The organism is Micromonospora aridisoli, assembly GCF_056150025.1.
This window is the reverse complement of sequence record NZ_JAXCFK010000001.1, coordinates 346,030-403,700: the sequence shown is the minus strand read 5'-3', so window position 1 is coordinate 403,700 and position 57,671 is coordinate 346,030. Positions and strand designations below refer to the sequence as shown.

The following is a 57,671-nucleotide window of genomic DNA, read 5'->3' as shown; positions in this document are numbered from 1 at the left end:
CTCCTGTGGGTTCGGCGGGAGATCCAGCGGCGAGTCGCGCAGCACGTACGCCGACTCGTCCAGCGGGGTGCCGTTGACCAGCACGCGTCCCTGATCGTCACAGCAGCTCACCCGGTCCCCGGGCAACGCGATGACGCGCTTGATGAAGTCCTTTTCGCCGGGACGGCCGACGCCGACCAGGTCGCCGACGGTGCGACCGAGCTTGTCGGCGAAACTCGTGGGAGGTTGGGTGTCCACCTGCGGTACCCACCGGTCGGTGCCCCGGAAGACCACCACCTCGCCCCGCTCCGGGTTCCGGACGTTGTAGACGACCTTGTTGACCACCACCCGGTCCCCGACGAGCAGGGTGTCCTCCATCGACCCGGAAGGAATGAAGAACGCCTGGAGCAGGAAGGTACGGATCAGCACCGCCAGGCAGAAGGCGACGATGAGCAGCAGTGGCAGTTCCTGCCAGAGCGGCATCTGCCGTTTTCCGCGCCGGGTGCGTCGGCGCCACGGATCGGCCGCTCCGCTGTCGTCAAGCGCCTGTACCACGCCCACTCCCCGGTCCGCAGAAACGACTACCGCCCGGGAGCCTCGACGAGGCTCCCCGGGCGGTAGTGGAGGTCGTCCGCCACACCGGGCGGGTCGCCGCACCGCTGCGCCCGTACGACCAGGGTAGTGCGGACTGGCCCGTACGACATACGCGCAGCTCGGGCGGCGTGGCGCAGCGCGAGGTCAGCTCGGCTGCTTCTCGCGCAGCTCCTTGATCTTGGCCTTCTTGCCCCGCAGCTCACGCAGGTAGTAGAGCTTGGCACGGCGGACGTCACCGCGGGTCACGACCTCGATCCGGTCGATCGCCGGGCTGTTGATCGGGTAGGTCCGCTCGACGCCGACGCCGAAGCTGAGCTTGCGAACGGTGAAGGTCTCGCGCAGGCCGTCACCCTGGCGGCGGATGACGACGCCCTGGAAGATCTGCACACGGGACCGGTTGCCCTCGACGACCCGGGCGTGCACCTTCACGGTGTCACCGGCGCGGAAGTCGGGCAGGTCGGTGCGCTTCGACTGGGCGTCAAGGGCGTCCAGGATGTTCATCGCTGCGTCCTCGTGAGGCTCACGGCGCACCGTCACTCGGTGCGCGGATGGGTGATACTGATCCCCGGGTGGCGACCGGTGCGGACCGACGCCGGTCGGAGATCCTCGCAGCCGCCCACGGGCGCAGACGACTGCGGCAACCCCCCTACTTTGCCACATCCGGCCCGGGCACCTGAAATCCGGCCCGATCCAAGGCCGCCACGTCCCGTTTGTCCAGGCTCCGCGGGTCCAGCCCGGCGAGCATGTCCGGCCGGCGGTGACCGGTCCGCGTCAGCGCCTCGTCGCGACGCCAGCGGGCGATCCGGCCGTGGTCACCGGAGCGGAGCACCTCCGGCACCTCAAGGCCGCGCCACGTCGCCGGCTTGGTGTACATCGGCGCCTCGAGCAGCCCGTGCGCGTGGGACTCCTCGGCCAGCGAACCGGCGTTGCCGAGCACCCCGGGCAGCAGTCGGGTCACCGCCTCCAGGATCACCAGCACCGCGACCTCACCGCCGAAGAGCACGTAGTCACCGAGGCTGACCTCGGTGACCGGCATCCGGGTCGCCGCGTGGTCGAGCACCCGCTGGTCGATGCCCTCGTACCGGCCGCAGGCGAAGAGCAGGTGCGGCTCGGCGGCCAGCTCGTACGCCAGCGCCTGGGTGAAGGGCACGCCGGCCGGTGACGGCACCAGCAGCCGCGGCGGGGCCAGTTCCGTCGGCGCCAGGGCGTCCAGCGCCTCGCCCCACGGCTCGGGCCGCATCACCATGCCGGGCCCACCGCCGTACGGGGTGTCGTCGACGGTGCGGTGCACGTCGTGGGTCCAGCCACGCAGATCGTGTACGGCCAACCGCAGCGTGCCGTTGGCCCGGGCCTTGCCGATCAACGACAGGTCCAGCGGGGCGAAGTACTCCGGGAAGATCGACACGATGTCGACGCGCATCAGGGGTGCTCCGCCAGCTAGAGATCGAGCAGGCCGCCGGGCGGGTCCACCACGACGCGCCCCCCGGCGAGATCGACCTCGGGGACGATCGCCTTGACGAACGGAATCAGCGCCGTGCGTCCCTCGGGACGGCGCAGTACCAGCAGGTCGGAGGCGGGGGCGTGGTCGATCCGGGCCACCTCACCCAGCCGCTCGCCGGCCGTGGTGACCACGGTGAGCCCGACGAGTTGGTGGTCGTGGAACTCCTCCGGATCCTCCGGCGGGGCGACGTCGGCGCTGTCCACCCCGAGCAGGGTGCCGCGCAGCGCCTCGGCGACGTCGCGGTCCAACACCCCCTCGAAGGCGACCAGCAGCCGCCCCTGGTGCCAGCGGGCGGACTCGACGGTCAACCCGTCGGGCACCCGGAACGGCACGCCCGGACCATCCGGTGCCGGCTGGGCGGGGGCGAACCGCGTTTCGGGCTCGTCGGTACGCACCTCCACGGTGACCTCACCGCGGATGCCGTGCGGCTTGCCGATCCTGCCGACGATGAGCAGCATCAGTACGAGTCGACGATGTCGACGCGTACGCCGCGCCCACCGATGGAGCCGATCACCTGGCGCAGCGCCTTGGCGGTCCGGCCGGACCGCCCGATCACGGTGCCCAGGTCCTCGGGATGCACACGGACCTCCAGCCGCTTGCCCCGACGGGAGTCGACCATCCGGACGCGCACGTCGTCGGGGTGGTCCACGATGCCCTTGACCAGGTGCTCCAACGCCGGCCGCAGAGCCATGTCAGGCCTGCTCACCGGAGTCCGCGGCGGGCTGCTCCTCGGCCTTCGGGGTCTCCTCGGCCTTCGGCGCCTCGGCGGCCTTGGTGGCCTTCTTCGCCGGCTTGGCCGGGGTGTCGGCCACGCCCGCGGCGGCCTTCGCCTCGGCCTCGTAGGCCGCCTTGCGGTCGGCCCGCTCGGGAGCGACCTTCAGCGGCGGCGGGGCCGGCAGGCCCTTGAACTTCTGCCAGTCACCGGTCAGCTCCAGCAGCCGCTGCACCGCCTCGCTGGGCTGGGCGCCGACGGAGAGCCAGTACTGGACCCGCTCCGACTTGACCTCGATCACCGAAGGGTCTTCCTTCGGCTGGTAGATGCCGACGAACTCGATCGCCCGGCCGTCGCGCTTGGTGCGCGAGTCGGCGACGACGATGCGGTACTGCGGGTTGCGGATCTTGCCCATCCGCAGGAGCCGGATCTTTACGGCCACGGTTGTTTCGCTCCTGTTGCGATCTCACCGACCCGGTACGGGCGGTGTGCACGGGTGAGCGCCAACCGGCACAGTGGGGTTTGGGCCGGAGACTGCTCGGGTGGACTGGCGACGCGCCCGGGTTAGAGGGCGCCGGGCACGCGCCGGATACCAGCCAGCCATTCTGCCAGATCCCTCCGGGAACGCTCACACCGCACCGGCCAGGGTCACCCGAGGCGGGGCTTAGGTGACGAAAAACACAGCCGGCGCGTCAGCGGACCGGTGGTCGGTCCCAGCCCTCCGGCAGCCGGCCGGGGACCGTCCAGTGCGGCGGTGGGGTGTAGTCGCACCAGGTGCCGTCGAAGGGGAAGACGCCGGCCTCGGCCAGCGCGATCACCCGTTTACCCTCGGCGCGCACCGCCGCCTCGTCGGTCACCCAGTAGTGCTCCGGGAAGGCCAGACGCTCGACGAACTCGTCCTCGTCCTTCCACTCCCAGCTGCGGTCCGGGCGTACCCACACGTCAAGATCCTGGTCCACGATGTCGACGCCGGCCGGCCCGCCGTCGTCCCACCGGACGCCGGGTTCCTCCAGGTTGACGTACCAGCCGGCGAAGCACCCCCGCGCGTCCCGGAACCACCAGACGGAGTGGGCCGCGCCGGTGGGCAGGAACTTCAACAGCGGCGGACCGTTCCAGCGGCCCTGCGCCAGTCGGTAGGTCGGGGTCAGCCACTCGCGGAAGGGCACCGCCCGCATGCCCAGCCCGGCCTCGTTGACCTCACCGGCCACCGGCGAACCCTCGGCCACCCAGAGCAGCAGTCCGCGATCATCGTCGCTGACCACGCGGGCGGGCCGGACCCAGCCGATCCGCCCCCGCCGCACATTGCGGTGCACGACCAACCGACCCGGCTCGAACCTCACCTGCCGAACCTTACCGGCCATCGGCGGGCACGCCGCGCCACGACATCCGGCCGGCACCCGGCGGGATGCCACCCACCACGAGCGGCGGCACGCGCGCCGATGGCGAGGCGTTAAGAAGGGGCCCTTCCTCTACCGCAGGCGTTAAGAAGGGGCCCTTCCTTACATCTCAGTAGGCGCGGGCGAGGATGGCGATGAGGTCGGGCTCGTCCTCGGTGTCGGGGACGGAGCCGTCGGCGCGGAGCAGGCAGCGGACGGTGACGCCCTGGCCGTTGGCCCTGGCCTCGCCGTCGACGCCGACGGCCGACCACGGGACGCGGGCCCAGCCGGTGGTTGCCGCCTCCAGCGCCTCGTCCAGGGTTGCCACGTCGACCGTGCGCGACTCGCGGAAGGCCAACGCCTGGTCGTGCAGCGCCTGCTGGTCGGCGTCCAGCGCGGCGAGCACCGCGCCGACCACGTCCGCCACCGGCGTGGGAGCCTTCGAGCCGTCCGTACGGCGGACCACCACCGCGTTGCCGGCGGCCAGGTCGCGCGGGCCCACCTCGACGCGTACCGGATAGCCGCGCAGCTCGGCGTCGACGGCCCGGCGGCCGAAGGGCGTGTCGGTGCGGTCGTCGAGCGTGACCCGGACCCCGGCGTCGCGCAGCGCGTCGCGGAGCTTGGCCGCCGCCGCACCGACACCGTCGCCGTCCTTGACCACCATGACGTACGCCTGCACCGGCGCCAGCTTCGGCGGTACCCGCAGCCCGTTGTCGTCGCCGTGGCACATGATCAGACCGCCGAGCATCCGGGTCGAGGTGCCCCAGGAGGTCGTCCAGGCGTGCTCCCGGCCGCCCTCGGCCGAGGAGTAGCTGATGTCGAACGCCTTGGCGAAGTTCTGCCCGAGCTCGTGACTGGTGCCGAGCTGGAGCGCCTTGCCGTCGCCCATCATGCCTTCGCAGGTGTAGGTGGCGGTCGCCCCGGCGAAGCGCTCGCGGGCGGTCTTGAGCCCGACCACCACCGGGATGCCGAGCACGCTCACCATCAGGTCCTCGTACGCCTCGTGCAGGATCTTGCGGGCGTAGGCCCGGGCGTCTTCCCGGGTGGCGTGCGCGGTGTGCCCCTCCTGCCAGAGGAACTCACTGGTCCGCAGGAACACCCGGGGGCGCAGCTCCCACCGGACCACGTTGGCCCACTGGTTGAGCAGCAGCGGCAGGTCCCGGTAGGAGTCGATCCACTTGGCCATGAACTCGCCGATGACCGTCTCGCTGGTGGGGCGCACCACGACCGGTTCGGCGAGCTGCTTGCCACCGCCGTGGGTGACCACCGCGAGTTCCGGCGAGAAACCCTCGACGTGCTCGGCCTCACGCTTGAGGTAGCTCTCCGGGATGAACAGCGGAAAGTACGCGTTCTCCGCCCCGGCCGCCTTGATCCGGTCGTCCATCTCGGCCTGCATCCGTTCCCAGATGGCATAGCCGGCCGGCCGGATCACCATGGTCCCCCGCACCGGCCCGTTGTCGGCCAGCTTCGCCTTGGCGATGAGGTCCTGGTACCAGCGAGGAAAATCCTCCGCCCGGGGAGTAAGCACGCGCGCCATGACCGCACATCCTATGCGCCCGCTCCAGCACCACTCCCACCCAACCCGCACCCACCCCGTTGATCAAGAAGTTTGCGTCGTCCGGACGGCCGGACCCCGACGAAACTTCTTGATCAACCGCAGCCGGGCGGGGGGTGGGAGTGGTCAGGGGAGAGGGAGGGGGTGGGCGCGGAGGATCAGGTGGGTGGGGGCGCGCAGGGCGTTGAGGTCCTTGCGGGGGTCTTCGGAGTAGATGGAGAGGTCGGCCAGGCCGCCTTCGACCAGTCCCGGCAGGCCCAGCCAGGCACGGGCGGCCCAGGAGGCGGCGGCGAGGACGTCCAGCCTGGACATGCCGGCCTGTTCGTGCAGCAGGAGCATCTCGTCGACGGCCTGGCCGTGGTCGATGCCACCGCCGGCGTCGGTACCGACGTAGATCGGCACACCGGCCTCGTACGCGGCCCGCACCACCTGCGGGAAGCGGTCCCGCAGGGCGAGCATGTGCTCGGCGTACCCGGGGAACTTCGCCCGCGCCTGGTCGGCGATGCCGCCGAAGGTACGGATATTGATCATCGTCGGGATCAGCGCGGTACCCTGCCGGGCCATCAGGTCGATCAGGTCGAGGCTGAGCCCGGTGCCGTGCTCCACCGAGTCCACCCCGGCCCGGACCATGATCTCCACCGCCGACTCGCTGAAGGTGTGCACGGCGGCGCGTACCCCGGCGGCGTGCGCGGCGGCCACGGCGGCGGTCATCGTGTCGGCGTCCCAGGCCGGTGCCAGGTCACCGACGTCCCGGTCGATCCAGTCGCCGACCAGCTTCACCCAGCCGTTGCCGGCGGCGGCCTGTTCCGCCACCGTCGCGGCCACCTCGGCGGCACCCACCTCCACACCGATGTCGCGCAGGTACCGCTTGGGCGGCGCCACGTGCCGGCCGGCGCGGATCAGCCGGGGCAGGTCGGGCTCGTCGTCCAGTTCCGGGTACGGGAAGGGTGAGCCCGCGTCCCGGATGGCCAGCACGCCCGCGTCCCGGTCCACCCGGGCCAGCGCGCGGGCCTGGTCCAGCGAGGTGATCGGCGCACCGCCCCGGGCGATGCCGATGTGGCAGTGTGCGTCCACCAGGCCGGGCAGGATGAAGCCGCCGTCGGCGACCGTCTCCGCGCCGGGCACCCGTTCAAAGGTGACCCGGTCGCCGACCAGCCACAGGTCGCGTACCTCGTCGTCGGGTAGGAGCACACCGCGCACATGCAGAGCCATGCGCACAGTCCTACCCGATCACTCCTCGTCGCGCGCGAGAAGCCCCGCTCGCCGCACGGTCAGCGCGGGCAGGTCCACCGACACCTTCCACGGGCGCTCACTGACGAAGAGGTCCTCGGTGTGGGTGACGACCTCGTATTCACCGCCCGGGCCGAGCGCGTACTCGGTCAACGTCATCTTCTCGTGCAGCGGGTCGACGACCCAGTACGACCGGACCCCGGCGTGGGCGTAGACCTTGGCCTTGTCGTACAGGTCGCGGAAGGTCGAGCCAGGCGAGATGACCTCGATGGCGAGCAGCGCGTCCTCGACCGGGACGGGCGAGCGGTTCGCGTGCTCGCGGCGGATGGCGACCACGTCGGGTCGGGGTTCGTTGCGCCGGTCGATCCATCACCCTAAGCGCCGACAACACCACCCGCCGTCACCGACACGCTCAGCGGGGCGGCTTGCCGTCCTTGCCGAACTTGTTGAAGTCGATCTTCGGCAGCTTGAAGCCCGGCGGCAGGCCCTGGCCGGCGGCCAGGTCGTCCGGGTTCATCCCCGGCGGCAGCTGCGGCATCCCGCCCGGGAAGCCACCCGGCAGCCCGCCCTGCACGCCACGGGTGCCGGCGCCGCTGCGCGGCCGGTTGCCGCCCTTGGTGCCCTTGCGCTTGTTCTTCGGGCTCTTGGTCGCCTTCCGCCGGCCGGCCCCGGGCAGGCCCATCATGCCGCCCATCTGCTTCATCATCTTCTGCGCGTCGGTGAAGCGGTTGAGCAGCTGGTTGACGTCCATCACGGTCACGCCGGAGCCGTTGGCGATCCGCGCCCGCCGGGAACCGTTGATGATCTTCGGGTTGGTGCGCTCGGCCGGGGTCATCGACCGGATGATCGCGGTGATCCGGTCGAAGTGCTTGTCGTCCAGCTCGGCGAGCTGGTCCTTCACCTGCCCCATGCCCGGCATCATGGCCAGCACGTTGGCGATCGGCCCCATCCGGCGCACCGCGATGAGCTGGTCGAGGAAGTCCTCCAGGGTGAACTGCTCGCCGCCCATCAGCTTGGCGGTCATCTTCTCCTTCTGATCGGTGTCGAAGGCCGCCTCGGCCTGCTCGATCAGAGTGAGGACGTCGCCCATGCCGAGGATCCGGCTGGCCATCCGGTCGGGGTGGAAGACGTCGAAGTCCTCCAGCTTCTCGCCGGTGGAGGCGAAGAGGATCGGCTGCCCGGTCACCTCGCGCACCGACAACGCGGCACCACCACGGGCGTCGCCGTCGAGCTTGGAGAGGACCACGCCGGTGATGCCGACGCCGTCGCGGAACGCCTCGGCGGTCCGCACCGCGTCCTGGCCGACCATCGCGTCGATGACGAAGATGACCTCGTCCGGGTCGACCGCGTCGCGGATGTCGGCGGCCTGCTGCATCATCTCCGTGTCGATACCGAGCCGACCGGCGGTGTCGACGATGACGACGTCCCGGGCGGCCCGCCGGGCGTGCTCGATGGAGGACTTCGCCACCTGCACCGGGTCACCGACCCCGTTGCCGGGCTCCGGAGCGTACACCTCGACACCGGCGCGGCCACCGAGCACCTGGAGCTGCCCGACGGCGTTGGGGCGCTGGAGGTCGGCGGCGACCAGCAGCGGCTGGTGGCCCTGGGCCTTGAGCCAGCGGGCCAGCTTGCCGGCGAGGGTGGTCTTGCCGGAGCCCTGGAGGCCGGCGAGCATGATCACCGTCGGCGGCTGCTTGGCGAACTGGAGCCGCCGCCCCTCGCCGCCCAGCACGGCGATGAGTTCCTCGTTGACGATCTTGATGATCTGCTGAGCCGGGTTGAGCGCCTGGGAGACCTCGGCGCCGCGCGCCCGTTCCTTGACGTTGCCGATGAAACCCTTGACGACCGGGAGGGCGACGTCGGCCTCCAGCAACGCGAGACGGATCTCCCGCGCGGTGGCGTCGATGTCGGCGTCGGTGAGGCGTCCCTTGCCGCGGAGCTTGGTGAAGATCCCGGAGAGGCGGTCACTCAAGGTGTCAAACACGCGAACATCCCGTTTGTCAGTGTTCCGGCGAGCAAGAACGAGGCCGGGTGAGCTGTCCGACCACCGCTAGGGTAGCCCGCCGCCCACACCCGCGCTCCCGGGCAGCCCCAGCCGCCCGGTGCCCGGATCTGTGGCAGTTGCGGTAGCCGACACGCCGATCGGTCGACACCTTTACTGCCACGGATCAGATGTGACGTGGGGACTCACACGGCGGCGAGGACGGCCGCCGCCAGCCGGTCGCGTTCGGCCTCCGGTGGCCAGCCACCGACCAGGTAGAAGGCGTCGACGACGTCGCCACCGAGCGTCGCGATCCGGGCCGCCCGCACCTGGGCCCCGGCCGCGTCCAGCGCACTGGTCACCCGGTAGAGCAGGCCGGCGGCGTCGGCGGCGCGCAACTCCAGCAGCACCGCGTCGGTTGCCGCGTCCCGATGCCAGACCACCCGTGGTCGGGCCCCGGCCCCCCGTGCGGCCAGGGCCCGACCGCGCAACCGCTGGGTCACCGACACGTCGCCGCGTACCGCACGGCGCAGGTCCGCGCTGAGCGCCACCGGATCCGGGGCCAGCCCGTAACGCGGCTGCACCCGGCACTGCACCAGAGCCCGCCCGTCCACGGTCGAGGCGTCGGCGGCGAGGACCTCCAGGCGGTGCAGGGCCAGGCAGCCGGCCACCGTCGCGAGCAGCCCCCGCCGGTCCGCCGCGGCCACCGCGACCCGGTCGCCGGTCAGGTGTACGACCGGCAGTGGCCCGGCCACCAACGCCGGGTCCGGTGCCGGCGGCGCGGGCACGTCGCCCGTGTCGAGGGTGGTGCGGACCCGGGCGACCAGCTCGGCGACCAGCCGCCCCTTCCAGTCCGACCAGGCGGCCGGGCCGGTGGCGGCGGCGTCGGCGCGCACCAGCGCGTACAGCAGGTCGAGGGTGGTCACGTCGCCGACCGCCTCGGCCACCCGGGCGATGGTGACCGGGTCGGAGAGGTCCCGGCGGGTGGCGACCTCGGGCAGCAGCAGGTGCAGCCGGACCAGCGTGCCGATCAACGCCGCCTCGGGCGCCGGCAGGCCGATCCGGGTGGCGATCGCCTCGGCGATCGGCGCGCCCACCAGGCTGTGGTCACCGGGGAGGCCCTTGCCGACGTCGTGCAGCAGGGCCCCCAGCAGCAGCAGGTCGGGGCGGTCCACGTCGCGGGTGTGCCGGCTGGCCTCGAAGGTCGTCTGCACGAGATGCCGGTCGAGGGTGAACCGGTGCACCGGGTTGTGCTGGGGCAGGCTACGCAGCCGGGTCCACTCCGGCAGCCACCCGTCGATCAGCCCGTACCGGTCACAGGTCTCCCAGGCCGGGATCAGACCCGCGCCGGCACCGAGCAGCGTGGTCAGGGCGGCTCGGGCCTCGGCCGGCCAGGGGGTCGGCAGAGGCGGACAGTACGCCGCGAGCCATTCGCAGGTGGCCCTGGCGATGGGCAGCCCGGTGGCCGCCGCGGCGGCCGCCACCCGTAACGAGAGGCTGGCGTCAGGGCGGGCGCCGATGGCGGTACGGGCCAGCACCAGTTCCCCGTCGTGCTCGACCACGTCCCGGGCGACCGGCCGGCGCAGCGGCCTCCCGTCGGTGCCCCGGCGGCGGCCGGAGCGCAGCCGGTCGGCGGCGCGGAAGGCGTCGTCCAGGGCGTGGCTGACGGTCCGGGCGTCACCGGCGACCCGGCGCAGCAGGGCGTCACCGTCGCCGTCCTCGGCGCGCGGCACATCCGGTCGCCGTGGCCGAGGCTGCTCGACCTCCACGCCGCCAGCAGCGGCCTGCCACGTCGCGGCGTCCGCACCGCCGGCAGCCGCCTCCCAGGTCGCAGCATCCGCGCCGCCCGGCGGGACCTCCTCGCGGGCGGTGGAGCCGCCGGGAGCGACCCGGCGCAGGCCGAGCAGGGCGGCCACCCCGTCGCGTTCCTGGGCGAGCAGCCGGTCGGTCCGCCGGCCGACCTGCTGGTGCAACGCGTCGCGGGTGTCCAGTAGGCGCAGGTGCGCGGCGTGCACGGCCGGTCGCAACGCGTCGGTGACACCGGCGGTGGCGATGGCCCGCAGGATGCCCACGTCGCGCAGGCCCCCGGCGGCCTCCTTGAGGTCGCCCTCCAGCAGGTGGGCCAGCTCGCCGTGGGCCTGCCAGCGGGCGGCGGTGCTCTCCCGCAGCGGGGCGAGCTGACGGACGGCGGTGCGCCGCCAGTGGTCGGTAGCGCTGCGCACCAGCGTGTCGGCGAGCTCCGGGTCACCGGCGACGAGCCGGGCGTCGAGCAGACCGAGGGCCACCTTGACGTCGTCCTGGGCGACCGACAACGCCTCGGCGACGGTGCGGACCGAGTGGTCCAGCCGCAGCCCGGCGTCCCAGATCGGGTACCAGAGGGCGGCGGCCAGCTCGTCGACGCCGGGTACCCCGGCGTGCACCAGCACCAGGTCGAGGTCGCCGTGGGGGGCGCACTGCCGCCGGCCCAGCCCACCGACCGCGAGCAGAGCGACGCCCGGCCGGACCGGCAGCAGCCGGGCCAGCCAGGCGTCGTACGCGTCGGCTCGCGCCCGACGTGCCGACGCGCCGATCCCGGCCGGTACGCCGACGACCTCGTTGACCAGGAGGTCAGCACCGCCCGCAGGCTCCGGGGCAGTCCTACTGGTCAACGAGGTCATCTGCTGCTCGCCCTACAGGGCGTCCAGGCCGCGCTCGCCGGTGCGGACCCGGACGACCTCCTCGACGGCGGTCACCCAGACCTTGCCGTCGCCGATCTTGCCCGTCCGGGCGGCCGACACGACCGCGTCCACGATCTTGTCGACGTCGATCTCGTCGGTGAGCACCTCGACCCGGATCTTGGGCAGGAACTCGACGGTGTACTCGGCGCCCCGGTAGACCTCGGTGTGGCCCTTCTGCCGCCCGTAGCCCTGGACCTCGCTCACGGTCAGCCCGGCCACGCCCAGCGTGTGCAGGGCCTCCTTGACGGCGTCCAACTGGTGCGGCTTGATGACCGCGGTCACCAGCTTCATGTCCAACCCCTCCATTCGCAGGTACGTTAGCCGGCGACCTTCTCGCTTACCGGTTCGGTTGGCTCGGTCTTCGGCGTGGCCGACGTACCGATGCCCGCGGCGGCGAACGCGCCACCGCCACCACCACCCGTGGCGCTGAACTCGTACGCGCTCTCCGCGTGCTCGGCGTTGTCGATGCCCTCGACCTCGGCCTCGGCGCTGGTACGGAAGCCGATGGTCTTCTCGATCCCGAAGCCGATCAGGTACGCGACCACGAACGAGTACGCCAGCACGGCGACCGAGCCGAGAGCCTGCTTGCCGAGCAGTGCGATGCCGCCGCCGTAGAGCAGACCGTCGTTGCCCTCGCCGGCCAGCACCTCGATGGCCAGGAAGCCGATGAGCAGCGAGCCGATGATGCCACCGATCATGTGCACGGCGACCACGTCGAGCGAGTCGTCGTACTTCAGGCGGTACTTGAGGCCCACCGCCAGGGCGCAGACGACACCGGCGATGACGCCGAGCGCGATGGCACCGAGCGGCTCCAGGAAGGCACAGGCCGGGGTGATGGCCACCAGGCCGGCGACCGCGCCGGAGGCGGCACCGAGGGTGGTCGGCTTGCCGTCCCGGATCTTCTCCACCAGCAGCCAGCCGAGCACCGCGGCAGCGGTGGCGACCTGGGTGTTGATGAAGGCGATCGCGGCGGTGCCGTTGGCGGCGAGGGCCGATCCGGCGTTGAAGCCGAACCAGCCGAACCACAGCAGGCCGGCACCGAGCAGCACCATCGGCAGGTTGTGCGGCTTGAAGCTGTCCCTCGGCCAACCGACCCGCCGGCCGAGCACCAGCGCCAGGGCCAGCGCCGCGGCACCGGCGTTGATGTGCACCGCGGTGCCACCGGCGAAGTCGAGCACGCCCAGCTCGAAGATCCAGCCGCCGCCCCACACCCAGTGCGCGACCGGGAAGTAGACCAGGGTGGCCCACAGGCCGGCGAAGAGCAGCCACGGGCCGAACCTGGCCCGATCGGCGATCGCGCCACTGATCAGCGCGACGGTGATCACGGCGAACATCAGCTGGAAGCCAGCGAACAGCAGGTCGGGGATCCCGCCCTCGGTGCCGCTCTCCAACATGCCGCGCAGGCCGGCGGCGGAGAGGTCGCCGGTGATCCCGCCGACATCCTCACCGAACGCGATGCTGTAGCCGTAGAACACCCACAACAGGCTGACCAGGCCGATCGCGCCGAAGCTCATCATCATCATGTTGAGCACGGACTTGGACCGGGTCATGCCCCCGTAGAACAGCGCCAGGCCGGGCGTCATGAGCAACACCAGTGCGGCCGACGTCAAAATCCAGGCGGTGGCACCAGAATCTAGCTCCGGCACGCTGCCTCCTCTCGGGTTGTTTTCTCCCTCCCTCCCGGCACCGCGCAGCATCGCCCGTACGCCGGTTGCGCGGAAGCCTGGTGGTCCGCTGTTTCACCCAAGGTCCCCGGCCGGTTTCCGAACCGTGACGGGTTGTTTCGGACGTGTGAAGAAGGTCGCACACCTCGGCGCTTCGACGGGCGTGGATCGGCCGTTTGGTGTCGCTCCATCCCCCGACGGCCCGAGAGAACGTCGGAACGCCCCGACGGCCTCTCAGCGCAGGGCGTACTCGAGAGCGTGTCGCTCGTAGTCGAGCAACCGCAGATCCCGCATCGGCCGGCGCAGGTGGCCCTTGTGCACGATCCGCACGAAGGCCGGCTCCCCCGCCGCGGCCATCCGGCGGATGCCCTCGACATGATCGACGATCCGCTTGCGGATGGTCCGGATCAGCCGGTGCCGGTCACGCGGAATGAGCCCGTACGCGTCGGCGAAGAGCCGCAGCCGGCGCGGCCGGTCGGGGTGCTTCCAGCCAAGGGTGATCGAGTCCCGGTCGGAGAAGATCGGCACCCAGGTCCACGCGGCGTACGCCACGTCGTAGATCCGGGCACCGGGCGAGGCCAGATCGAAGTCGATCAGCCCGAGCGTCCCGTCCGGTCGCCAGATCACGTTGTGCGGCGCCGCGTCGTGGTGGCAGATGACCTCGGTGTCCGGTGGCGGTGGGCCGAACGAACGCCACACCGCCTGCGGCGGCGGCACGAAACCGTACTGCGCGTCGTGGAACATCCGCAGCATGGTGGCCACGGTGACCAGTGCCTCGTCGGTGACCCAGTGCGGGGCCAGCGGATACTCCCCGCACTCCCCCTCCAGGTACGACAGCACCTCCCGGTTGCGCTCGTCCATGCCGAGGGCACGGGGCGCGCCGGTGAACCCGACGTACTCCAGGTGACGCAGCAGGGCGTGCACCGACGGGGTCCACGGGCCGGCGTTGCGCCGCACCGTGTCACCGACCCGCACCACGGTGCTCACGTTCCCGCCGTGCAGCGGGATCTCCTGCGAAGTCACGTACGGTCTCCCGAGGCGCTGCGACGGGTGGCTCGGGTCGCGCCAGCCCGCGTACGCGCGATCGTCTCTGGTCACCCGAGGTTACGCGGTCTGTCCGGAGGTCTCGGTACCCAGCAACGCGTCGACGAACTGCGCGGGGTCGAACGGCGCCAGGTCGTCGGGGCCCTCACCGAGGCCGACCAGCTTGACCGGGATGCCGAGCTTGCGCTGCACGGCGATGACGATGCCACCCTTGGCCGTGCCGTCGAGCTTGGAGAGCACCACGCCGGTGACGTTGACCACCTCGGTGAAGACACGTGCCTGTTCCAGGCCGTTCTGCCCGGTGGTGGCGTCGAGCACCAGCAGTGTCTCGTCGATCGGGCCGTGCTTCTCCACCACCCGCTTGACCTTGCCCAGCTCGTCCATCAGACCGATCTTGTTCTGCAGTCGGCCCGCGGTGTCGATCAGGACGGTGTCGACGCCGGTCTCGATGCCCCGCTTGACCGCGTCGAAGGCGACACTGGCCGGGTCGGCGCCCTCGGGGCCACGGACCGTCTCGGCACCGACCCGCCCGGCCCAGGTCTGCAACTGGTCGGCGGCGGCGGCCCGGAAGGTGTCGGCCGCGCCGAGCAGCACGCTGCGACCGTCGGCGATGAGCACTCTGGCGACCTTGCCGCAGGTGGTGGTCTTGCCCGCGCCGTTCACGCCGACCACGAGCAGCACCGCCGGCACGCCCTCCTTCGGAGCGGTGTGCAGGGACCGGTCCAACCCCGGGTCGAGCGCGTTGACCAGCTCGGCGGCGAGCAGGGCGCGCAGTTCGGCGACCGACCGGGTGCCCAGCACCCGGGTGCGCTCCCGGAGCCGGTCCACGATCTCCCGGGTGGCGTCGACGCCGACGTCGGCGGTGATCAGGCTGTCCTCGATCTCCTCCCAGACGTCCTCGTCGAGCCGGTCGCGGCTGAGCAGGCCGAGCAGACCCTTGCCGAAGACGTTCTGCGACCGGGACAGCCGGGACCGCAGCCGTACCAACCGGCCGGCGGTCGGCTCGGGCACCTCGACGGTCGGCGCGGGCGCCTCGATCACGGGGGGCGGCTCGACCAGGACACCGGTGGACAGATCGGCCTCCGGCGCCTGCACCGGCGGGCCGGCGAGGTCCTCCTCCGCCCGGGTGTCGACCTCCGTACGCGGCAGCGGCGGCTGCGGCCGTCGGCGCAGCCGCGGCACGACCAGCCCGATGCCGCCGAGGATCAGCAGACCGAGCAGGGCGAGAGCGATGAGGAGGTATTCCGTCATGCCGGAATCCTGTCAGATGCCGACGACCACGTCTCAGCCACCGCTCCCGCCGGGCTCGACAGTTCCCCTCGGCCCGGCCGCACCCGGTGGCCACCCGGGAGGCGGCGGTAGTCTCAGCCACAGTTGGCAGTGGTGCGCACGCCGGCCGGGTAGTAAAGGATGAAGCTTTCTCGTCTGGAGGTCGCGCATGCCCGCCGAGCTGCTCATCGGCCCCCTGCTGCGCCGGGTCGTCGGCACTCGGGCCACCGTGTGGGTCGAGACCACGGCACCGGCGGTGGTCACCGTCCGCACGGACGCCGGTGCCCTCGGCACCGCGCCCACCTTCAGCGCGTACGAGCACCACTACGCCCTCGTGGTGGTCGAGGGGCTCACCCCGGACAGCACCGCCCCGTACGAGGTGCTGATCGACGACGAGGTGGTCTGGCCGCTGCCGGCCAGTCGCTTCCCGCCCAGCGTCATCCGCACCCGTGCCGAGGACGACCGGGACCAGCCGGTGCGCCTGCTCTTCGGTTCCTGCCGGGAGACCACCCAGCACGCCACCACGCGCAAGCTGCCGCCGGACGCGCTCGACGCGTACGCCCGGCGGGTGATGGCTGACCCCGACCCGGCGGCCCTGCCCGACCTGCTGCTGCTTCTCGGCGACCAGGTTTACGCCGACGAGACCTCGCCCACCGTGAAGCGCCTGCTGCGTCGCCGTCGGCGGCGTCCCGCGGGCGCACCGAGCGACCAGGTGGTCAGCTTCGACGAGTACACCAAGCTCTACCTGGAGTCGTGGAGCGACCCGGAGATCCGTTGGCTCTTCTCCACCGTGCCGAGTGTGATGATCTTCGACGACCATGAGGTCATCGACGACTGGAACACCTCCGCCTCGTGGCGCGCCGACATGCGCGAGCAACCCTGGTGGGCCGAGCGGATCGCCAGCGGGCTGGCCTCCTACTGGGTGTACCAGCACCTGGGCAACCTCTCCCCGGACGAGATCGCGAGCGACCCGGTGTTCGCCAAGGTCAGGGCCGCGGAGGACGCCACCGGCGTGCTACGCGAGTTCGGTGCCCGGGTCGACACCGAGGCCGACCTGGCCCACGACACCGAACGCTGGCGCGCGGTGCAGTACCAGTGGAGCTACGCGCTCGACCTGGGCCGCACCCGACTGGTGATGCTGGACAACCGGTGCAGTCGGGTGCTGCTGCCCGGCCGACGGGCGATGCTGCCCCCCGGGGAGTGGTCCTGGTTCGTCGACCGGGCCCACGGCAGCTACGACCACCTGGTGGTCGGCTCCTCGTTGCCCTGGCTGCTGCCGCCCGGCATCCACCACGTCGAGGCGTGGAACGAGAAGCTGGCCGACTCCGCCCGGCCCTGGGTCGCCGGGCTGGGCGAACGGCTGCGCCGCGGGCTGGACCTGGAGCACTGGGCCGCGTTCCGCCGCTCGTTCGACGCCCTGGCCGAACTGTTCGCCCGCATCGGCTCCGGTGCGCCCGGTGTGCCCGACGACCGTAAAGGCGCCGGCCCGGCGTACCCGCCGCCGGCGTCGATCAGCGTCCTCTCCGGCGACGTGCACCACTCGTACGTGGCCCGGGTCCGGTTCGCCGACCCCGCCGTACACACCCCGGTGCACCAGCTCACCTGCTCGCCCATCCACAACCAGGTGCCGGCCGGGCTGCGCCCGTTGATGCGGCTCGGGTGGGCGCGCGGCCCCGCCGGAGCGGCCCGTGCCCTGGCCCGCACGGCCGGGGTCCGCCGGCCCCTGGTCAAGTGGCGCAAGCTGGCCGGGCCCTACTTCGGCAACGCGGTGGCGACGCTCACCCACGCCGGCCGCGGGGCCGAGGTGGTCATCGAGGGCACCACCGGTGAGGGCCAGCTGCACGAGGTGGCACGGCACCGGCTCACCGACGGCCGTCAAGCGACCTCGGCCGGGTGACCTCGCCGGGTCGGCGGCGCGGTCTCGATGGACGCGGCGGCACAAACCTGTCGCCCGATGTCAGGCGTCCGGGCCAGAATCTCCGGATGACCTGGACGGCACCGGAGATCGACCGGACTCCCGAACCCTACGTCGGCGACGAGCGCACCATGCTGGAGGGCTGGCTCGACTATCACCGGCAGACCCTGCTGCTCAAGTGCGCGGGCCTCACCGCCGAGCAGTTGCGCACCGCCAGCGTCGAGCCGTCCAACCTCACCCTGCTCGGGCTGGTCCGGCACCTGGCAGAGGTGGAGGCCTGGTGGTTCCGGGAGAACTTCGCCGGCGAGCAGGTCGCCTACCCGTACTACACGCCGGACGATCCGGACGCCGACCACGACGTCAGCGAAGCCGACGCCGAAGCGGACTTCGCCACCTACCACCGGCAGGTCGAGCTGGCCCGCGCCGCCGTGGTCGGCCGGTCGCTCGACGAGACGTTCACCGAGGTGGGCCCGAAACAACGGACGTTCAACCTGCGCTGGATCTACGTCCACATGATCGAGGAGTACGCCCGGCACAACGGGCACGCCGACCTGATCCGCGAACGCATCGACGGCGTGGTCGGCGAGTGACGGAGCGCGGGCGGGCGGGCCGCGCTCAGCGGGCCAGCGCGGCCCGCAGGTAGCGCAGGTCCTCCGGACCGTTCCAGCGGTACGCCGACAGTCCGGCCGCCCGAGCGCCGCTGATCGCCCGGTCCTCGTCGTCGACGAAGAGCACCCGGGACGGCGAGGTCTCCAACGCCGCGCAGGCGGCCTGGAAGTACTCGGGCGCGGGTTTGTGCACCCCGATGGCCGAGGAGTTGACCACCACGTCCAACTCGTCGGTCAGGTCGAGCGCGGCCAGGTCGGCGTCGAGCAGGTCGGTGGCGTTGGTGCCGAGCCCGACCCGGATGCCGTCGGCCCGCACCTCCCGGACGAACGCCAGCACGTCCGGGTCCACCTCGCCGCGGTAGCGCTGCCACTGCGCCACCGCCGCACGGGCCCGCTCGGGATCGCCCACCGACGGGGTGAGCGCGTCCGCCACGCTGGTCATCCAGTCGGCGTGGCTGACCTGACCGGTGAGCACCGGTTGCAACCGCCCCCACTGCATGGCTATCTCGCCGAGCACGCCGGCGGAGAGGCCGTACTCCCGCTCGACGCCCGCGGCGACCGCCGGGTCCCAGCGCCGCAGCACGCCGTCGAAATCCACCAGGAGCGCCGTCGCGCGTTCCCGAGCCACTACCCGTTCTCCTCGCCGCGGCCCTGCCGCTCGTCATCCCCGTCGGCCCGGTTGAGCCGTTGACTGATCACCTGGGTCACCCCGCCGCGCATGGTCACACCGTAGAGCGCGTCGGCGATCTCCATCGTCCGCTTCTGGTGCGTGATGACGATCAGCTGGCTCTTCTCCCGCAGCTGGGCCAGCAGGGTGATCAGCCGACCCAGGTTCACGTCGTCGAGGGCCGCCTCCACCTCGTCCATGATGTAGAACGGGCTGGGCCGGGCGCGGAAGATCGCCACCAGCATCGCCACGGCGGTCAGCGACCGCTCGCCGCCGGAGAGCAGCGACAGCCGTTTGATCTTCTTGCCCGGCGGCCGGGCCTCGACCTCGACGCCGGTGGTCAGCAGATCGTCCGGGTCGGTGAGGATCAGCCGGCCCTCGCCGCCGGGGAACAGCACGGTGAAGACCTGCTCGAACTCCCGCGCGGTGTCGGCGAAGGCGCTGGCGAAGACCTCCAGGATCCGGTCGTCGACATCCTTGACCACGGTGAGCAGGTCACGTCGGGTGGCCTTGAGGTCCTCCAACTGCTCGGAGAGGAACTTGTAGCGCTCCTCCAGCGCCGCGAACTCCTCCAACGCGAGCGGGTTGACCTTGCCGAGGAGGGCCAGTTCCCGTTCGGCCTTGGCGGCTCGCTTCTCCTGCACCGGGCGTTCGTAGCGGACCGGCTCGGGCACCGGCAGGCCGTCCCGCTCGGCGACTGCCACCTCGGCCTCGGTCGGCGGCACCAGCTGGCTCGGGCCGTACTCGGCGATCAGGGTCTCCACCGTCAGGCCGAAGTCCTCGGCCGCCTTGGCCTCCAACTGCTCGATGCGCAGTCGCTGCTCGGCGCGGGCGACCTCGTCGCGGTGCACCTGGCTGGTCAGCCGTTCCAGTTCCGCGCCGAGCCGCTTCGCGGCGGCCCGCACCTCCTGAAGCTCCGCCTCCCGGGTGGCCCGTTCCCGCGCCACCGTGTCGCGGTGCTCCTCGGCGCGGGCGATGCTCTCGGTCAGCTGGGCCAGCGCCGCCCGCGCGCCGCCGGCGACCGCTCTGGCGATGGCGGCACCCCGGGTCCGCGCGGCCCGCCGGGCGGCCGCCCGCTCCCGGGCCGCCCGCTCGGCACCGGCCTGCCGGCGCAGCGAGTCGGCCCGCCCGGCGATCGAGGCGACCCGCTCCTCGGCGGTACGCACCGCGAGCCGGACCTCCATCTCGTTCTGCCGGGCCTGCGGCACCATCGCGGCAAGCTGGTCGCGTTCCTCCGTGGAGGGTTCGGCGTCGATCGGGGTCGCCTCCGCCAACCGCAGCCGCTCTTCCAGCTCGGCGAGGGCGGTCAGATCCCGTTCCCGGGCCGCCTCGGCGCGCGCTCGGGACTCGCCGAGCCGGTCGGTCTCCGCCTTCGCCGACCGGGCGGCGGCCCCCAGCTCGGCCAGCCGCCGTGCCGCGGCGTTGCGGTGGCTCTCCGCCTCCCGCTTGGCGGCTGCGGCGTGCTGCACCGCCTCCTTGGCGACGGCCACCTCGGCGCGCGCCTCGACCAGCTGTTCCCGTAGCTCGGCGCTGGTCCGCTCGGCCGCCAGCCGGTTGGCCCGGGCCTCCTCGACGGCCGCCTGCACCTCGATGTAGCTGGGCGCCTTGGCCGACCCGCCGGCCGCCGCGTACGCGCCGACCACGTCACCCTCCCGGGTGACGGCACGCAGTTCGGGATTTCCGGCGACCACCTCGGCGGCGGCGGAGAGGTCCGCCACCAGCACCACGTCACGCAGCGCCCGGTGCACCGCGGGGCGGATCTGGACGTCGCAGTCGACCAGGTCCGGTGCCCACTGAGCGCCGTCGGGCAGTTTCGGACGCAACGCGTCGGCCGAGCCGGACATGCCCGGTCCGGCTGGGCTGCCCACGAGCAGCCCGGCCCGCCCGGCATCGGAGATCTTCAGCAGGCGCATCGCCTCGACGGCCTCGTCCACGCCGGTGACCGCGACCGCGTCGGCCAGCCCGCCGAGCGCCGCGGCGAGCGCCGCCTCGTGCCCCGGGGCGACCGTGAGCAGGCCGGCGAGGCCACCCAGCAGGCCCGGCACCTGGTCGGCGCGGGCCAGCAGCGCCCCGGCGCCGTCCTTGCGCCGCAGCCCGAGGGCGAGCGCCTCCTCCCGGGCCTTCCAGGTCGCGGCGTCCTTCTCCGCCGTCCGTTCCGCGTCCGACAGGGACCGGACCCTGGCCTGGGCCTGTTCCTGGGCGGCGACGGTCTCGGCGTGCCGGGCGTCCAGGTCGGCGTTGTCGCGATCCGCCTCGGTGGACTGCTCGGCGACCGCGTCCAGCTCCGCCTGGGCCCGCTCGGCCCGGGCGAGCGCGTCGGTGTGCGCGGTGGCGAGCCGCTCGATCTCCTCACCGGCGCTGGTGGTCCGTGCCCGGGCGGAGTTCACCTGCCCGGTCAGCCGGGCCAGGCCCTCACGCCGGTCGGCGATCGCCTTCGCGGCGGCGACCAGCTCCCGCTCGGCGGCGGCGAGCTGCCGCTCCAGCTCCTGCCGGTGCTCGACCGCCTCGGCGAGCCGGATCTGGTCGTCGGTGAGCGCCGCGCGCAGCTCCTCCTCCTGCTCGCGGACCCGTTCGGCCTCGGCCTCCAACTGGTCCGGGTCCCGGCCGGGGCGCTCGTCGTCGGGTGTGGTGCTCAGGTGCCGTAGCCGCTCGACCGCGAGCTGCTCGATCGAGCGGAAACGCTCCTGCAACGCGGAGAGCTTGTACCAGGTGTCCTGGGCGGCGGCCAGCAGCGGCGCGTCGGAGGCCAGCGCCTCTTCCAGCTCGCCGAGCCGGGACTGCACCTCGGCGTGCTCGGCCTCGACCTGCTCGCGTCGCTGGCGGAGCGCGGTCTCGTCCGCGATCTCCTTGTCGAGGGTGGTACGCAGGGTGGCCAGGTCGTCGGCGAGCAGGCGCAGCCGTGCGTCGCGCAGGTTGGCCTGGATCACGGCGGCCCGGCGAGCCACCTCTGCCTGCCGGCCGAGCGGCTTGAGCTGTCGGCGCAGCTCAGCGGTCAGGTCGGTGAGCCGGTTGAGGTTGGTCTGCATCGCGTCGAGCTTGCGCAGCGCCTTTTCCTTGCGCTTGCGATGCTTGAGGACGCCGGCCGCCTCCTCGATGAACGCCCTGCGATCCTCCGGCTTGGCGTGCAACATCCCGTCGAGCCGACCCTGCCCGACGATGATGTGCATCTCCCGGCCGATGCCGGAGTCGGACAGCAGTTCCTGGATGTCGAGCAGGCGGCAGGAGTCACCGTTGATCTCGTACTCGCTCTCGCCGGAGCGGAACATCCGGCGGGTGATGGAGACCTCGGTGTACTCGATCGGCAGCGCGCCGTCGGTGTTGTCGATGGTGAGGGTCACCTCGGCCCGGCCCAGCGGGGCCCGGCCGGCCGTGCCGGCGAAGATGACGTCCTCCATCTTGCCGCCGCGCAACGCCTTCGCGCCCTGCTCGCCGAGTACCCAGGCGATGGCGTCGACGACGTTGGACTTGCCGGAGCCGTTCGGTCCCACCACGCAGGTGATCCCCGGCTCCAGCTTGAGCGTCGTAGCGGAGGCGAAGGACTTGAAGCCCTTCACCGTCAGGCTCTTGAGATGCACCTTCTCGATCCTCGTCCGTGGCCGCCGTACCGTCGCCCGGCTGCGCGGACCCTGGTAAACCCGCAGACTAACCCGGGACCGGGCGGGGCACACCACGCGACCCGCCTGCCGGTCGTCGGGCACCGTCCGGACGGCCCAGGTCGAACGGGTACGCACAGAGCTGCGCGCCGGCACATCGTGTCGGCGCGCTCAGTGCGGTGGTGCTGTTCAGTTGTGGCGACCAGTGCGGTCGCCTGGTGGCGGCCAGGTGGGTCAGGTCAGCGCGGGCTCGGCCAGACGGAGCAGATCATCCGCCTCCGCCGCAGCCGCCGCGAGCCGATCGTTCTCAGCGCGCAGCCGGGTGACCTCGAACTCCAGTGACTGAACCCTGGCACGCAGTCGGGTGACCTCGTCGAGCAGGCGCCGGTCTGGCGCCGCACCTACGTGGCCGTAGAGGGCCTTCGCCATTTTTACTCCTTGATGTGCGCTGCCGGAGAGGCCGGCCAACGCGCGCCCATGTATACGCGACTACCATTCCCACAATTTCTGGGCATGGCCGGGCGCGACTGGCGACACAACCATATTGAGCCGACAGCCCCTGCTTCGTCAAGTTCTCGCAGGCCGTAGATCATCTCGGCGTCGGCCGAACCCGTCTCGGGAGGCTGCCACAAAGGCGCGGACACGCTCTGTCCGGACGTCCCGACTCTACGCTTCCGAATCGCCGAACGCCTCACCCGGACGGACAGGCTCCTCTTAACTCTTCCTTAGCCAGATTGCTGCTGCTCAGACACAACACGTAGCGTCACCCCGGCCCGTAACCGAACCGTGGAGGCGACAGGCGTGCACGGCTGGAATGATCCGATCGACCCGGAACGCATCCCGCGGCGACCGGAACCGCCGACCGACGACCCGGCCTGGCTGACCGACCGGCCGGCGCCACGGTCGTCCTACCTGTTCGGCGACGAGCCGGAGAGCCCCTCCGACGGGTGGTACCGCGACCAGCCGACCGAACAGTGGCGGTCCGACGCCCCGCACCCGTTCCAGGCGGCCGAGGCGTACGAGCCGGTCGAGCAGTCCTACCCGACGGCAGGGCAGCAGGACTGGTACGAGACCTCCGCCCCGGGTGCCTCCGTCCAGCGCGACACCGGGCGGCACCATCGCGACGACGACCTCACCGCCGAGTGGACCGCGCACCAGGCGTCGGCCCAGGACCGCCCGTACGCCTACGATGATCGGTCCGACCCGTACGCCGATCAGGCCGTCGGGTACGCCGACCAGCCCGATCCGTACGCCGAACCGGTGCTCCGGGCCCGATACGGGCCGCCGCAGACCGGTCACCGGGACGTGGTTGGCGTCGACGAGCCGGGCCCCGAGCCGGCCGGGAAGGCGCGTCGGTCCCGTCGGCTGTCGCGTCCCCTGGTGATGGGCGGCGCCGCCGCGGCGGCGACCCTCGTGGTGAGCATCGGCGTGGCGGCCCTCGCGCTGCCCGGTGACGACGCCCCGACCACCACCACGGCCGGCGAGGCTCCGGTGGCCAGTGCGCCGGTTCTGCCGGAGGAGGACGAGGCGCTTCCGTACGACCTGCCCGAGAGTTCGAGCCCGAGCGCCAGCCCGAGCGTCTCCCCCAGCACCGCCGCCCCGTCACCCTCACCGAGCCGGACCGCCGAGCCCAAGCCCGCGCCCTCGCGCAGCACGGCCCCTTCCCGGCTCAACGCCAACCGTCAGGGCAGCCCGAGCCGCGGTGCCACGGCCAGTTCGTCCGCGCCCGCCAGCGGTGACAACTCGGAGGCCGCCCAGGTGGTCGAGCTGGTCAACGCGGAGCGGGCAAAGGCCGGCTGCGGTGCGCTGAGCATCGACGACAAGCTGATGACCGCCGCCCAGCGGCACAGCCAGGACCAGGCCGACCACCAGAACATGTCGCACACCGGCAGCGACGGCAGCGATCCCGGCGCTCGGATCGACCGGGTCGGGTACGCCTGGCGCACCTACGGCGAGAACGTCGCCTGGAACCAGCGGACGCCGGCGGCCGTCATGGATGCCTGGATGAACAGCCCCGGGCACCGGGCGAACATCCTCAACTGCGCCTTCACCGAGATCGGCGTCGGCGTGGCGAGCAGCAACGGGCCGTACTGGACGCAGGTCTTCGCCGCACCACGCTGAGCGACCGCCGGTCGGTGAACCGCGAGTCCTTGTCGGGTCTGTCCTCGTTTGACCGGGTGGGTACGCCGAGACGCGGCGTACCGGCCCGGGCGGCCCGATGCCGCCCCGCGACCTGCGGAGCTGGCGATGCGGATCGGGCTGGGCCGGCGGCCGGTGGGCTGGCCGCACCGTCGAGCGCTGCCCGCCGTACTGACCTTCACGCTGCTCGTCACGGTGGCCGCGTGCCGGCCGGACCTCACCCCGCCCGGAGCGCCGACCAGTTGGCCGGCCACCTCGGCCCGGCACTGGCAGTGGCAGTGGCAGCTGGACGGGGTGCTCGATCCGGAAGTCGAGGCGGACGTGTTCGTCCTCGACCCGGTCGACACCACCGCCGCGCAGACCGCGGAGCTGCGCTCGCGGGGCCGCCGGCTGGTCTGCCAGGTGCACATCGGTTCGATGCGTCCGGCGGACCCGGACGCGAGCCGTTATCCGGCGGCGGCACGCGGCGCCACGGTGGCCTCGACCGGGCGCGTCTGGGTGGACGTACGCCGGTGGGACGTCCTGCGGCCGGTGCTGGCCGACCGGTTCCGGCTCTGCCGCGGAAAGGGTTTCGGCGCGGTGGTGTTCGCCGATGCCGACGGCTACGACCACCGCTCCGGCTTCCCGCTGGAGTTCGACGACCAGTTGCGGTTCAACCGGCAGGTCGCCACGTTGGCCCGCTCGCTCGATCTCTCCCCCGGGCTGCTGGGCGACCTGCCGCAGGTGGCCGCGCTGGCGCCGGACTTCGACTTCGCGGTCAACGAGGAGTGCGTACGACAGGAGCAGTGCGACAAGCTGCTGCCGTTCGCCGACGCCGGCAAACCGGTGTTCCACGTCGAGTACACCGGAGCCACCACCGACTTCTGCGTGACCAGTGTCGGCTACGGCTTCGCCTCCATCCGCAAGAACCGCACCCTGGACGCCTGGCGGCTCCCCTGCCCCTCCCCCTGACCACCCCTCACCCGCCCGTCCCCACTCCCACTTCCGCGATCTTGCACTTGTGGTCGCCGGAACGAACCTTTTACGGCCTTTGCGGGGACGGAAACTGCAAGATCGCGGGAGGAGTCAGGGGCGGGGGCGGGGGCGCGGTTGGCAGCGGGGGCAGCTGTAGGACGAGCGGTTCATGAACGCCTCACGGCGGATCGGCGCGCCGCAGCGACGGCAGGGCTGCCCCTCGCGTCCGTACGCGTTCAACGACCGGTCGAAGTAGCCGCTCTCCCCGTTGACGTTGACGTAGAGGGCGTCGAAGCTGGTGCCGCCCGCGGTGATCGCCTCGCCGAGCACGTCCCGCACGTGCGCGAGCAGCCGCCGGGCGGCCGGGCCGGTCAGCGCGTCGGTGGACCGGGTGCCGTGCAGTCCCGCCCGCCACAGCGCCTCGTCGGCGTAGATGTTGCCCACGCCGGAGATCAGACTCTGGTCGAGCAGTGCGCGCTTGACCTCGGTACGCCGCCGCCGCAGCGCCGCCACGAACTCCGCGTCGGAGAACTCCGGGTCCAGCGGATCGCGGGCGATGTGCGCGATCTCGGCCGGCAGCGTGCCACCGCCCTCGCTGACCGACAGTCCGCCGAACGTGCGCTGGTCGACGAAGCGCAGCTCCGGCCCGCCGTCGTCGAACCGGAACCGGACCCGTAGGTGCGTCTCGTCGGGCGCGGTCGCCGGTTGCAGCAGCAGTTGCCCGGACATCCCGAGATGCCCGATGACCGCGTCACCGCTGTCCAGTGGCAGCCAGAGATACTTGCCGCGACGGCGTACGTCGAGCACCTTCCGGCCGGCCAGCACGTCGGCGAAGTGGGCCCCGCCGGGCACGTGCCGGCGGACCGCCCGGGGGTGGCGCACCTCCACCGAGGAGATCCGGCGACCGGTGACCCAGCGGGCCAGCCCCTGCCGGACGGTCTCCACCTCCGGCAGTTCAGGCATGCGGCGCCCGAGCCTCGACCTCGTCGACCAGCTCACGGCCCGCGCCGGCCGTCGCCCGCACCTTCTCGTCCACCGGTTGCGCCGCACCGTCGGCGGTCGGCGCAACCTCGGCGGTCGCCGCGCTGGCGGTGTTCGCCGCGCTGTCGGCGGCCGTTTCGGCCTGCTCGGTCAGGGTCCGCCAGGCGGACTCCGCCGCCCGTTGCTCGGCCTCCTTCTTGCTTCGACCATCGGCACCGCCGTACCGGTTGCCGGCGACCACCACCCAGGCGGTGAAGGTCTTCAGGTGGTCCGGCCCGGTCCCCTCGATCCGGTATTCCGGCACGCCGAGGCCGAGTGCGGCGGTCAGCTCCTGAAGGCTGGTCTTCCAGTCCAGCGCGGCGCCCCGGCCGGCGGACTCGGCCATCAGCGGGTCGAACAGCCGGTGGATGACGATGGCGGCGGTGTCCAGCCCGTACTGGAGGTAGATCGCGCCGAGCAGCGCCTCCAGGGTGTCGGCCAGGATGCTGGCCTTGTCCCGACCGCCGGTGGTCTCCTCGCCCTTGCCCAGCAGCAGGTAGGGGCCGAGCCCGTCCGGGCCCAGAGCGCGTGCCACGTCCGCGAGCGCGCGCATGTTGACCACGCTGGCCCGCAGCTTCGCCAGCTGCCCCTCGGGCAGGTCGGGATGGTTCTGGAAGAGCGCGGTCGTGATCACCACGCCCAGCACCGAGTCGCCGAGAAACTCCAGCCGCTCGTTGGTGGGTAGGCCGCCGTTCTCGTAGGCGTACGAACGGTGGGTGAGCGCGCGTTCCAGCAGTTCCGGGTCGAGTGAGACGCCGAAGGCGGCCTCCAGGTGGCCGATTGAGGGCCGCTGGCGCTTGTCGTTGCTCATGATGTGCGTACCTCGGTGTCGGTCGTGCGATCGGTGCGGTCCCCGGCGAGCAGCGCGGCGACCCGCTCGGTGGCGTTCCGCCGCCAGAGGTGGGCGGCCAGGGCGATGCCGGAGGCGATGTCGTCGGCGCGGGCGGCACCGTGGCAGACGACGACGGTGCCGGCCACTCCGAGCAGCGCGGCCGCCCGGGGCGCGCCACCACCGGGCGGCGTCCCGCCGGCCATGGCGTACGCGCCTTCGATGGCCTTGAGCAGCACGTTACCGGTGAAGCCGTCGGTGACCACCACATCGGCACGCGCGCCGAGGCAGACGTCGTACCCTTCGACGAGCCCGATGTAGCGGGCGTCGGCGGGCAGCGTCGCCGTGCTGAGCACGGGATCGGTGAGTCGGCGGGCCCGGTCGCCCTTGCCGGGTTCGGTACCCACGGAGAGCAGACCCACCCGGGGCGTGGCGACACCGTGTGCGACCGCGGCGTACGCGGCGCCGAGTGCGGCGTGCCGGGCGAGGGTGGCCGGGCTCGGCTCCAGCGAGCCACCGACGTCGAGCAGGACGACGGGACCGGAGACGGCGGGCAGCGCGGCGGCAAGGGCCGGCCGGCGTACGTCGGGCCAACGCCCCAGGCCGAGGGCGGCGGCGGTGACGGTCGCGCCGGTGGAGCCGGCGGAGACCAGCGCGTCTGCGTACCCGGCACGGACGGCCGTCACGGCCGCCCGCACGGTGGTCTCGGCGCGGGCCGCGCTGGGGTCGTCGGCCATGTCGACGACGGAGCGGGTCGGCCGGACCGTGATCCGGTCGCGCTGCGCCGGATCCAGGGCGTCGATCAGCGCGCCGGCGGCCCTGGTCGGCCCGACGAGAAGCAGGTGCAGGTCCGGGTCGGTGCGCACCGCCCGCAGAGCGCCGTCCACCACGACGGCGGGAGCGTCGTCCCCGCCGAGGAGGTCAACGGCGATCCGTGCGACGCCCGACTCCGGGTCGACGCCGGCCGGACTGGGCCGGCCGGCGTCGGCCGGAGCGACGGGCGACCGCCGGGGTGTGTGCGTCGCCCGACCTGTGGTCGGAGACGTCACGCGCCGTCCGGGTCAGACCTCAAGGACCTGGCGGCCGTTGTAGGTGCCGCAGACGGAGCAGGCGGCGTGCGGCAGCTTCGCGGACTTGCACTGCGGGCAGGCGACGGTCGCGACCGCCGCGGCCTTCCAGTTCGCCCGGCGCGACCGGGTGTTGCTGCGCGACATCTTGCGCTTGGGGACGGCCACGGTTCTTACTCCTCTGTACTGGTCAGTTGCGACAGGCCCGCCCAACGCGGGTCGATCTGCTGGTGGCTGTGATCGGCCGGCAGATCATCCCAGTGCACCCCGCAGTCGGGGCACAGACCTGGGCAGTCCTGGCGGCAGAGCGGGTTGGTCGGCAGTGCGAGCACCACCGCGTCCCGCAACGCCGGTTCCAGGTCGATCAGGTCGCCCTGCATTCGACCGACCTCGTCCTCCTCGGTGGTGGCGTCCGTGGTGCTGTTCTCGTACGCGTACAGCTCCTGGATCGTCACCGTCACCGAGTCGTTGATCTCGCGCAGGCAGCGACCGCACTCGCCCCGGATCGGACCGCTGACGGTCCCCGAGACGAGCACGCCTTCGGACACCGACTCCATCCGCAGATCGAGGTCGAGACCCGCGCCCTCCGGCACGCCGATCAACTCCACGCCGAGGTCCGACGGTGCCGGGACCACCCGTTCGACGGTACGCAGAGCACCAGGTCGGCGCGGCAGCTCCCTCGTGTCGAGGACCAGCGGCGACCTGGGGTCGAGTGAAGTGGGTGAGTTCTTGGGCATAGTCAGACTCCGGCCGGTGAGAGGCCGACAAATGAGGTTACCTGGACGGACGCCCCAGCGTCGAACCGGGGTGACCAGCGGGTCGGCCGCAGCCCGGACGATCCCGGCGGCGGATCTTCCGGCCGGCGGCGGTCGGGGTCAGAAGGGCAGTGGTCGCTCCGCCTCGTCACCGGCGAAGGTACCGATCTCCCGCAGCGCGTGCATCTTGTCCCGGCCGCGCTCTATCGAGGCCAGCGCCCGGGTGAGGAACTGCTCGAAGTTGGCCAGCGCGGTGTCGACGTAGTCGTCGACCTCCTCGCGCAGCCGCTGCGCCTCCGCCCTCGCCTCGGCGATGATCCGGGCGCCCTCGTGCTCGGCGGAGACGGTGATCTCGTTCACCGAGACCAGGCGGGCGTGTTCCGCCTCACCCTCGCTGATGATGCGGTCGGCCTCCCGCTTGCCGGCCTCCATGATCTTGTCCCGCTCCTCCAGCAGGGCGGCGGCGCGGCGCAGGTCGGCGGGCAGCTCGGCGCGCAGTTCGTCGAGGGCCGCGATCATCTCACCCCGGTCGACCATGCAGTTGTTGCGCGACATCGGTACGGAGCGCGCCTGCTCCACGATGGCGATCAGTTCGTCGATGCGGTCGAGCGGGTCCACCGGTACCTCACTCCTGTCGTTCGTCGGGCCGACCTACATCATGGGGGCTGCGGTCGGTTTCCCGCTTCACCCAATGATGTCGTCCACCACCAACCCCACACCCTCCCCTCCCCGGGCGTGTCACCCGCCCCATCCCGCGATCTTGCACTTTCTGTCCCCGCAAACGAGGCCGAAAGCGACAGAACGGCGACCAGAACTGCAAGATCGCGAACCCGGAGGCGGTGGGTGTGGTCAGGGGGGTGGGGGGACGAGGCGGGCCTTGAGGGCCTCGCGGACGACGTCGGGTACGTGCGGGGTGACGTCCCCGCCCCACTTGGCCACGTCCTTGACCAGGCTGGACGAGAGGAAGGAGTAGAGCGGGTTGGTCGGCATGAACAGCGTCTCGACCCCGGCGAGGCCGATGTTCATCTGGGCCATCTGCAACTCGTAGTCGAAGTCACTGACCGCCCGTAGGCCCTTGATCAGCACGGTCGCCCGCTGCGCTCGGCAGAAGTCCACCAGCAGGCCCCGGAAGGACTCCACCCGGACGTTGCCGTAGGAGGCGGTCACCTCACGGAGCATGTCGATGCGCTCCTCGACGGTGAACAGACCGGTCTTCGACTGGTTGACCAGTACGCCGACGATCACCTCGTCGAACAGCCGGCTGGCCCGGCCGACGATGTCGAGGTGACCGTTGGTGACCGGGTCGAACGAGCCGGGACACACCGCACGTCTCATGATCGGCGACCGTACCAAAGGGTGGTCTCGCCGTACCGGCGACTGCGCTGGCCAGTGACGCCTTCCACCCACTCGACCGGGCCGCTGCGGCTGGACCGCTCCACCACCACCAACGCCTCCGGTGCCAGCCAGCCACCGTCCAGCAGAGCGGCGAGCATCGTGCGGACGTCGTCGTCCGGCAGCGTGTACGGCGGGTCGGCGAAGACCACGTCGTACGGGTCACCCGCCACACCGGCGGCCAGGACGGTGGCGACCTTGCCGGTGACCAGCCGGGCCGCGGGACCGACCCGCAGCGCCGCCAGGTTCTCCCGAATCACCCGGGCGGCACGCGGGTCGGACTCGACCAGCAGCGCGTGGGCGGCGCCCCGGGACAGCGCCTCCAATCCGACGGCACCCGACCCCGCGTAGAGATCGGCGAAGCGCGCGCCGTCGAGGTCGACCTCCGCCTCGATCGCGCTGAACAACGCCTCGCGTACCCGGTCGGAGGTCGGTCGGGTGCCGGCACCGGGCGGGGCGCTGATCCGTCGGCCGCCGAGGCTGCCAGCGACGATGCGGGTCATCGTTCGCTCCTGCTCATGTACCCGACGCTACGCGACGCAGGTCGGGCAACCAGCCTTCCTCGACCGATCTCCGCAGCGGTCCGACGACCCTGCCCGCACCGGAAAGATCGCCGCACCCTCGCGCGCTTCCGATCGGCGGCACCGCAGGTCCAGGCCACCGGATCCGGCCGTCGATCGCCCCGCCGCCGGCCCGCTCCACAACGGACATCGACGCGAAGAGACGCCACCCGCTCACCCGTTGTATATCAATGATCTCGCATTCATAACATCATGATTAAGCCCGCCTGAGGGCTGTTTCGTTTCTCACGATCTCGCTAGGGTCTGCCGGGTGCCGGCGTCATCGCCGCCGGCCATCGGCACGGGAGGCACCCCTCAGGCGCGGCACCTGCCGCCAGCGCCGTCCGTCCCGCCCGCGCCGCCCCTGACGCTCTTCTTCACCCCGGGAGTACGCGTGATCCGACCCAAGCTGTCGCTGCGGCGGCCGCTGGCTGTCCTGGCAGCCGCCCTCATCGGCATGACCGGAGCGGCGGTGGCGGCAACCCCGGCCGCCGCCCACCACACCACCATCACCGCCACCGCCGTCTGTGACCAGCTCAGTGGTGAGCGGGTGATCACGTGGACGGTGGCCAACAGCGAGCGTAGGACCGCCGCCACCGTCAAGAAGGTGACCGCCGAGCCGTCGACCCCGGTTCAGGTACTCGTTCCGGGCACCGAGCCCGTCAATCTCCAAGGCGTTGCGATCCCCGCGGGCGGTTCGGTCCAGGCCGTCCAGCGCGTGCCGGGCGCGACCACGAGCGCCAAGCTCATCGTCGAGGGCCGCTGGGACAACCGGCGGGAGAAGACCAACGAGGGCACCATCAACCTCGCCGCCGACGCCGCGTGCAACCCGGCACCGAAGTGCATCGACGCCAGCCAGGCGAAGTACAGCCACACCTTCGACGGCCCGAACGGCAAGGCGACCGTCAAGCTGGAGGGCGACCTGCCGCTGTGCGGCGAGGAGAAGCAGTACTTCACCCTGGTGTCCTACTTCGCGCCGCGCCCGCAGTTCGCCACCCCGCAGTACGTCTACGGTGAGCCGGACAGCGACTTCCTGGGCGGCGGGCAGACCGAGATCGAGCTGAACGTCGGCGTCCCGGACTGCTACACCCAGGTCGACCTGATCTGGGGCGGCGTCGACGAGGTCATCGACCCGCTGGTGGAGAACGGCCCGCGCTACGGCTCCAAGAAGCTGGGCGAGAAGGGTGCTCCGGGCAACCGCTCGTCGGGCCCGCCCGGCTGGTACAACGGCGGCAGCAAGAACTGCACCACCCCGGCGTCCACCTTCGCCTCCTCCTGCGACGGCACCGTCACCGTCTCGCTGAGCAACGACGGTTCGATCTCGAAGTACCCGGTGGAGTTCGAGGTCCGGGGCGAGAACGGCTGGTCCAAGACCGTCACCGTCGAGCCGGGCAAGGCCGACAACGAGACCGTGGTGCCCGCCGAGAACGCCGGCAAGATCGAGGTGCTGGTCGACGGCAAGGTCATCGAGAACGGCACGTACTCCTGGGAGCGTCCGGAGGACTGCCCGCTGCCGACGGTGACCGCCGACGCCGACTGCGACACCTTCGGGCTGACCGCGTCCAACCCGGAGGGTGGCATGCCGGTCAAGGTGGAGTTCACCTACGGCGACAAGACCGAGACTCGTACCGTCGCGCCGGGCTCGTCGGAGAAGGTCACCTTCCCGGCCGGTGACGAGGAGACCGCGCTGGTCGTCCTGCCGGAGCTGGGCCTGGAGCTTGAGGTCGTCTACGCGCCGGAGGGCTGCGGCGGTGGCGGTGGCGGCGAGGAGCCCCCGGGCCTGCCGGTGACCGGTGCCGCGGCCGGCGGCATCGCCGCAGGCGCGATCGCCCTGCTGGCGCTGGGTGCAGTGCTGTTCGTGATGGCACGGCGGCGGCGGATCCACTTCACCGCCTGAGCCGAGCTGACGGGCCCGTCCGGCAGTTGAGGACGCAGCCCGGCACGGCCTGATCCGAGGGCGCGTCGACCACCTGGTCGGCGCGCCCTCGGCGTACCTGCGCCGGGTCAGGTCCAGGCACGCCGGAGGCGACCGCCCGGATCAGGTCCAGGCACGCCGGGGCGACCGACGCGGTCGGTCAGCCCTTTTCCAGGTACTCGGCGCGGTCGGCGTCGACCAGCGCGGCTACCGACGCGGCGAGCGCCGGATGCCGGACCAGCTCCGGATCCTCCTCGACCAGCGCAATCGCCTCCGCCCGCGCGTCCCGGATCAGGTCGGCGTCGCGTAGCAGTGACAGCAGCCGCAGGTGCGAACGACGACCGGACTGGGTGGCACCCAGTACGTCGCCCTCCCGACGCTGTTCCAGGTCCAGCTCGGCGAGCTTGAAACCGTCCGTGGTGGAGGCGACCGCGTCCAGCCGCTCCCGCGCCCCGGTGCCCTCGGTCGCCTCGGTCACCAGCAGGCAGAGCCCGGGGGCACTGCCCCGACCCACCCGGCCCCGCAACTGGTGCAGTTGGGAGACGCCGAACCGGTCGGCGTCCAGGACCACCATCATCGTCGCGTTCGGCACGTCCACCCCGACCTCGACCACCGTGGTGGCCACCAGCACGTCCAGCTCTCCGCCGGCGAAGGACCGCATCACCGCGTCCTTCTCGTCCGCCGGCAGACGGCCGTGCAGCACACCGATCCGCAGGCCGTGCAGCGGACCCTCGGCCAGCAGCGGGGCGACCTCGGTCACCGCCAGCGGGGGCCGCCGCCCGGAGTCGTCGACCGCCGGCGGCTCCTCCTCGGGCCCGGACGCCGAGTCACCGATGCGGGGACAGACCACGTACGCCTGGTGACCGGCGGCGACCTCCTCCCGCAGCCGACGCCAGGCCCGGTCGAGGAAGGCCGGCTTCTCCGCGGCCGGCACGACGTGCGAGGCGATCGGCGACCGTCCGCGTGGCAGCTGGGACAGGGTGGAGATCTCCAGGTCGCCGTAGACGGTCATGGCCACCGTGCGGGGGATCGGCGTGGCGGTCATCACCAGCACGTGCGGCGGCTGCTCCGCCTTGGCCCGCAGCGCGTCCCGCTGCTCCACCCCGAAGCGGTGCTGCTCGTCGACCACCACCAGGCCGAGATCGGCGAAGTCGACCCCCTCGTAGAGCAGGGCGTGGGTGCCGAGCACGATGCCGGCCGCGCCGCTGGCGACCTCGGCCAGCGCCCGGCGGCGGGCCGCCGCCCCCAGCGACCCGGTCACCAGCTCCACCCGGGTGGCGTGCTCGGCGGCACCCAGCTCACCGGCCTGGGCGAGTGGGCCGAGCAGATCGAGCATGCCGCGGTGGTGCTGGGCGGCGAGCACTTCGGTGGGGGCGAGCAACGCGGCCTGCCCGCCGGCGTCGACGACCTGGAGCATCGCCCGCAACGCCACCACGGTCTTGCCGGACCCGACCTCGCCCTGCAACAGGCGGTGCATCGGATGACCGGTGGCGAGGTCGGCGGCGATCTCGACGCCGACGTCGCGTTGGCCGGCCGTCAGCTCGTACGGCAGCCGGGCGTCGAACGCGTCGAGCAGGCCACCCCGCCGCCCGGGCCGGGGACGCGCGGGCGACGCGGCGGCGTCGCGCTTGCGACGCACCAGGGTCACCTGCACGGCGAACGCCTCGTCCCACTTCAACCGGCGGCGGGCCCGGTACAGCTCCTCCCGGCTGGACGGGCGGTGGATCTCCCGCAGGGCGGTGCCCAGGGCGACCAGGTTCCGGCTGGCCCGCACGGTTGCCGGCAACGGATCCTCCGGCGGAGCCACGGTGTCCAGCACCACCCGTACGCAGCGGGCGATCACCCAGGTCGGCACCGCCGCGGCGGCCGGGTAGACCGGGATGAGCGCCCCCGCGAACTCCTCGATCTGCTCGCTGGCCGCGGCCTCGGTGTCGGTCTGCTCCCCGAGCAGGACGTACTCCGGCCCGTTGAGCTGCCGCCGGCCCCGGAACTCGGTGACCTTCCCGGCGAACAGCCCCCACCGTCCGGGCCGCAGCTCGCGCTCGCGCCAGGCCTGGTTGCCGAAGAAGGTGAGGGTGAGGCTGCCGCCGGAGCCGTCACCGACGGTCACCTCCAGCAGGTTGCCCCGCCGCTGCCGCATCGGGCGTACGGCGGTGCGCTGCACCTGGGCCAGCACGGTGACCTGCTCGCCGACGTCGAGAGCGCGGATGTCGGTGTGCTCGCCGCGCTCGTCGTAGCGGCGGGGGAAGTGGTAGATGAGGTCGCCCGCGGTGTGCAGGTCGAGGTGGCCGGCCAGCGCCTTGGCGGTCTTCTCACCGACCAGCTTCTTCAGCGGGGTGTCCAGGTCGGACGCCTCGGCGGTCATTCGACACCGACCAGCAGGGGATGGTGCGGTTGCCCGCCCGGGTACGCCTGCACCTCGACGAAGGGCCAGCGCGCGGTGATGTGCGTACGCACCGCGTCGACCAGCCCGTCGGGCGCGTCGGCGCCGACGAGCAGGGTGACCAGTTCGCCGCCGCCGCCGAGCATCCGGTCGACCAGCTCGACACAGGTGTCGACCAGATCCGTGCCGATCAGGTTCACCTCCCCCTCGACGAGGCCGAGCACGTCACCGGTGCGGCACGGGCCGGCCACGGTGAGCGCCTCGCGGCCGGCCCGGCACACCTCGGCGTACCGGCAGGCCCCGGCGGCCTCGGCCATCGCGATCACGTCGTCGGCGAAGCGGCGCCGCGGATCGCGCACGGCGAGCGCCGCCAGCGCCTGCACCGGTGATCGGGTCGGTACCACCGCGACCTCCACCCCCAGCCGGTGCGCCTCCTCGGCGACATGGTTCGCCACGGCCTGCGCGTCCGGGTCGTTGGGCAGCACCACCACGCGAGCCGCGCCGGTGCCCCGGACGGCGTCCAGCAGTTCCCCGATGGAGGGGTTGCCGGGCACCACCACCGCTCCCTCGGCGGCGAGCAGCTCGGCGATCCCGGCACCGGCGGCCACCACCACGGCGGCCCGCCCGTCGGTGGGCCGGGTCGGCGCGGGCGGCGGTTGATCGGCGAAACGGGTCACCGAGATCTGATGCGGGCGACCGGCCACCACGCCGGCCTCGATCGCCGCGCCGACGTCGTTGACGTGCACGTGGACCTGCCAGGTGCCGCCCGAGGCGTCACCATCACCGACCACCACCAGCGAGTCGCCGAGCGCGCCCAGGGTCTCCCGCATCCGTCCGACCGCCTCGGGCCCGGCGTCCAGCAGGAACTGCACCTCGTAGGCGTACTCCGTCGAGCCGGCCTCGTGCACGACGGTGACCGGGCGCGCGGGCGGGGAGCTGGGCCCCGGCCGCTCGGGGCTCTCTCCCGTGACCACCTCGACCAGGGCGTCCAGCAGCAGGCAGAGCCCCTGCCCACCGGCGTCGACCACGCCGGCCCGGGCCAGCGCGGGCAACTGCTCGGGGGTGCGGGCGAGGGCCCCGGCGGCGGCGTTCGCCGCCGCCCGCGCCACCACGCGCAACTCGTCGCTGCCGGCCCGCTCGGCCGCGACGGCGGCCGCCGAGACCACGGAGAGCAGGGTGCCCTCCACCGGTCGGGCGACGGCCGCGTACGCCGCCTCGGTCGCCTCGCGCAGGGCCGCCGCCAGCTCCCGGCCCCGCACCTGTGGGGCGGCGGCCAGCGCGTCGGCGAGGCCGCGCAGGATCTGCGACAGGATCACACCGGAGTTGCCCCGCGCGCCGAGCAGTGCGCCCCGGGCCATCAGGCGCAGTGCGTGCCCGTGCGCGGTCGAGGTGCCGTCCGCGTGGGTGTCGAGATCCATCGCGAGTGCCTGCTGTGCCGAGGTGAGGGTGAGCACCAGGTTGGTGCCGGTGTCGCCGTCCGGCACCGGGTAGACGTTCAGCTCGTCGATCTCACCCTGGTGCCGCTTGAGCGCGGCCAGGCCGCTGGCGCACCAGCGGCGCACGGCGGCGGCGTCGAGGGTGTCCAGCACGGTGGCAGCCTACTGGCGTACGCTGACACTCGCCCGGCACCGGGCGGGTCCCGCTTCGTCCGGGTTTCCCGCGCACACCTCCGTCGGGCCGTCACCGCGAGGCCCGGCCGACGGCCGTGGCGGCGGCTGAGCCCGGTTGGGCAGCCGGTTCCCCCATCGGGTACCCTGGCCAGGTTGCCCGGGCAGCGCCTGGCGGCGACTTCATGAACGTTTCAAACCCAGGAGTATCCCGTGGCTAGCGTGTGTGACGTCTGTGGCAAGGGGCCGGGCTTCGGCCACAACGTGTCCCACTCGCACCGGCGGACCAACCGCCGCTGGAACCCGAACATCCAGTCGGTGCGCACCCCGGCCGGTGGCGGCACGACCAAGAAGCTGAAGGTCTGCACCTCCTGCATCAAGGCGGGCAAGGTCGCCCGCGCCTGACGCGGCGACCGCCAGGATCACGACCTCGTCATCACCGGCGGGCCCCAGCGGGCCCGCCGGTGTCGTCATGTCCCCACGAGTCGGCCGGTCAGAGCGTACGGCCGAACGACAGGCAGCCGGGCTCATCGGCGTAGAAGCCGAAGTTGGGGATCCGCTCGTAGCCCGCCGCCTTGTACAGGGCGATCGCCTCGGGCTGCCGGTCACCGCACTCCAGGATGATCCGACGACGGCCATGCTCACTGGCCGAGCGTTCGATGGCCGCCAGCACCGTGCGGGCCACGCCGCGTCCCCGGGCCTCGGGCGCGGTGTACATCCGCTTGAGTTCGGCGGTCAGGCCGTCGTCACCGTGGCTGCGCCAGCCGCCGCAGCCCACCGGCTGCCCGGCGATCATGGCGATCAGGAACGCCCCGACCGGCGGTTCGAACTCGCTGGCGTCGACCGGGGTCTCGTCGCCGCTGCCGCCGTACCGGGCACCCAGGTCGGCCAGGGTCGCGGCGATCAACCGCTGGGCCACCGGGGAGTCGAACGGCACCTTGTGGATCTCGATTTCAGGCACCTGTGCAGGGTACGACCCGGGTGGAGAGGCACCGCACCAGCGGTCAACGGAAGTGATCCCACCCGGGCGGCCCGTCGAACTCCCGCCCGTCCACCGTCACGCCGGAGCCCTCGGTGACCCGGCCGATCACCCGCCAGCCGGGTGGCAGGGCCGTCGCCGGGGGAAAGGTCGCGGCCAGCGCGTGGTCGTCGCCACCGGTCAGCAGCCAGGCGTACGGGTCGACGCCGAGCGCCTGAGCGGCGTCGCGCATCTGCGCTGGCACCTCGAAGGCGTCCCGGGTGACGTCGAGGGCCACCCCGCTGGCCCTCGCCACGTGCCCGAGGTCGGCGAGCAACCCGTCCGACACGTCGATCATGGCGGTGGCACCGAGCCGCGCGGCCAGTGGTCCGGCCGGGTACGGCACCTCCGGCCGGCGGTACGCCTCGACCAGCATCCGGGGCGTCCGGAAGCCCCGGGAGAGCACGGTGAACCCGGCCGCCGCGTACCCGGTGCGCCCGGCCAGGGCGACGACGTCACCGGGGCGGGCGCCCGCCCGGGTGACCGGTGACCGCCCGCCCAGGTCGCCGAGAGCGGTGACCGCGATGGTCAGGGTGGGGCTGGCCGACATGTCCCCGCCCACCACGCTGGCCCCGACACCGGCGGCCTCCGCCCCGAGCCCGTCGGTGAGTTCCTCCAGCCAGCCGGTGTCGACGTCCGCCGGTACGCAGAGCGCCACCAGCAGGGCCGTCGGGTCGGCACCCATGGCCGCCACGTCGGCGAGGTTCGCCGCAGCCGCCCGCCGCCCGATGTCGCGGGCCCCGGACCAGTCCCGTCGGAAGTGCCGCCCCTCGACGAGCACGTCGGTGGTGGCGACCACCCGGGCGTCCGGCGCGGCGACCACCGCGGCGTCGTCACCGGGGCCGAGCAGCACCGTGGATCCGTACGACAGCCGGGCGGTCACCCGGTCGATCAGACCGAACTCCCCGACATCCGCGACACTCACGTCGACACCCCGCTCCGCTCGCTCACCGCTTCTCCCCGACCACCGATCGGGATCAGCCCTGGTCCGTAAGGTACTTTCTCCCTTCGGGCCGCCTGGCGGGCGGCGACGGAGGGAGGTCGAGTCGTGGTACAGGCGTACATCCTCATCCAGACAGAGGTCGGCCGGGCACGTGACGTGGCCGGTCTCATCGCGGATCTCGCCGGCGTGGTCCGCGTCGACGCCGTCACCGGGCCGTACGACGTGGTCGTGCTCACCGAGGCGAACACCGTCGACGAGCTCGGCAAACTGATCGTCAGCAAGGTACAGATGGTGCCCGGCATCACCCGTACCCTCACGTGTTCGGTGGTGCGCCTGTAAGTGGACGAGCAAGCTGAATCCTCCGTCGCCGAGGCCGACCGCCCGGACGCGCAGGCACCCGACCGGACCAACCGCAGCGAGGCGTTGATCGCCACGGCGGTGGCCGTGCCGGTGGCCCTGCTGGTGGGCGTGCTCGCGCTGGGCAACCTCGCACCCGACGGGCCCGCCGCCGCACCGGAGTCGTCGCCGACCACTCCCGGCACCACGCCGGGCCCGATCTCGACCGCGCCGGTCGAGATGGCCGCCCCGGCGTTGGCCGAGCGCCCGGCCACCGTCTGCCGTGCCCTGCTGTCGCAGCTGCCCGCCTCGATCCGCGACCTGCCGCAGCGGCCGGTCAGCGCCGGACCGGAGCAGAACGCCGCGTACGGCGATCCGGCTCTCACGGTGGCCTGCGGTGGCGACGAGCCCGAGGTAGGGCCCACCGACCACCTCTTCAAGGTCAACTCGGTCTGCTGGTACGCGGTGGAGAGGTCCGACGTGACGGAGCTGACCACGGTCGACCGGGAGACGGCGGTGACCCTGCGGGTGCCGCACTTCTACGGCGAGGCGCTGCAGTGGGCCTCCCCCGTCTCCGCCACCATCGTCGAGTCGGTCCCGTCGTCCGGCTCGGCGCCCTCCGGCTGCACCTCCTGACGCGCCGGGGCCGGGAACGGCCCGGCCCCAGGTCGTCCCCGGTGCCGGCCGGGCTCAGTACTGCCCGGGCCCGCGGGTCAGCGCGGTGCGGATGAGCCGGTCCACCAGCTTCGGGTACTCCAGGCCGGCCGCCGCCCACATCCGAGGGAACATCGACGTCGGCGTGAAGCCGGGCATCGTGTTGATCTCGTTGAGGTACACCTCAAGCTCGGGTGTGACGAAGAAGTCGACGCGGGCCAGGCCGGCGCAGTCCAGCGCGGTGAAGGCGCGCACCGCGTAGTCGCGGACCTGCCGGGTGACCCGCTCGGGCAGGTCCGCGGGGATGTCGTACTCGCAGGCGGACTCCGCGTCGATGTACTTGGCCTCGAAGTCGTAGAAGTCGTAGTCCCCGATCACCCGGACCTCGGCGAGGACGGACGCCTCCGGCGCCCCACCGGCCTCGCCCTCCAGCACGCCGCACTCGATCTCCCGACCGACGACGGCACCCTCGACCAGGACCTTGCTGTCGATCTCGCGGGCGGTGGCGATCGCCGCGTCGAGGTCGGCCCAGTCGTTGACCTTGGTGATGCCGAAGGAGGAGCCGGCCCGGGAGGGCTTGACGAAGACCGGCAGGCCCAGGCGCTGCTTGTCCGCCTCGCTGAGGGTCGTTCCGCTGCGCAGCACCGCGTACGGGCCGACCGGGATGCCCTCGGCGGCGCAGAGCTTCTTGGTGAACTCCTTGTCCATCGCCGCCGCCGAGGCGAACACCTTCGCCCCGACGTACGGGATGCCGGCCATCTCCAGCATGCCCTGGATGGTGCCGTCCTCGCCGTAGGCGCCGTGCAGCACGGGAAAGACCACGTCCACGTCGGCGAGCGCCCGGGGCCCCTCCGCCGGGTCGAGCACCAACAGCCCGCTGCCGGTGGGGTCGGCGCGCAGCACGATGTCCGTGCCGGACGCCGCGGTGATCTCCGGCAGCCGCCGGGCGTTGATCGCCAACTGGGCGGGGTCGCCGCTGGTGAGCACCCACTGGCCGGCCCGGGTGATGCCGACCGGCACCACCTCGAACTCGTCCGGATCGAGCGCGCCGAGCACGCTGCCGGCACTGACGCACGAGATGCCATGTTCCGGGCTGCGGCCGCCGAAGACGATCGCCACGCGGGTCTTGCCTGGGGTGGTCACTGTGGTCACCTTTCCGGGACGCACTGCTGGCGCTCTCCCGGATGACCTTACTGTGCGTGGCGGGCACGGGTAGTCGATACCCGGCGGGAACGCAGGGCCGCCGCAATCGGTCAACAGGCGGTATACGGAACGTAACCGGACCCGCCCTGGTCAGCCCGCCAGCTCGCGCTCGCCGTACGCGTGCCGGCGTCCAATGGCGATCACCTTGACCCGCTGCCGGCCGGCCCGCACCATGCCCAGCGCCATGAACGCACCGGCGATCCGCTCGGCGGCCTCGCGGCTGCTCGCGCCGACCACCTGCCGGCGGCGTTCGGGGGCCAGCCGCTCGTTGCGACCGTCCACCTCGTACGGGCGGACGTCGGTCAGCACCACCAGGAAACGTGTCATCGCCGGCCGCCCCGGCGCTCGCCGAAAACCCGCTGACCAGTTCGCACGTCGATTCCCTTCCGGTGGCCGACCAACTGGCGTGGCACGCGGCGGTCGGGTACGGGGGAAAACCCGACCGCCGCGCGCCCCATCCCCTCCGGTCGCTCACCACCACCGTCGCCACGACAACCGGCGGTGAGGACGCGCTAACAGATTGACAGCTCCATGGGCATGAATGCAACTCTCACTGGCGTTCTCTCATGTACAGCATCCCAAATACGTGCGACCATCTATGCATGGCTCCGAAGACCGCCCGTGCCCGCCGGTTGGGCATCGCCCTGCGCCACCACCGGGAAGCCGCCGGCCTCACCCTGGAGACCGCGGCCGACGAGATCAACAGCACCCGCAGCACACTCTCCCGCTACGAGAACGCGCAGACCCTGGTCAGCCCGGCCACCGTGCGCGCCCTGCTGACTCTGTACGGGGTGGGCGCGGACGAGGTCGCCGCCGCCGTGCAACTCGCCAAGGACGCGCGCAAGCCGGGCTGGTGGGTGTCCTACTCGTACCTGCTCGACCGGCGCACCATCGACTTCATCGCGCTGGAGGCCGAGGCCATCGCCATCGCGAACTTCGAACCGTCGGTGGTGCCGGGGCTGCTGCAGACCGCCGACTACATCCGGGGCGTGATGCGGGGCGGGCCGCACACCCTGAGCGACAACGACGTCGAGGAACGGGTCCGCATGCGGCTGGACCGGCAGCAGCGGGTCTTCGAGGAGGACCCACCGATCTTCGACGCGATCCTCGACGAGGCCGCGCTGTTGCGACCGGTGGGTGACCACTCCGCGCAGCAGGGACAGCTGAGCCACGTGCTCAAGATGAGCGAGCTGCCGAACATCACGGTCCAGGTGATCCCGTTGTCAGCCGGCTACCACCGGGGCACCCGGGGCTCGCTGCACATCCTCGAGTTCGCCGACCCGGAGGACCCGATCATCGCCTCCGTGGAGACGGTCGCCGGGCAGATGATCCTCGACCGTCCGGGCGACCTGCGTACCTGCACGAAGATCATGGAGCACCTGCGCACCGTCGCGCTCAGCCCGACGGCCAGCCGCGACGCAATCTTCAAACTCCTGAAGGGACGGTAATCCGATGACACCGACGACCAACGCGGTGGTGGCCGTGACCGGGTGGCGCAAGAGCAGCCACAGCGGTGACGAGGGCGCCTGCGTCGAGGTGGCCGTCGTTCCCGGCACTGTCGCCGTACGCGACTCCAAGGACCCGGACGGTCCGTTGCTGGCGTTCCCGCCGGCAGCGTGGACCGCCTTCGCCCAGGCACCGCCGACGCGCTGAACGGACGCGCTGAGCCACGGAGGAATCGCACCCCCAGTGCCGCTGACCGGGCCGGTAAGGGCACCGCCGGCCCGGTCAGCTTCTCCGCCGCCGTCAGTCGCCGACCAGCGGCGGCGGCGTGGGCAGGGCGCGAACCGCCTCCAGTGCGGCCAGCGCGACACCCCGGGCACCGGCCATGTCGCGGTCCGGCACCAGCGCGAAGGTGGCCAGGGCGGCCTGCTCCACGCGCAGCACGGTGTGCTCCCGCACGGCGGCCAGGAACCAGTCGCGGAACTCCGGGTCCGTCTCCACCACCCCGCCGCCCACGAAGTACGCGTGCGGGTCGGTGAAGTTGGCGGCGATGGTGAACAGCGCACCGAGCGCCCTCGCCTGCTGGGCGAAGATCTCCCGGGCCAGTTCGTCGCCCCGTTCACCGTAGCCCCGGACCAGCTTGGCGGCGCGTCGCGGCGGCTCACCGGCCAGCGGATGCCCCGGGAAACGAGTCAGCCAGTACGGCAGCAGGTTGTGCTCGATCGCGGTCAGCGAGGCGATGCTCTCGACGTCACCGGCGAGGCCGCAGGCACAGGTGGGCACCGGTTGCTCCGGCGCCAGCACGGTGGTCAGCGGGATCTGCACGTGTCCCAGCTCGCCGGCCATGCCCGCCGCACCGGAGATCACCCGGCCGGTCTCGACCAGGCCACCGCCCAGCCCGGTGCCGACGATCGCCGACACCGACGAGCGCCGCATCGCCGCGGCCCCGAAGTGCACGTGGTGGGCGTAGAGCGCGGCCGCGTTTCCGTCGTTGTGGTAGACCACCGGCAACCCGAGCCGGCGCTCCAGCGCACCTCGCACGTCGAAGCCGCGCCACGCCGGCTGGGAGAAGTTCGTGGAGCCCTTCGACGAGATGACACCGCTCGCGCTCGCCGGACCGGGAGTGTCCAGACCGACCGCGCCCACCTGTTCACGCCGCACTCCGGTGCGGGCCAGCACCCCGTCGAACGCCTCCGACATGGCCGCCACCGCCGCCTCCGGACCGTCCTGCACCCGGCTCGGCGTCTCCACCAACCGGTCGACCAGGAACCGCCCGTCCAACGTGAGCACGGTGGTGTTGTTGGTCGTGCCACCGTTGTCGATCCCGACGACCACCGTCGCGCTGTCCACCCGAGTTCCCGCCTCCCGCCGTCACAACCTGACGTGAGGCTAGTTCTCGTACCGCCGACCCGCCACGTCGTCCGGGCGACGGCCCGTCATCGCGGTGGCGTCGGAGGCGTCGTCGCGCACCACCGATGGCACCAGTCCGGCCTCGGTCAGTACCGTCCGGAACTGCTCGACCTGCGCCCGGCCGACCTCCACCACCAGGTGCCCACCCGGCGCGAGCCAGTCCGGCGCGGCCGCGGCCAGCCGGCGCAGCACCGCCAGTCCGTCCGACCCGCCGTCGAGCGCCGCAGGGGATTCGTACCGGCGTGCCTCCGCCGGGAGCAGGGGGATCGCGGCCGTCGGCACGTACGGGGCGTTCGCCACCACCAGATCCAGGCCGCCCCGCCAGGCGGCCGGCAGCGGATCGAAGAGGTCACCGGCGAGGACCGGCACCCCCGTGGCGGCCAGGTTCCGTCGCGCGCAGGCCACCGCCGCCGGATCCACGTCTACCGCGGCCAGCAGCCGGGGCGTGGCGAGCCGACGGGCCAGCGCGCGGCTGATCGCACCGGAGCCGCAGCACAGTTCCACCACGTTCGCCGCCGGGCCGGTCACCCGGGCGGCCGCGGTGACCAACAGGGCGGTACGCGCCCGGGGCACGAAGACGCCCGGGTCGAGACCGATCCGCTCGCCGCAGAACTCCGCCCAGCCCAGCAGGTACTCCAGCGGCTCACCGGCGACCCGCCGGTCCACCAGCCCGGCCAGCGCCTCCGGGTCGCGCCCGGCGGCCACCAGCAGACGGGCCTCCTCCTCGGCCCAGACGCAGCCGGCCCGGCGCAGCCGGGCGACCACGGCGTCGTACCCGACCGCGGAGACCGGTGCGGCCATCAGGCGGCGGCGTCCAGCGCGGCCGCGACGTCGGCGACCAGGTCGGCGGTGTCCTCCACGCCACAGGAGAGCCGGACGAACCCCGGCGAGGTGTCGTCGCCCCACTGCGCCCGCCGGTCCGCGGTGGTGTGCAGGCCACCGAAGGAGGTCGCGGCGGCGACCAGCCGGGACGCGTCGAGGAAGCGGGCCACCCGTTCGGCGCTGCCCAGGTCGAAGGAGAGCAGCCCCGGCATCCGCCGCAGTTGTCGCGAGGCCACCGGATGTGCCGGATCGTCCGGCAGGCCGGGCCAACGCACCCCGGAGACGTCGGCACGGTCGGCCAGCAGCCGGGCCAGCGCCTCCGCGTTCGCCGTCTGCCGGGCGAGGCGCAGGTCGAGGGTGGCCAGCGACCGGTGGGCCAGCCAGGCGTCGAACGCGCCCGGCACGGCACCGGTCGCGGTGCGCCAGGCGGTGACCGTCGACAGCAGCTCCGCCGACCGCGTGGCGAGGTAGCCGAGCAGCAGGTCGGAGTGCCCGGTCAACGCCTTGGTGCCGGAAGCGACGACCACGTCGGCGCCGAGGTCCAGCGGGCGCTGCCCGAGCGGGGTGGCGGTGGTGTTGTCCACGGCCAGCAGGGCACCGGCGGCGTGCGCCCGCTCGGCCAGCGCCGGCAGGTCCACCACGTCGAGCCCCGGGTTGGCCGGCGTCTCCACCAGTACCAGTCGCACCCCGTCGAACGCCGGGTACGGGCCGACGGTCGGCGCGAACAGCACCCGTACCCCGTTGCCGGCGAGGGTGTCGGTGGCGAACGCGCGCACCGGAAAGTACCCGTCGGCGGGCAGCACCACCGTGTCCCCGGAGCGCAACACCGCCAGCAGCAGCCCGGTGATCGCCGCCTGGCCGCTGGCGAAGACCCGGCAGTCGCCGCCCTCCAACTCACCGACCGCCGCCTCCAGCAGCCGGCGGGTCGGATTGTCCGGACGCCCGTACCCGTTCGGCGCCGCCGACGGCCCCTGCCACGGGTCGAGGTGGTACGGCGCGGCGAACACCGGGCCGGGCAGGAACGGTGCGCCCGGTGCCGGCTCGGGCAGGCCGGCGTGCACGCACCGGGTGCCGTCCCCGTGCCCCGGGAACGCCTGCTCGTACTGCTCCGGCGAGAGCCACTGGTACTCGTCCGCCATGCTCACTCCGGCTTCGTGGTGCGGCTCATCAGGGCCTGGACCGCCAGGCGCGGATCCACGCCCTCGTGGCAGACCAGCTCGACCTGCTCGGTGATCGGCATCTCCACGCCGTGCGCGCGGGCCAGGTCCCGGATCGCCAGCGCGCTCTTGACCCCCTCGGCGGTCTGCCGGGTGGCCACCCGCGCCTCCTCCAGGGTGGCGCCCCGGCCGAGGTGCTCGCCGAAGGTGCGGTTGCGGGCCGACGGGGAGGAGCAGGAGGCCACCAGGTCACCCATGCCGGCCAGCCCCGCGAAGGTGAGCGGATCCGCGCCGAGGGCCACCCCGAGCCGTGCGGTCTCGGCCAGCCCCCGGGTGACCAGCATCGCCCGGGTGTTGTGGCCGAAGCCCATCGCGGTGGCGATGCCGTAGGCGAGGGCGATCACGTTCTTGACGGCCCCGCCCAGCTCGCAGCCGATCACGTCGTCGTTGGTGTACGGGCGGAAGTAGGGCGTGGTGATCGACCGTTGCACCAGCGTCGCCCGGTCGGAGTCGGTGCAGGCGACCACGGTGGCCGCCGGCTGCTCCGCGGCGATCTCCGGTGCCAGGTTCGGGCCGGAGACCACCACCACCCGGTCCGCGGCGACCTTGGCGGTCTCGACGATCACCTCGCTCATCCGCTTGGTGGTGCCCAGCTCGATGCCCTTCATCAGCGACACCAGGGTGGCCTCCGGATGCAGGTGCTCCACCCACTCGGCGAGGTTGCCCCGCAGGGTCTGCGACGGCACCGCCAGCACCACCATCTCGGCGCCCTTGATCGCCTCGACGGCGTCGCCGGTGCCGGTGACCGACTCCGGCAGCACCACGCCGGGCAGATACTCCGGGTTGCGCCGCTCGGTACGGATCACGTCGGCGATCGACTGTCGACGCGCCCAGATCGTCACCTCCCGGCCGGCGTCCGCCAGGATCTTCGCGAAGGCGGTACCCCACGATCCCGCACCCAGCACCGCCACCTGTCCGGTCACGCCGCGGCCTCCGGCCGCTGGCGGTCGGCCTGCGGACGGGCGGCGCGCTGCCACAGCGGCGGTGGGGTCCCACCCCGGATGTCGGCGAGCATGTCCCGCAACCGCAACATGATCACGTCGGTCATCTCCTCCAGCACCTGGCGGCTCGGGGTGGCGCCCGCCCAACGACTCAGGTCGATCGGCGGCCCCGCGACCACGGTCACCGGGATCCGGGGCCGCAGGTTGATCCGGGCCCGGCGCGGATCGAAGATCCGCTCCGGCCCCCACATCGCCAGCGGCACCACCGGGGCGCCGGTGGCCAGCGCCAGCCGGGCCGCGCCCGTCTTGCCCTTCATCGGCCACAGATCGGGTTCCCGGCTGGTGGTGCCCTCCGGATAAATGATCACGGCCCCGCCCTCGTCGAGCGCCTTGATCAGGGCGTCCAGCGACTTCACCGCGTCGACCGAACCCCGCTCGACGGGAATCTGGCGGCACCGGTGCAGGATCCAGCCGATCACTGGCACCTTGAACACGCTCGCCTTGCCGAGGAACTGCGGCCACCGCCCGGCGTCGTACACGAAGTGCGCGGAGACCAGCGGATCGGCGTGTGAGATGTGGTTCGGCACGACGATCACGGGTCCGTCCTGGCGCAGGTGCTCCATCCCCCGCCAGGTGCGTCGGGTCCAGACGGTCATCACCGGCTTGACCAGCACCACGGCGAACCATTGCCAGAACCCCAGCCTCCGCCGACCCACCGTGCCTCCTCGTGCCCGCCCCGACCCGCCCACCGGAGAAGCCCGGTGAGGTCCGCAGCCGAAATCATGCCTGCTCGCCCCGGGTACGGCCAGTGAGGGTACCGCTGCCCGGCTGGCAGGATGGCAGGTGTGACACAGCCCTGGACGGTCGTGGTGCCGGTGAAGCGCCTGGCAGCCGCGAAGACCCGGCTGCGTGGCGGGGTGCCGGGCGTACCCCACGAGGAGCTGGCCCTCGCGCTGGTCGCCGACACGCTGGCGGCGGTGCGGGCCTGCCCCGGGGTGGCCGAGGTGCGGGTGGTCACCGACGACGCCCGGGTCGCCGAGACGGCCCGGCTCGCGGGCGCCCGGGTGCTGCCGGACGTCGGGGACGCCGGGCTCAACGCCGCGTTCCGCAACGGCGCGGCGGGCGTGGCCGGCTGGGTGGTCGGGCTCACCGCCGACCTGCCCGCCCTGCGCCCGGCTGAGCTGACGGCGGCGCTGCACACCACGCTGACCGGTCCGTCGGGGGTACGACGGTTCGTCGCCGACGCCCCCGGTACCGGCACCGTGCTGCTGGCCGCCCCGCCGGGCGTACCCCTGGACCCGCGCTTCGGAACCGGATCGGCCGCCGCGCACACGGCCAGCGGCGCCCACCCGCTCACCGGTGACTGGCCCAGCCTGCGGCGCGACGTGGACACCGCCGACGACCTGGCCGCCGCGGCGCGGCTCGGGCTGGGCCCGCGCACGGCGGCGTTGGCCGCGGGCTGCTTCACCGGGTCCTCGTCGACCTGAACCACGGTGCTCGCCGGTTCCGCCCGATCACGGAGTTCGGCCGGGGAGGTCGGCAGGGTCTCCCCGGCCGAGCGCGGTACGGTGCTGGCATGCAGGGCACGGTGGCGACCTTCGACGCGGCGACCCGCAGCGGGCTGCTGCTGCTCGACGACGGCACCGAACTGTCCTTCCCGGCCCGGGCGTTCGACGCCTCCGGACTGCGGCTGCTCCGCCTGGGCCAGCGGGTCAGCGTGGAGACCGACGCCTCCGGCGGCGTCGTACGCGTGACGCTGCCGACGATGTCGTGACAACCCGCCCCAAGTTCATTTTGCGTTAACCGAGTTCGGGTGATTATGAGCGGGTGAGCACCCCTCGCGAACGCCCCGCCAGCCCCGCCGCCACCGACGACACCACGAGCCGCAACGGAGGTCGCCCCAGGGGGACCGACGGGCGGTTCCGCAGCACCAACCCCACCCTCGACGACGCCTCGGACACCGATTCGGCAGCGGCCTCCGCCGGGCTGGAGGAGGTGCTGGACCCGGTGTCGGAGCCGGGCCTGCCCCGGCCCGCCGACACGCCGGTGCCCGTTCACCCGCTGCCGGAGGACCGGTTCCTCAACCGGGAGCTGTCCTGGCTCGACTTCAACGCCCGGGTCCTCGCCCTGGCCGAGGACCAGCGCACCCCGCTGCTGGAGCGGGCCAAGTTCCTGGCCATCTTCGCCAGCAACCTCGACGAGTTCTACATGGTGCGGGTGGCCGGGCTGAAGCGCCGACTCTCCGCCGGGCTGCCCGTGCGCGGCGGCGACGGGCTACCGTTGCGTACCCAGCTGGCGCTGATCTCGGAGAAGGCGGCCACCCTGGTGACCCGGCACGCCGCCTGTTTCGTCGACGACGTGCTGCCGAAGCTCGCCGCCGAGGACATCCGGGTGCTGCGCTGGTCCGACCTCGGTGACGCTGAGCGGGAGCGGCTGCGCACCTACTTCCGGGAGCAGATCTTCCCGGTGCTCACCCCACTGGCGGTCGACCCGGCCCACCCCTTCCCGTACATCTCGGGGCGGTCACTCAACCTGGCCGTCGCGGTGCGCGACCCGGACGGCGGACCGGAGCTGTTCGCCCGGGTGAAGGTGCCCAACAACGTGCCCCGCTTCGTCCGGGTCGACCGGGACCAGCCGGGGGTACGCATGCTGCCGGTGGAGGATCTCATCTCGGTTCACCTCGGTCAGCTCTTCTCCGGCATGCAGGTGGTCGAGTGTCACCTGTTCCGGGTCACCCGCAACGCCGAGGTGGAGGTCGACGAGGACCGGGACGAGGACCTGCTCCAGGCGCTGGAGCGGGAACTGGCCCGGCGCCGCTTCGGCCCGCCGGTCCGGCTGGAGGTGGCCGCCTCGATCTCCGACCACATGCTGGAGCTGCTCGTCCGGGAACTCGACATGGACGCGCAGGACGTGCTGCGGGTACGTGGCCTGCTCGACCTCTCCGCGCTGTGGCAGTTGTACGGCGAGGCCGACCGACCCGACCTGAAGGACCCGCCGTTCGTTCCGGCCACCCATCCCCGGCTCGCCGAGGGCGAGGTGCCACGCAGCGTCTTCGCCACGCTGCGCGACGGCGACGTGCTGGTGCACCACCCGTACCACTCCTTCGCCACCAGCGTGCAACGCTTCGTCGAGCAGGCCGCCGCCGACCCGAACGTGTTGGCCATCAAGCAGACGCTCTACCGCACCAGCGGTGACTCGCCGATCGTGGACGCGCTGGTCGACGCCGCCGCCGCCGGCAAACAGGTGGTGGTGCTGGTCGAGTTGAAGGCCCGCTTCGACGAGGTGGCCAACATCGGCTGGGCGCGCACCCTGGAACGCGCCGGCTGCCACGTGGTCTACGGCCTGGTCGGTCTCAAGACCCACTGCAAGACCGCCCTGGTGGTACGCCAGGAGGGCAACCAGATCCGCCGCTACTGCCACATCGGCACCGGCAACTACCACCCGAAGACCGCGCGGCTCTACGAGGACTTCGGCATGCTCACCGCCGACCCGGAGATCGGTGCGGACCTGACCGACCTGTTCAACGTGCTCACCGGATACAGCCGACAGACCGCGTACCGGCGGCTGCTGGTGGCACCGCAGGGCATCCGCAGCGGCCTGATCGAGCGGATCGAGCGAGAGATCAACCATGTCCGCCTGGGCATGCCCGGCCTCGTGCAGTTCAAGGTGAACTCGTTGGTCGACGAGGAGATCACCGACGCGCTGTACCGGGCCTCCCAGGCCGGCGTACACGTGGACCTGATAATCCGAGGAATGTGCACCCTGCGCCCCGGGGTGCCCGGGTTGTCGGAGAACATCCGGGTGCACTCGATCCTCGGCCGTTTCCTGGAGCACTCCCGGATCTTCCGCTTCGGCAACAACGGGGACGCCGAGTTCTGGATCGGCTCGGCCGACCTGATGCACCGGAACCTGGACCGGCGGGTGGAGGCACTGGTCCAGGTCACCGACCCGGTGGCCCGGGCCGAGCTGGACCACGTGCTCGGCGCCGCGATGAGCCCCGATGTCGACGCGTTCGAGCTGGCCGCCGACGGCAGCTGGACCAGGCGGACCGGCACCTCCGACACGCCCCTGAGCCACCTTCAGGACCTGCTGCTGCGCCGCGTCGGCGGCACGGCCGGTTGAGCGGGCGGGAATAGGCTGAGCTGATGGTCGAGGAGGAACGGAAGTTCACGGTGGAGCCCGGGTGGCTGCTGCCCGATCTCTCCCCCGCCGTACCGGGTTCGGGGAGCGTCCGGTCGCTGGCACCGGCCACCCTCGTCGCCACCTACCACGACACCGTGGACCTGCGGCTGGCCCGAGCAGGCGTCTCGCTGCGGCACCGTCAGGGGGACGAGCTGCCGTGGACGGTGAAGCTGCCCACCGACAGCCCCGGCGTCCGCCACGAGATCTCCCGGCCCGGCGGTATGGACGCGGTACCGGCGGACCTGGTCGAGCTGGTCACCGTCTTCCACCGCGGCGCCCGGCTGGTCCCCGCGGCGGTGGTGCGTACCGTCCGGCACGCCCACGAGATCGTTGACGACGCCGGCCGGGTGCTGGCCGAGGTCGTCGACGACCAGGTCACCGTGCTCGATGCCGAGGGCGCCGCCACGAGCACCTTCCGCGAGGTGGAGGTGGAGCGCAAGGCCGGCGACGCCGCACTGCTCGACCGGCTCACCGAGCTGCTGGCCGACGCCGGCGCCCAGGGCGGCGACTTCACCCCCAAGCACGTACGCGCCCTCGGCCGGGCGGCCACCGCCGAACCGGATCTGGTCGCTCCAGTTGAGCTGCCGGCCGAACCCAGCGCGGCGGCGGTGGTCACCGAGGCGATACGGCGTGAGGCGGGCCGGCTGCTGGCGCACGACCCGCTGGTCCGGCTGCGCGCACCGGTCGGCGACGACGACACCGCCGTGCACCAGATGCGGGTCGCCTGCCGACGGTTGCGCAGCGACCTGAAGACCTTCGGCCCACTGGTCCGCCCGGCCTGGGCCCGGCCGCTGCGAGCCGAGTTGAAATGGCTGGCGGACGCCCTGGGGGCGGCCCGCGACGCTGAGGTGCTGCGGGAACGGTTGCGGCGCACCGCCGCCGCCGATCCGGTCAGCCCGGTGGACCCGGCGGCGGTCGGCCGGCTGGACGCGGTGCTCGCCGACTGGCAGGAGGAGGCGCTGGCCGGGGTCGACGAGGCGCTGCGTTCACCGCGCTACCTCGCCCTGGTGGACGCGCTGGTGCTGGCGGCCCGCGCGCCGCGCCTCACGCCCCGGGCGGACACGCCGGCCCGGCGGGTGCTGCCCCGACTCGTGGCCCGCCCGTGGCGACGGCTGGCCGGGACGACGAAGAAACCGGGTGGCGTCGCCACGTTACATCCGGCCGGGCCCGACGAGCAGTGGCACACCGTACGCAAACAGGGCAAGCAGGCCCGCTCGGCGGTGACGGCGGTCGCGCCGGTGCTCGGCGGGGACGCGGCGAAGCTGGCCCGGGCGCTGGCGAAGGTGCAGAACCTGCTCGGCGAGCACCAGGACGCGGCGGTGGCGGCCGAGACCTGGCGGACGGTGGCCGAGGCGCGACCCGACGACCACCAGTTGGCGGTCGTCGCGGGCCGACTGCTGGAACGCGAGCGGGCGGCCGTGCGACGGGCGCGGGCGGACTTCCCGTACGCCTGGCGGCGAGCCAGCCGACGGCGCCGGACCCGGTGGCTGGCGTGACCGCGATCCGGGCGGCCGGGGGCGTGGTGTGGCGATCGACGCCGCCGGACGGCGTCCAGGTGTGTCTGGTGCACCGCCCCCGTTACGGGGACTGGACGCTGCCCAAGGGCAAGCTGGAGCCGGGCGAGCATCCGCTGGCCGCCGCCGCCCGGGAGGTCGCCGAGGAGGCCGACGCACAGGCCGCACCGGAGCTGCGGCTGCCGTCGGTGCAGTACCGCAGCGAAGGCCGGCTGAAGGTGGTCGACTACTGGTCGATGCGGGCCGTGGGCACCGGCGGTTTCCAGCCGGACACGGAGGTCGACGAGGTCCGCTGGTTGGGCGTCGACGACGCGGTGGCCCTGGTCAGCTATCCGCACGACGCGGAGGTCCTCGCCGCGTTCGCGGCCCTGCCACCGGTCACCGCGACGCTGGTGCTGGTGCGGCACGGGCACGCCGGCAAGCGGCTGGCCTGGACCGGCCCGGACACGGGACGACCGCTGGACGCCCGTGGCTGGTCCGAGGCGCAGGCGTTGGCCCCGTTGATCGGGCTGATCCGCCCGGCCCGGCTGCTCTCCGCCTCGGCGCGTCGGTGCGTGCAGACCCTCGATCCGGCCGCCGCGTCGTTGGACCTGCCGATCGAGGTCTGCGGCGACCTGGACGAGCCGAGCGCCGGCCAGCAACCCGACGAGTGTGTGCTGGCCGCCGCCGCGCGCCTGACTGCACTGGCCGCCGCCGGGGAGCCGGCGGCGGTGTGCAGTCAGGGCAAGGTGATCCCGGGTGCCCTGGAGCGGTTGACGGGGCGGTGCGGTGACTTCACCACCGGCAAGGGCGGCGGCTGGCTGCTCGCCTTCGCCGGCGAGCGGCTGGTCGCGGCCGACCGCCTCTGACCGGGACCGGTCGACGGCCGCACCGCTGTTCAGCGGGTGGGCAGGGTGAGGGTGACGGCGACCGGCAGGTGGTCGCTGGCGGTGCTCGGCACCGCGACCGGGTCGGCGGCGATCAGGTCGGGTGTGACGAAGACGTGGTCGATCTGCTCGCGCGGATCGTCGGCCGGGCTGGTCGGCAGGGGGCGGGCGGGGGCGAACGCGTCGACCAGGCCGGCGTCGGTGAGCGCGGTGAACGCCGGGTCGCCCGGCTCGGTGTTGAAGTCACCGGCGACCACCAGCGGCGCGCCCTCGGCGTACCCGGTGGCGAAGCCCGCGACGGCGCGCGCCTGGACCACCGGGTCCGCGCCGGGCGGCGGTTGCAGGTGGGTGCTCACCACGGCCAGGCGTACGCCGTCACCGAGGTCGACCGTGACGCCCAGCGCCTGCGCCCCGGTGGGCGCGCCCACCGCGGGCAGCGGGCGGGTGCGTGGCCGCTGCACCGGCCAGCGGCTGAGCACCGCGTCCCCCCACAGCGGGTCGGCGGCCGGCGCGAAGACGTAGGGCATCCCCAGCCGCGCGGCGAGCAGGTGCAGGGTGTCGTGGCCACCGTTGAGCAGCCAACCCCGGTCGACCTCGCTGAGCACCACCACATCGGCCCGGCCGACCGCCCGGTCCAGGGCCCTGAGATCGAAACGGCCGTCGAGGCCGAAGCCCATCCGGATGTTGTACGCCACCAGCCGCACCCGCTCCGGCGGCCCGTCCCGGTTGCTCGACACCAGCCACGGCCCGTGCAGCCAGGCCGCAGCCAGGGCGACGAGGGCGGCCGCTACCGCGAACCGCCACCCGGCAGGCCCCGACGCGGGTACCGGCTGCGGCTCCCGGGGCCCACGCGACGCGACCAGGCCGACGAGCACCGCCACCACGACCGGCACCCACCGGTTGGGGTAGCCGAGGTCGTAGGCGGCGTAGTACAACACCGCGGCGACGGCGAAGACGAGCATGCCGGCCACCGCCGCGTACGCCGCGCCGGTCCGGGCGACCTGTGGTGCCGCCGGCGCGGCACCGGCCAGGGCGAGACAACCACCCAGGCCCGCCGCGCTGAGCAGGATGGCGAGGATGAGCAACGTCGTCGGCGCGTAGCCGAACACCAGCGCCCCGGCCACCAGCAGGACCGGCGGCAGCGCCCGCCACCGGCGGCGCGGCGGGACCAGCGCACCGAGCAGGAACAGTGGTGCCGCGACGCCCAGCGGGGCCAGCGCGAACGGCGGGGGTGTGGCCGTGCCGGCCTCGCCGTACCAGAACGACATCGCGGTGCTCGCGACCGCCGGCGACAACGCGACCATGCCGCCGAGCAGCAGCGCCGGCCCGACGAGCAGCCAGGCCCGGCTGCTGGATGACGCCGGACCGTCGAACGGCTGGGCGGTGTCGTGGAGGCGACCGAACGCCGTCTCGGTCGCCAGCAGCGCCGCCACCAGCACCATGCTGGCCACCCACGCCGGCCACTGCTGCCACCACACGAGGTCGTACGTGCCGAGCAACGCGTGGACCAGCGCGCCCCCGGTCAGCCCCAGCGCCAGCCCCGGCACCGGATGCGTGACCCGGACGGCGGTGGCGGCCAACCAGACCAGACCGGCGAGCAGGCCGGCGGTGGCCAACCACAGTTGGGCCCGGTCACCGGGCGCGGCGGTGAGGGCGAGCCGGGCGGCGCCGAGCGCCAGCACCGCCGCGACACCGACGGCGGCGGCGCCGACCCGGGCGACCAGGACCGGTGCGGCGAACGCCAGCACGAACCAGCCGAGCGCGAACGCGCCGAGCAGTTCGGCCGGGGTCGAGGCGGCCTGGCCGAAGATGGTGATGACCGACGGCAGGAACACCCGGAGCACGTCGGTCAGGACGACGAGACCCAGGGCCAGGGTGGCGGTGCCGAGACGACGCTGACTCAACACGGTTTCTCTTTCGGCGAGGGGTGGTGCGGCGATTGTCGGGGCCGGCTCCCGTACCGGTCAACGGTTCTCCACCCGGGCGGTGGTCGGACGGACATGACGAGGGCGCCCGCCGTGACGGCGGACGCCCTCGTCGTACGACCGGCTCAGCGCCGGGTCGCAGCCTTCCTGGCCGGCGCCTTCTTCGCCGGAGCCTTCTTGGCCGTCGCGGTCTTCCTGGCCGCTGTCGCCTTGGTCGCCGCGGTGGTCTTCTTCGCCGGGGCGGCCTTCTTCGTAGCGGTCTTCTTCGCCGGAGCGGCCTTGGCGGTCGCCTTGGTCGCGGTGGTCTTCTTCGCCGGGGCGGTCTTGCTCGCCGTGGTCTTCTTGGCTGCGGTGCTCTTCGCCGCGGTCGTCTTCTTCGCCGCGGTCGCCTTGGCACCGGTGGTCTTGGCGGTGGCGCCGACGGTCTTCTTCGCCGCGGCCGTGGCCTTCGGCACCTTGCCGCTGGCCACCATCTCCTTGAACCCGGCGCCGGGGCGGAACGTCGGCACCGAGGTCTTCTTGACCTTCACCGCCTCCCCGGTACGCGGGTTGCGGGCTGTTCGCGCGCCCCGTACACGCTTCTCGAACGCTCCGAAACCGGTGATCGCCACCTTCTCGCCCTTGGTGACCGCCGCCTGGACCTCAGCGAGAACCGCGTCGAGCGCGGCCGTCGCCGTTTTCCGGTCCCCCAGGCGAACGGCGAGCGCCTCGATGAGCTCGGCCTTGTTCACGACTTCCTCCTGATTGTGCAACTGACTCGACGCGAGCCATTCTGCGCGCACGGTATGCCCTGTGCTGGCGGGACACAAACATTCGGTGGAAAAAAGCCCTTGTGTCGTAACGGATTCGCCCCCACCGGTGGCACCGGTGGGGGCGAAATCGGCTGGGGAACGGGGCGATCGGCTACGCGACCCGCGGCAGGAAGGCCGGCCGGCGGGCCTCGAAGGCGCTGATCCGGTCCTCGTGGCGGAGGGTGAGTCCAATGTCGTCCAAGCCCTCCATCAGCCGCCAGCGGCTGAAGTCGTCGAGCGGGAACGACCAGTTGGCGGTGCCGGCCCGCACCTCGCGGGCGGTCAGGTCGACGGTCACCTGGGTGGTCGGATCCTCCTCGACCATGTGCCAGATTTCTTCGACGGCTTTCAATTCCAGCTCTACCGGAAGCAACCCTTCCTTGAGCGCGTTCCCCCGGAAGATGTCGCCGAAGCGTGGCGAGATCACCACTCGGAAGCCGTAGTCCCGCAACGCCCACACGGCGTGCTCCCGCGATGACCCGGTGCCGAACTCGGGGCCGGCCACCAGAATCGACGATCCTGCATAAGCTTGATCGTTGAGAACGAATCCCGGGTCCTCGCGCCACGCGCTGAACAGTCCGTCGGCGAATCCGGTACGGGTCACCCGCTTGAGGTACACGGCGGGGATGATCTGGTCGGTGTCCACGTCGGACCGACGCAGTGGCAGGGCGGTGCCGGTGTGCACGGTGAACTTGTCCATCTGTCGCAGCCCCTCTACAGGTCGGCGGGAGCGGCCAGCCGGCCGATGACGGCGGTGGCGGCGGCCACCGGTGGGCTGACCAGGTGGGTACGCCCGCCCCGGCCCTGGCGGCCCTCGAAGTTCCGGTTGGAGGTCGAGGCGGCGCGCTGCCCCGGCGAGAGCGTGTCCGGGTTCATGCCCAGGCACATGGAGCAGCCGGCGAAGCGCCATTCGGCGCCGGCATCGGTGAAGACCTTGTCCAGCCCTTCGGCCTCGGCGGCCTCCCGCACCGCGGCCGAGCCGGGCACCACCAGCATGCGTACCCCGTCGGCCACCTTGTGGCCGCGCAGCACGTCGGCGGCGGCGCGCAGGTCCTCCAGGCGCCCGTTGGTGCACGAGCCGACGAAGACCACGTCGACGGCGACGTCGCGCAACGCGGTGCCGGGGCGCAGATCCATGTAGGCGAGGGCCCGACGGGCGGCGGCCCGCTCCGGATCGGTGACGAACTCCTCCGGATCCGGCACCGCCCCGCCCAGCGGTGCGCCCTGCCCGGGGTTGGTGCCCCAGGTGACGAACGGCGTGATCTCAGCGGCGTCCAGCGTCACCTCGGCGTCGAAGGTCGCGCCCTCGTCGGTGGGCAGCGTCCGCCAGTACTCCAGCGCCGCGTCCCAGTCGGCGCCGCTGGGGGCGTTGGGCCGCCC

Annotated in this window: 54 protein-coding genes and 4 pseudogenes (2 of these 58 only partly in view); 15 read left to right on the top strand and 43 right to left on the bottom strand. The window is 72.6% G+C overall.

What is annotated here, in order from left to right; translation table 11 throughout:
• The 17 genes and pseudogenes from lepB to ftsY all read right to left on the bottom strand — a co-directional run.
• Positions 1-534: pseudogene (gene lepB / locus SM447_RS01830) on the bottom strand (signal peptidase I); it reaches 338 nt to the left of the window's first position.
• 183 nt (positions 535-717) lie between these two features.
• A complete protein-coding gene (gene rplS, locus SM447_RS01825) occupies positions 718-1,074 on the bottom strand; it encodes a 50S ribosomal protein L19 (RefSeq protein WP_013732104.1) in 357 nt (118 codons plus the stop codon).
• Between the two features lie 145 nt (positions 1,075-1,219).
• Positions 1,220-1,993, bottom strand: coding sequence for a tRNA (guanosine(37)-N1)-methyltransferase TrmD (gene trmD, locus SM447_RS01820; protein WP_474570937.1), 774 nt, complete (start codon positions 1,991-1,993; stop codon positions 1,220-1,222).
• Positions 1,994-2,010: 17 nt separating this feature from the next.
• Positions 2,011-2,529: a ribosome maturation factor RimM gene (gene rimM, locus SM447_RS01815; protein WP_474571235.1), complete on the bottom strand. Its 519-nt coding sequence runs from the start codon at positions 2,527-2,529 to the stop codon at positions 2,011-2,013.
• 2 nt (positions 2,530-2,531) lie between these two features.
• The gene (locus SM447_RS01810) at positions 2,532-2,765 is read right to left on the bottom strand and encodes an RNA-binding protein (protein ID WP_013732101.1); all 234 of its coding nucleotides are present in this window, start codon (positions 2,763-2,765) and stop codon (positions 2,532-2,534) included.
• Position 2,766: 1 nt separating this feature from the next.
• Positions 2,767-3,228 (bottom strand): 30S ribosomal protein S16, encoded by a 462-nt coding sequence (rpsP, locus tag SM447_RS01805; RefSeq protein WP_474570936.1) that lies wholly within the window; start codon positions 3,226-3,228, stop codon positions 2,767-2,769.
• 250 nt (positions 3,229-3,478) lie between these two features.
• Entirely contained in the window at positions 3,479-4,126 is a 648-nt protein-coding gene (locus SM447_RS01800) for a ribonuclease FAU-1 family protein (protein ID WP_474570935.1), read from the bottom strand.
• A 166-nt stretch (positions 4,127-4,292) separates the two neighbouring features.
• Complete coding sequence (gene proS / locus SM447_RS01795; RefSeq protein WP_474570934.1) at positions 4,293-5,699, bottom strand: proline--tRNA ligase; 1,407 nt, start codon at positions 5,697-5,699, stop codon at positions 4,293-4,295.
• A gap of 144 nt (positions 5,700-5,843) precedes the next feature.
• On the bottom strand, positions 5,844-6,929 hold the full coding sequence (locus tag SM447_RS01790; protein ID WP_474570933.1) for an amidohydrolase family protein: 1,086 nt from the start codon (positions 6,927-6,929) through the stop codon (positions 5,844-5,846).
• Positions 6,930-6,947: 18 nt separating this feature from the next.
• The gene (locus SM447_RS01785; protein ID WP_474571234.1) at positions 6,948-7,313 is read right to left on the bottom strand and encodes a Uma2 family endonuclease; all 366 of its coding nucleotides are present in this window, start codon (positions 7,311-7,313) and stop codon (positions 6,948-6,950) included.
• Positions 7,314-7,359: 46 nt separating this feature from the next.
• A complete protein-coding gene (gene ffh / locus SM447_RS01780; RefSeq protein ID WP_474570932.1) occupies positions 7,360-8,931 on the bottom strand; it encodes a signal recognition particle protein in 1,572 nt (523 codons plus the stop codon).
• 203 nt (positions 8,932-9,134) lie between these two features.
• Positions 9,135-10,643: pseudogene (locus SM447_RS01775) on the bottom strand (HD domain-containing protein); the annotation flags it as partial.
• 138 nt (positions 10,644-10,781) lie between these two features.
• Positions 10,782-11,585 (bottom strand): annotated as a pseudogene (locus tag SM447_RS01770) ([protein-PII] uridylyltransferase family protein); the annotation flags it as partial.
• Positions 11,586-11,597: 12 nt separating this feature from the next.
• Positions 11,598-11,936 carry a P-II family nitrogen regulator gene (locus SM447_RS01765; protein ID WP_199172388.1) on the bottom strand — a complete coding sequence of 113 codons (339 nt, stop codon included), beginning with the start codon at positions 11,934-11,936 and terminating at the stop codon, positions 11,598-11,600.
• A gap of 26 nt (positions 11,937-11,962) precedes the next feature.
• Positions 11,963-13,228, bottom strand: a complete 1,266-nt coding sequence (locus tag SM447_RS01760) for an ammonium transporter (protein WP_474571233.1) — start codon at positions 13,226-13,228, stop codon at positions 11,963-11,965.
• A 315-nt stretch (positions 13,229-13,543) separates the two neighbouring features.
• Entirely contained in the window at positions 13,544-14,407 is an 864-nt protein-coding gene (locus SM447_RS01755; RefSeq protein WP_474570931.1) for an aminoglycoside phosphotransferase family protein, read from the bottom strand.
• Positions 14,408-14,413: 6 nt separating this feature from the next.
• Complete coding sequence (gene ftsY, locus SM447_RS01750; protein ID WP_474570930.1) at positions 14,414-15,604, bottom strand: signal recognition particle-docking protein FtsY; 1,191 nt, start codon at positions 15,602-15,604, stop codon at positions 14,414-14,416.
• Positions 15,605-15,791: 187 nt separating this feature from the next.
• Between ftsY and SM447_RS01745 the strand changes: the two genes are divergently transcribed.
• Positions 15,792-17,519: an alkaline phosphatase D family protein gene (locus tag SM447_RS01745; RefSeq protein WP_474570929.1), complete on the top strand. Its 1,728-nt coding sequence runs from the start codon at positions 15,792-15,794 to the stop codon at positions 17,517-17,519.
• A gap of 86 nt (positions 17,520-17,605) precedes the next feature.
• Positions 17,606-18,127, top strand: coding sequence for a DinB family protein (locus tag SM447_RS01740; RefSeq protein ID WP_474570928.1), 522 nt, complete (start codon positions 17,606-17,608; stop codon positions 18,125-18,127).
• A gap of 25 nt (positions 18,128-18,152) precedes the next feature.
• Here SM447_RS01740 and SM447_RS01735 read toward each other — a convergent pair whose 3' ends face one another.
• The 3 genes from SM447_RS01735 to SM447_RS01725 all read right to left on the bottom strand — a co-directional run bounded on the left by SM447_RS01735 (position 18,153) and on the right by SM447_RS01725 (position 22,834).
• Positions 18,153-18,773, bottom strand: a complete 621-nt coding sequence (locus SM447_RS01735) for an HAD-IA family hydrolase (RefSeq protein ID WP_474570927.1) — start codon at positions 18,771-18,773, stop codon at positions 18,153-18,155.
• Positions 18,773-22,387 (bottom strand): chromosome segregation protein SMC, encoded by a 3,615-nt coding sequence (smc, locus tag SM447_RS01730; RefSeq protein ID WP_474570926.1) that lies wholly within the window; start codon positions 22,385-22,387, stop codon positions 18,773-18,775. Before smc ends, SM447_RS01735 begins: the two co-directional genes overlap by 1 nt.
• Positions 22,388-22,639: 252 nt before the next feature.
• On the bottom strand, positions 22,640-22,834 hold the full coding sequence (locus tag SM447_RS01725; RefSeq protein WP_093401709.1) for a hypothetical protein: 195 nt from the start codon (positions 22,832-22,834) through the stop codon (positions 22,640-22,642).
• A 372-nt stretch (positions 22,835-23,206) separates the two neighbouring features.
• Here SM447_RS01725 and SM447_RS01720 point away from each other — a divergent pair, with 372 nt between their 5' ends.
• Both SM447_RS01720 and SM447_RS01715 read left to right on the top strand, forming a co-directional pair.
• The gene (locus SM447_RS01720) at positions 23,207-24,526 is read left to right on the top strand and encodes a CAP domain-containing protein (protein WP_474570925.1); all 1,320 of its coding nucleotides are present in this window, start codon (positions 23,207-23,209) and stop codon (positions 24,524-24,526) included.
• A gap of 126 nt (positions 24,527-24,652) precedes the next feature.
• Positions 24,653-25,495 (top strand): endo alpha-1,4 polygalactosaminidase, encoded by an 843-nt coding sequence (locus SM447_RS01715; protein WP_474570924.1) that lies wholly within the window; start codon positions 24,653-24,655, stop codon positions 25,493-25,495.
• Between the two features lie 114 nt (positions 25,496-25,609).
• On the opposite strand, the gene mutM is transcribed toward SM447_RS01715, so the two are convergent.
• The 8 genes and pseudogenes from mutM to rsmD all read right to left on the bottom strand — a co-directional run.
• Entirely contained in the window at positions 25,610-26,461 is an 852-nt protein-coding gene (gene mutM / locus SM447_RS01710; RefSeq protein ID WP_474570923.1) for a bifunctional DNA-formamidopyrimidine glycosylase/DNA-(apurinic or apyrimidinic site) lyase, read from the bottom strand.
• Entirely contained in the window at positions 26,454-27,329 is an 876-nt protein-coding gene (gene rnc / locus SM447_RS01705) for a ribonuclease III (RefSeq protein WP_474570922.1), read from the bottom strand. The genes mutM and rnc overlap by 8 nt, the downstream gene beginning before the upstream one ends.
• On the bottom strand, positions 27,326-28,279 hold the full coding sequence (locus SM447_RS01700; protein WP_474571232.1) for a phosphate acyltransferase PlsX: 954 nt from the start codon (positions 28,277-28,279) through the stop codon (positions 27,326-27,328). Before SM447_RS01700 ends, rnc begins: the two co-directional genes overlap by 4 nt.
• 129 nt (positions 28,280-28,408) lie before the next feature.
• The gene (gene rpmF / locus SM447_RS01695) at positions 28,409-28,582 is read right to left on the bottom strand and encodes a 50S ribosomal protein L32 (protein WP_091435485.1); all 174 of its coding nucleotides are present in this window, start codon (positions 28,580-28,582) and stop codon (positions 28,409-28,411) included.
• Positions 28,583-28,587: 5 nt separating this feature from the next.
• On the bottom strand, positions 28,588-29,151 hold the full coding sequence (locus SM447_RS01690) for a YceD family protein (RefSeq protein ID WP_474570921.1): 564 nt from the start codon (positions 29,149-29,151) through the stop codon (positions 28,588-28,590).
• A 138-nt stretch (positions 29,152-29,289) separates the two neighbouring features.
• Complete coding sequence (locus SM447_RS01685; RefSeq protein ID WP_309222871.1) at positions 29,290-29,787, bottom strand: hypothetical protein; 498 nt, start codon at positions 29,785-29,787, stop codon at positions 29,290-29,292.
• Between the two features lie 231 nt (positions 29,788-30,018).
• On the bottom strand, positions 30,019-30,504 hold the full coding sequence (gene coaD / locus SM447_RS01680) for a pantetheine-phosphate adenylyltransferase (RefSeq protein ID WP_474570920.1): 486 nt from the start codon (positions 30,502-30,504) through the stop codon (positions 30,019-30,021).
• Positions 30,501-31,076 (bottom strand): annotated as a pseudogene (rsmD, locus tag SM447_RS01675) (16S rRNA (guanine(966)-N(2))-methyltransferase RsmD); the annotation flags it as partial. The pseudogene rsmD and the gene coaD, both read right to left, overlap by 4 nt.
• 439 nt (positions 31,077-31,515) lie before the next feature.
• On the opposite strand from rsmD, the gene SM447_RS01670 reads away from it, so the two are divergent.
• A complete protein-coding gene (locus SM447_RS01670; protein ID WP_474570919.1) occupies positions 31,516-33,018 on the top strand; it encodes a cell wall anchor protein in 1,503 nt (500 codons plus the stop codon).
• Between the two features lie 178 nt (positions 33,019-33,196).
• Here the strand turns inward: SM447_RS01670 and recG are convergent, their stop codons facing one another.
• Positions 33,197-35,401: an ATP-dependent DNA helicase RecG gene (recG, locus tag SM447_RS01665; protein ID WP_474570918.1), complete on the bottom strand. Its 2,205-nt coding sequence runs from the start codon at positions 35,399-35,401 to the stop codon at positions 33,197-33,199.
• On the bottom strand, positions 35,398-37,008 hold the full coding sequence (locus tag SM447_RS01660) for a DAK2 domain-containing protein (protein WP_474570917.1): 1,611 nt from the start codon (positions 37,006-37,008) through the stop codon (positions 35,398-35,400). Before SM447_RS01660 ends, recG begins: the two co-directional genes overlap by 4 nt.
• A gap of 231 nt (positions 37,009-37,239) precedes the next feature.
• On the opposite strand from SM447_RS01660, the gene rpmB reads away from it, so the two are divergent.
• A complete protein-coding gene (gene rpmB, locus SM447_RS01655; protein ID WP_093401721.1) occupies positions 37,240-37,431 on the top strand; it encodes a 50S ribosomal protein L28 in 192 nt (63 codons plus the stop codon).
• A gap of 88 nt (positions 37,432-37,519) precedes the next feature.
• On the opposite strand, the gene SM447_RS01650 is transcribed toward rpmB, so the two are convergent.
• The gene (locus SM447_RS01650; protein WP_474570916.1) at positions 37,520-37,987 is read right to left on the bottom strand and encodes a GNAT family N-acetyltransferase; all 468 of its coding nucleotides are present in this window, start codon (positions 37,985-37,987) and stop codon (positions 37,520-37,522) included.
• A 43-nt stretch (positions 37,988-38,030) separates the two neighbouring features.
• Positions 38,031-38,969, bottom strand: a complete 939-nt coding sequence (locus tag SM447_RS01645; RefSeq protein ID WP_474570915.1) for a thiamine-phosphate kinase — start codon at positions 38,967-38,969, stop codon at positions 38,031-38,033.
• 123 nt (positions 38,970-39,092) lie between these two features.
• Between SM447_RS01645 and SM447_RS01640 the strand changes: the two genes are divergently transcribed.
• Entirely contained in the window at positions 39,093-39,326 is a 234-nt protein-coding gene (locus SM447_RS01640) for an Lrp/AsnC ligand binding domain-containing protein (RefSeq protein ID WP_013284547.1), read from the top strand.
• Positions 39,327-39,959: a DUF3515 family protein gene (locus SM447_RS01635; RefSeq protein WP_474570914.1), complete on the top strand. Its 633-nt coding sequence runs from the start codon at positions 39,327-39,329 to the stop codon at positions 39,957-39,959. It begins immediately after the preceding gene.
• Between the two features lie 54 nt (positions 39,960-40,013).
• On the opposite strand, the gene SM447_RS01630 is transcribed toward SM447_RS01635, so the two are convergent.
• Positions 40,014-41,120, bottom strand: a complete 1,107-nt coding sequence (locus SM447_RS01630; RefSeq protein WP_474570913.1) for a D-alanine--D-alanine ligase family protein — start codon at positions 41,118-41,120, stop codon at positions 40,014-40,016.
• A 150-nt stretch (positions 41,121-41,270) separates the two neighbouring features.
• Entirely contained in the window at positions 41,271-41,507 is a 237-nt protein-coding gene (locus SM447_RS01625; protein ID WP_474570912.1) for a hypothetical protein, read from the bottom strand.
• Between the two features lie 275 nt (positions 41,508-41,782).
• Between SM447_RS01625 and SM447_RS01620 the strand changes: the two genes are divergently transcribed.
• Entirely contained in the window at positions 41,783-42,628 is an 846-nt protein-coding gene (locus SM447_RS01620) for a helix-turn-helix domain-containing protein (RefSeq protein ID WP_474570911.1), read from the top strand.
• Positions 42,629-42,632: 4 nt separating this feature from the next.
• Positions 42,633-42,833 (top strand): DUF397 domain-containing protein, encoded by a 201-nt coding sequence (locus SM447_RS01615; RefSeq protein WP_474570910.1) that lies wholly within the window; start codon positions 42,633-42,635, stop codon positions 42,831-42,833.
• Between the two features lie 93 nt (positions 42,834-42,926).
• Here SM447_RS01615 and SM447_RS01610 read toward each other — a convergent pair whose 3' ends face one another.
• The 5 genes from SM447_RS01610 to SM447_RS01590 are packed head-to-tail and all read right to left on the bottom strand — an operon-like array spanning position 42,927 to position 47,729.
• Positions 42,927-43,973: an ROK family protein gene (locus tag SM447_RS01610; protein ID WP_474570909.1), complete on the bottom strand. Its 1,047-nt coding sequence runs from the start codon at positions 43,971-43,973 to the stop codon at positions 42,927-42,929.
• Between the two features lie 39 nt (positions 43,974-44,012).
• Entirely contained in the window at positions 44,013-44,834 is an 822-nt protein-coding gene (locus SM447_RS01605; RefSeq protein ID WP_474570908.1) for a putative protein N(5)-glutamine methyltransferase, read from the bottom strand.
• Positions 44,834-45,994: a cystathionine gamma-lyase gene (locus SM447_RS01600; protein WP_474570907.1), complete on the bottom strand. Its 1,161-nt coding sequence runs from the start codon at positions 45,992-45,994 to the stop codon at positions 44,834-44,836. The genes SM447_RS01605 and SM447_RS01600 overlap by 1 nt, the downstream gene beginning before the upstream one ends.
• A gap of 2 nt (positions 45,995-45,996) precedes the next feature.
• Positions 45,997-46,995, bottom strand: a complete 999-nt coding sequence (locus tag SM447_RS01595; protein ID WP_474570906.1) for an NAD(P)H-dependent glycerol-3-phosphate dehydrogenase — start codon at positions 46,993-46,995, stop codon at positions 45,997-45,999.
• On the bottom strand, positions 46,992-47,729 hold the full coding sequence (locus tag SM447_RS01590; protein WP_474570905.1) for a lysophospholipid acyltransferase family protein: 738 nt from the start codon (positions 47,727-47,729) through the stop codon (positions 46,992-46,994). Before SM447_RS01590 ends, SM447_RS01595 begins: the two co-directional genes overlap by 4 nt.
• A gap of 129 nt (positions 47,730-47,858) precedes the next feature.
• On the opposite strand from SM447_RS01590, the gene cofC reads away from it, so the two are divergent.
• From cofC to SM447_RS01565, 5 genes are all read left to right on the top strand, one after another.
• A complete protein-coding gene (gene cofC, locus SM447_RS01585; RefSeq protein WP_474570904.1) occupies positions 47,859-48,500 on the top strand; it encodes a 2-phospho-L-lactate guanylyltransferase in 642 nt (213 codons plus the stop codon).
• A gap of 89 nt (positions 48,501-48,589) precedes the next feature.
• Entirely contained in the window at positions 48,590-48,787 is a 198-nt protein-coding gene (locus SM447_RS01580; protein WP_474570903.1) for a cold-shock protein, read from the top strand.
• A gap of 53 nt (positions 48,788-48,840) precedes the next feature.
• Positions 48,841-51,135, top strand: coding sequence for an RNA degradosome polyphosphate kinase (locus SM447_RS01575; RefSeq protein ID WP_474570902.1), 2,295 nt, complete (start codon positions 48,841-48,843; stop codon positions 51,133-51,135).
• Positions 51,136-51,158: 23 nt separating this feature from the next.
• The gene (locus SM447_RS01570; RefSeq protein ID WP_474570901.1) at positions 51,159-52,691 is read left to right on the top strand and encodes a CYTH and CHAD domain-containing protein; all 1,533 of its coding nucleotides are present in this window, start codon (positions 51,159-51,161) and stop codon (positions 52,689-52,691) included.
• Positions 52,679-53,557, top strand: coding sequence for an NUDIX hydrolase (locus tag SM447_RS01565; protein ID WP_474570900.1), 879 nt, complete (start codon positions 52,679-52,681; stop codon positions 53,555-53,557). The genes SM447_RS01570 and SM447_RS01565 overlap by 13 nt, the downstream gene beginning before the upstream one ends.
• 29 nt (positions 53,558-53,586) lie before the next feature.
• On the opposite strand, the gene SM447_RS01560 is transcribed toward SM447_RS01565, so the two are convergent.
• From SM447_RS01560 to leuC, 4 genes are all read right to left on the bottom strand, one after another.
• Positions 53,587-55,482, bottom strand: coding sequence for an endonuclease/exonuclease/phosphatase family protein (locus tag SM447_RS01560; RefSeq protein WP_474570899.1), 1,896 nt, complete (start codon positions 55,480-55,482; stop codon positions 53,587-53,589).
• Between the two features lie 143 nt (positions 55,483-55,625).
• Positions 55,626-56,231 carry an HU family DNA-binding protein gene (locus SM447_RS01555; RefSeq protein WP_474571231.1) on the bottom strand — a complete coding sequence of 202 codons (606 nt, stop codon included), beginning with the start codon at positions 56,229-56,231 and terminating at the stop codon, positions 55,626-55,628.
• A gap of 172 nt (positions 56,232-56,403) precedes the next feature.
• Complete coding sequence (gene leuD, locus SM447_RS01550; RefSeq protein WP_474570898.1) at positions 56,404-56,991, bottom strand: 3-isopropylmalate dehydratase small subunit; 588 nt, start codon at positions 56,989-56,991, stop codon at positions 56,404-56,406.
• A gap of 14 nt (positions 56,992-57,005) precedes the next feature.
• Positions 57,006-57,671: the 3' portion of a 3-isopropylmalate dehydratase large subunit gene (gene leuC / locus SM447_RS01545; protein WP_474570897.1), read on the bottom strand. The gene runs 780 nt beyond the window's last position; only the last 666 of its 1,446 coding nucleotides appear in the window; its start codon lies beyond the right edge, outside the window; it ends in the stop codon at positions 57,006-57,008.

Bases quoted from the DNA above. Each gene is read 5' to 3' on its own strand.
- SM447_RS01615 (WP_474570910.1), top strand. From the start codon at position 42,633: ATGACACCGACGACCAACGCGGTGGTGGCCGTGACCGGGTGGCGCAAG.
- SM447_RS01790 (WP_474570933.1), bottom strand. From the start codon at position 6,929: ATGGCTCTGCATGTGCGCGGTGTGCTCCTACCCGACGACGAGGTACGC.
- recG (WP_474570918.1), bottom strand. From the start codon at position 35,401: ATGACCGCCGAGGCGTCCGACCTGGACACCCCGCTGAAGAAGCTGGTC.
- SM447_RS01810 (WP_013732101.1), bottom strand. From the start codon at position 2,765: ATGGCTCTGCGGCCGGCGTTGGAGCACCTGGTCAAGGGCATCGTGGAC.
- SM447_RS01740 (WP_474570928.1), top strand. From the start codon at position 17,606: ATGACCTGGACGGCACCGGAGATCGACCGGACTCCCGAACCCTACGTC.
- rnc (WP_474570922.1), bottom strand. From the start codon at position 27,329: ATGAGCAACGACAAGCGCCAGCGGCCCTCAATCGGCCACCTGGAGGCC.
- SM447_RS01745 (WP_474570929.1), top strand. From the start codon at position 15,792: ATGCCCGCCGAGCTGCTCATCGGCCCCCTGCTGCGCCGGGTCGTCGGC.
- trmD (WP_474570937.1), bottom strand. From the start codon at position 1,993: ATGCGCGTCGACATCGTGTCGATCTTCCCGGAGTACTTCGCCCCGCTG.
- rplS (WP_013732104.1), bottom strand. From the start codon at position 1,074: ATGAACATCCTGGACGCCCTTGACGCCCAGTCGAAGCGCACCGACCTG.
- SM447_RS01580 (WP_474570903.1), top strand. From the start codon at position 48,590: ATGCAGGGCACGGTGGCGACCTTCGACGCGGCGACCCGCAGCGGGCTG.
- SM447_RS01600 (WP_474570907.1), bottom strand. From the start codon at position 45,994: ATGGCGGACGAGTACCAGTGGCTCTCGCCGGAGCAGTACGAGCAGGCG.
- mutM (WP_474570923.1), bottom strand. From the start codon at position 26,461: ATGCCTGAACTGCCGGAGGTGGAGACCGTCCGGCAGGGGCTGGCCCGC.
- ftsY (WP_474570930.1), bottom strand. From the start codon at position 15,604: ATGACGGAATACCTCCTCATCGCTCTCGCCCTGCTCGGTCTGCTGATC.
- SM447_RS01715 (WP_474570924.1), top strand. From the start codon at position 24,653: ATGCGGATCGGGCTGGGCCGGCGGCCGGTGGGCTGGCCGCACCGTCGA.
- proS (WP_474570934.1), bottom strand. From the start codon at position 5,699: ATGGCGCGCGTGCTTACTCCCCGGGCGGAGGATTTTCCTCGCTGGTAC.
- SM447_RS01760 (WP_474571233.1), bottom strand. From the start codon at position 13,228: ATGACGCCCGGCCTGGCGCTGTTCTACGGGGGCATGACCCGGTCCAAG.
- SM447_RS01625 (WP_474570912.1), bottom strand. From the start codon at position 41,507: ATGACACGTTTCCTGGTGGTGCTGACCGACGTCCGCCCGTACGAGGTG.
- SM447_RS01690 (WP_474570921.1), bottom strand. From the start codon at position 29,151: ATGCCCAAGAACTCACCCACTTCACTCGACCCCAGGTCGCCGCTGGTC.
- coaD (WP_474570920.1), bottom strand. From the start codon at position 30,504: ATGAGACGTGCGGTGTGTCCCGGCTCGTTCGACCCGGTCACCAACGGT.
- leuD (WP_474570898.1), bottom strand. From the start codon at position 56,991: ATGGACAAGTTCACCGTGCACACCGGCACCGCCCTGCCACTGCGTCGG.
- SM447_RS01765 (WP_199172388.1), bottom strand. From the start codon at position 11,936: ATGAAGCTGGTGACCGCGGTCATCAAGCCGCACCAGTTGGACGCCGTC.
- SM447_RS01620 (WP_474570911.1), top strand. From the start codon at position 41,783: ATGGCTCCGAAGACCGCCCGTGCCCGCCGGTTGGGCATCGCCCTGCGC.
- SM447_RS01570 (WP_474570901.1), top strand. From the start codon at position 51,159: ATGGTCGAGGAGGAACGGAAGTTCACGGTGGAGCCCGGGTGGCTGCTG.
- SM447_RS01605 (WP_474570908.1), bottom strand. From the start codon at position 44,834: ATGGCCGCACCGGTCTCCGCGGTCGGGTACGACGCCGTGGTCGCCCGG.
- SM447_RS01725 (WP_093401709.1), bottom strand. From the start codon at position 22,834: ATGGCGAAGGCCCTCTACGGCCACGTAGGTGCGGCGCCAGACCGGCGC.